The organism is Marivita sp. (genome assembly GCF_022763305.1).
GTDB lineage: Bacteria > Pseudomonadota > Alphaproteobacteria > Rhodobacterales > Rhodobacteraceae > Marivita.
Genome location: NZ_JALEGT010000023.1, coordinates 1 through 56,819 on the forward strand (window position 1 = coordinate 1; position 56,819 = coordinate 56,819).

At 62.2% G+C, this 56,819-nt stretch carries 53 protein-coding genes, 1 pseudogene and 2 riboswitches; of the genes and pseudogenes, 18 read left to right on the forward strand and 36 right to left on the reverse strand.

Annotated features, from left to right (window positions below):
* Positions 1–108: 108 nt before the first annotated feature.
* Both MRY75_RS04385 and MRY75_RS04390 read right to left on the reverse strand, forming a co-directional pair.
* Entirely contained in the window at positions 109–558 is a 450-nt protein-coding gene (locus tag MRY75_RS04385) for a hypothetical protein (RefSeq protein ID WP_292305932.1), read from the reverse strand.
* A gap of 4 nt (positions 559–562) precedes the next feature.
* Positions 563–1,693 (reverse strand): lytic murein transglycosylase, encoded by a 1,131-nt coding sequence (locus MRY75_RS04390; protein WP_292305933.1) that lies wholly within the window; start codon positions 1,691–1,693, stop codon positions 563–565.
* 206 nt (positions 1,694–1,899) lie between these two features.
* Between MRY75_RS04390 and MRY75_RS04395 the strand changes: the two genes are divergently transcribed.
* From MRY75_RS04395 to MRY75_RS04405, 3 genes are read left to right on the forward strand one after another with little or no spacing between them, the layout of a single operon-like run.
* Positions 1,900–2,883, forward strand: a complete 984-nt coding sequence (locus MRY75_RS04395; RefSeq protein ID WP_292305934.1) for a fatty acid desaturase — start codon at positions 1,900–1,902, stop codon at positions 2,881–2,883.
* Positions 2,880–3,722, forward strand: a complete 843-nt coding sequence (locus MRY75_RS04400) for a sugar phosphate isomerase/epimerase (RefSeq protein ID WP_292305935.1) — start codon at positions 2,880–2,882, stop codon at positions 3,720–3,722. Before MRY75_RS04395 ends, MRY75_RS04400 begins: the two co-directional genes overlap by 4 nt.
* Before the next feature lie 58 nt (positions 3,723–3,780).
* On the forward strand, positions 3,781–4,617 hold the full coding sequence (locus tag MRY75_RS04405; protein ID WP_292305936.1) for a 3-keto-5-aminohexanoate cleavage protein: 837 nt from the start codon (positions 3,781–3,783) through the stop codon (positions 4,615–4,617).
* 131 nt (positions 4,618–4,748) lie between these two features.
* Here the strand turns inward: MRY75_RS04405 and rpsA are convergent, their stop codons facing one another.
* The 13 genes from rpsA to miaB all read right to left on the reverse strand — a co-directional run bounded on the left by rpsA (position 4,749) and on the right by miaB (position 17,114).
* The gene (rpsA, locus tag MRY75_RS04410) at positions 4,749–6,635 is read right to left on the reverse strand and encodes a 30S ribosomal protein S1 (RefSeq protein ID WP_366934905.1); all 1,887 of its coding nucleotides are present in this window, start codon (positions 6,633–6,635) and stop codon (positions 4,749–4,751) included.
* Between the two features lie 57 nt (positions 6,636–6,692).
* A complete protein-coding gene (cmk, locus tag MRY75_RS04415; RefSeq protein WP_292305938.1) occupies positions 6,693–7,310 on the reverse strand; it encodes a (d)CMP kinase in 618 nt (205 codons plus the stop codon).
* Positions 7,307–8,023, reverse strand: a complete 717-nt coding sequence (locus MRY75_RS04420) for a tRNA (guanosine(46)-N(7))-methyltransferase TrmB (RefSeq protein WP_292305939.1) — start codon at positions 8,021–8,023, stop codon at positions 7,307–7,309. Before MRY75_RS04420 ends, cmk begins: the two co-directional genes overlap by 4 nt.
* A gap of 61 nt (positions 8,024–8,084) precedes the next feature.
* Positions 8,085–8,627, reverse strand: a complete 543-nt coding sequence (locus MRY75_RS04425) for a histidine phosphatase family protein (RefSeq protein WP_292305940.1) — start codon at positions 8,625–8,627, stop codon at positions 8,085–8,087.
* Positions 8,624–9,367, reverse strand: a complete 744-nt coding sequence (locus MRY75_RS04430; protein ID WP_292305941.1) for a dienelactone hydrolase family protein — start codon at positions 9,365–9,367, stop codon at positions 8,624–8,626. Before MRY75_RS04430 ends, MRY75_RS04425 begins: the two co-directional genes overlap by 4 nt.
* A gap of 110 nt (positions 9,368–9,477) precedes the next feature.
* Positions 9,478–10,659, reverse strand: coding sequence for a methionine adenosyltransferase (gene metK / locus MRY75_RS04435; RefSeq protein ID WP_292305942.1), 1,182 nt, complete (start codon positions 10,657–10,659; stop codon positions 9,478–9,480).
* Positions 10,660–10,662: 3 nt separating this feature from the next.
* Positions 10,663–10,710: riboswitch (SAM-SAH riboswitch) on the reverse strand.
* 12 nt (positions 10,711–10,722) lie between these two features.
* Positions 10,723–12,207 (reverse strand): apolipoprotein N-acyltransferase, encoded by a 1,485-nt coding sequence (lnt, locus tag MRY75_RS04440; RefSeq protein ID WP_292305943.1) that lies wholly within the window; start codon positions 12,205–12,207, stop codon positions 10,723–10,725.
* Between the two features lie 4 nt (positions 12,208–12,211).
* On the reverse strand, positions 12,212–13,153 hold the full coding sequence (locus MRY75_RS04445; RefSeq protein ID WP_292305944.1) for a hemolysin family protein: 942 nt from the start codon (positions 13,151–13,153) through the stop codon (positions 12,212–12,214).
* Positions 13,154–13,188: 35 nt separating this feature from the next.
* The gene (gene ybeY, locus MRY75_RS04450; RefSeq protein WP_292305945.1) at positions 13,189–13,698 is read right to left on the reverse strand and encodes an rRNA maturation RNase YbeY; all 510 of its coding nucleotides are present in this window, start codon (positions 13,696–13,698) and stop codon (positions 13,189–13,191) included.
* 59 nt (positions 13,699–13,757) lie between these two features.
* Positions 13,758–14,735 carry a PhoH family protein gene (locus MRY75_RS04455; RefSeq protein ID WP_292305946.1) on the reverse strand — a complete coding sequence of 326 codons (978 nt, stop codon included), beginning with the start codon at positions 14,733–14,735 and terminating at the stop codon, positions 13,758–13,760.
* Between the two features lie 75 nt (positions 14,736–14,810).
* Positions 14,811–15,107 (reverse strand): hypothetical protein, encoded by a 297-nt coding sequence (locus MRY75_RS04460; protein ID WP_292305947.1) that lies wholly within the window; start codon positions 15,105–15,107, stop codon positions 14,811–14,813.
* Between the two features lie 11 nt (positions 15,108–15,118).
* The gene (locus tag MRY75_RS04465; RefSeq protein WP_292305948.1) at positions 15,119–15,643 is read right to left on the reverse strand and encodes an OmpA family protein; all 525 of its coding nucleotides are present in this window, start codon (positions 15,641–15,643) and stop codon (positions 15,119–15,121) included.
* A gap of 130 nt (positions 15,644–15,773) precedes the next feature.
* Complete coding sequence (gene miaB, locus MRY75_RS04470) at positions 15,774–17,114, reverse strand: tRNA (N6-isopentenyl adenosine(37)-C2)-methylthiotransferase MiaB (RefSeq protein WP_292305949.1); 1,341 nt, start codon at positions 17,112–17,114, stop codon at positions 15,774–15,776.
* Positions 17,115–17,227: 113 nt separating this feature from the next.
* Here miaB and MRY75_RS04475 point away from each other — a divergent pair, with 113 nt between their 5' ends.
* Positions 17,228–18,094, forward strand: coding sequence for a glycosyltransferase family 2 protein (locus MRY75_RS04475; RefSeq protein ID WP_292305950.1), 867 nt, complete (start codon positions 17,228–17,230; stop codon positions 18,092–18,094).
* 6 nt (positions 18,095–18,100) lie between these two features.
* Here the strand turns inward: MRY75_RS04475 and MRY75_RS04480 are convergent, their stop codons facing one another.
* From MRY75_RS04480 to MRY75_RS04495, 4 genes are all read right to left on the reverse strand, one after another.
* A complete protein-coding gene (locus MRY75_RS04480) occupies positions 18,101–19,123 on the reverse strand; it encodes a PAS domain-containing protein (protein ID WP_292305951.1) in 1,023 nt (340 codons plus the stop codon).
* 128 nt (positions 19,124–19,251) lie between these two features.
* On the reverse strand, positions 19,252–19,926 hold the full coding sequence (locus MRY75_RS04485) for a flavodoxin reductase (protein WP_292305952.1): 675 nt from the start codon (positions 19,924–19,926) through the stop codon (positions 19,252–19,254).
* A 58-nt stretch (positions 19,927–19,984) separates the two neighbouring features.
* Complete coding sequence (locus MRY75_RS04490) at positions 19,985–20,776, reverse strand: enoyl-ACP reductase (RefSeq protein ID WP_292305953.1); 792 nt, start codon at positions 20,774–20,776, stop codon at positions 19,985–19,987.
* Between the two features lie 2 nt (positions 20,777–20,778).
* Positions 20,779–22,008: a beta-ketoacyl synthase N-terminal-like domain-containing protein gene (locus MRY75_RS04495; RefSeq protein ID WP_292305954.1), complete on the reverse strand. Its 1,230-nt coding sequence runs from the start codon at positions 22,006–22,008 to the stop codon at positions 20,779–20,781.
* A 283-nt stretch (positions 22,009–22,291) separates the two neighbouring features.
* On the opposite strand from MRY75_RS04495, the gene MRY75_RS04500 reads away from it, so the two are divergent.
* Positions 22,292–22,954, forward strand: a complete 663-nt coding sequence (locus tag MRY75_RS04500; RefSeq protein ID WP_292305955.1) for a dimethylsulfonioproprionate lyase family protein — start codon at positions 22,292–22,294, stop codon at positions 22,952–22,954.
* A gap of 18 nt (positions 22,955–22,972) precedes the next feature.
* Here MRY75_RS04500 and fabA read toward each other — a convergent pair whose 3' ends face one another.
* Complete coding sequence (gene fabA, locus MRY75_RS04505) at positions 22,973–23,482, reverse strand: bifunctional 3-hydroxydecanoyl-ACP dehydratase/trans-2-decenoyl-ACP isomerase (protein WP_292305956.1); 510 nt, start codon at positions 23,480–23,482, stop codon at positions 22,973–22,975.
* A 172-nt stretch (positions 23,483–23,654) separates the two neighbouring features.
* Here fabA and irrA point away from each other — a divergent pair, with 172 nt between their 5' ends.
* The 3 genes from irrA to MRY75_RS04520 all read left to right on the forward strand — a co-directional run bounded on the left by irrA (position 23,655) and on the right by MRY75_RS04520 (position 28,886).
* Entirely contained in the window at positions 23,655–24,071 is a 417-nt protein-coding gene (gene irrA / locus MRY75_RS04510; RefSeq protein ID WP_292305957.1) for an iron response transcriptional regulator IrrA, read from the forward strand.
* 399 nt (positions 24,072–24,470) lie between these two features.
* A complete protein-coding gene (locus tag MRY75_RS04515; RefSeq protein WP_292305958.1) occupies positions 24,471–28,064 on the forward strand; it encodes a DUF4214 domain-containing protein in 3,594 nt (1,197 codons plus the stop codon).
* A gap of 223 nt (positions 28,065–28,287) precedes the next feature.
* Positions 28,288–28,482, forward strand: a riboswitch (cobalamin riboswitch).
* A 101-nt stretch (positions 28,483–28,583) separates the two neighbouring features.
* Positions 28,584–28,886, forward strand: coding sequence for a hypothetical protein (locus tag MRY75_RS04520; RefSeq protein ID WP_292305959.1), 303 nt, complete (start codon positions 28,584–28,586; stop codon positions 28,884–28,886).
* Here the strand turns inward: MRY75_RS04520 and MRY75_RS04525 are convergent.
* The 12 genes from MRY75_RS04525 to MRY75_RS04580 form a co-directional block, all read right to left on the reverse strand.
* A complete protein-coding gene (locus MRY75_RS04525; protein WP_292305960.1) occupies positions 28,881–29,534 on the reverse strand; it encodes a transaldolase family protein in 654 nt (217 codons plus the stop codon). The genes MRY75_RS04520 and MRY75_RS04525 overlap by 6 nt on opposite strands.
* Positions 29,535–29,538: 4 nt before the next feature.
* Entirely contained in the window at positions 29,539–30,492 is a 954-nt protein-coding gene (locus MRY75_RS04530) for a carbohydrate kinase (protein WP_292305961.1), read from the reverse strand.
* A gap of 23 nt (positions 30,493–30,515) precedes the next feature.
* Positions 30,516–31,238, reverse strand: coding sequence for a peptidase (locus MRY75_RS04535; protein WP_292305962.1), 723 nt, complete (start codon positions 31,236–31,238; stop codon positions 30,516–30,518).
* Between the two features lie 30 nt (positions 31,239–31,268).
* The gene (locus MRY75_RS04540; protein ID WP_292305963.1) at positions 31,269–32,066 is read right to left on the reverse strand and encodes a transglutaminase family protein; all 798 of its coding nucleotides are present in this window, start codon (positions 32,064–32,066) and stop codon (positions 31,269–31,271) included.
* Positions 32,067–32,087: 21 nt separating this feature from the next.
* Positions 32,088–33,029, reverse strand: a complete 942-nt coding sequence (locus MRY75_RS04545) for an alpha-E domain-containing protein (RefSeq protein ID WP_292305964.1) — start codon at positions 33,027–33,029, stop codon at positions 32,088–32,090.
* A gap of 4 nt (positions 33,030–33,033) precedes the next feature.
* Complete coding sequence (locus tag MRY75_RS04550) at positions 33,034–34,458, reverse strand: circularly permuted type 2 ATP-grasp protein (RefSeq protein ID WP_292305965.1); 1,425 nt, start codon at positions 34,456–34,458, stop codon at positions 33,034–33,036.
* 165 nt (positions 34,459–34,623) lie between these two features.
* Positions 34,624–35,934: a TRAP transporter large permease gene (locus MRY75_RS04555; RefSeq protein WP_292305966.1), complete on the reverse strand. Its 1,311-nt coding sequence runs from the start codon at positions 35,932–35,934 to the stop codon at positions 34,624–34,626.
* The gene (locus MRY75_RS04560; RefSeq protein WP_292305967.1) at positions 35,934–36,440 is read right to left on the reverse strand and encodes a TRAP transporter small permease; all 507 of its coding nucleotides are present in this window, start codon (positions 36,438–36,440) and stop codon (positions 35,934–35,936) included. Before MRY75_RS04560 ends, MRY75_RS04555 begins: the two co-directional genes overlap by 1 nt.
* Before the next feature lie 54 nt (positions 36,441–36,494).
* Positions 36,495–37,508 carry a TRAP transporter substrate-binding protein DctP gene (gene dctP, locus MRY75_RS04565; protein ID WP_292305968.1) on the reverse strand — a complete coding sequence of 338 codons (1,014 nt, stop codon included), beginning with the start codon at positions 37,506–37,508 and terminating at the stop codon, positions 36,495–36,497.
* Between the two features lie 40 nt (positions 37,509–37,548).
* The gene (gene leuD / locus MRY75_RS04570) at positions 37,549–38,196 is read right to left on the reverse strand and encodes a 3-isopropylmalate dehydratase small subunit (protein WP_292305969.1); all 648 of its coding nucleotides are present in this window, start codon (positions 38,194–38,196) and stop codon (positions 37,549–37,551) included.
* Positions 38,193–39,593, reverse strand: coding sequence for a 3-isopropylmalate dehydratase large subunit (leuC, locus tag MRY75_RS04575; RefSeq protein ID WP_292305970.1), 1,401 nt, complete (start codon positions 39,591–39,593; stop codon positions 38,193–38,195). The genes leuD and leuC overlap by 4 nt, the downstream gene beginning before the upstream one ends.
* Positions 39,590–40,378 carry a GntR family transcriptional regulator gene (locus MRY75_RS04580; protein ID WP_292305984.1) on the reverse strand — a complete coding sequence of 263 codons (789 nt, stop codon included), beginning with the start codon at positions 40,376–40,378 and terminating at the stop codon, positions 39,590–39,592. The genes leuC and MRY75_RS04580 overlap by 4 nt, the downstream gene beginning before the upstream one ends.
* 135 nt (positions 40,379–40,513) lie before the next feature.
* Between MRY75_RS04580 and MRY75_RS04585 the strand changes: the two genes are divergently transcribed.
* From MRY75_RS04585 to MRY75_RS04620, 8 genes are read left to right on the forward strand one after another with little or no spacing between them, the layout of a single operon-like run.
* The gene (locus MRY75_RS04585) at positions 40,514–41,074 is read left to right on the forward strand and encodes a tautomerase family protein (RefSeq protein WP_292305971.1); all 561 of its coding nucleotides are present in this window, start codon (positions 40,514–40,516) and stop codon (positions 41,072–41,074) included.
* Positions 41,071–42,765: a hydantoinase B/oxoprolinase family protein gene (locus tag MRY75_RS04590; protein WP_292305972.1), complete on the forward strand. Its 1,695-nt coding sequence runs from the start codon at positions 41,071–41,073 to the stop codon at positions 42,763–42,765. Before MRY75_RS04585 ends, MRY75_RS04590 begins: the two co-directional genes overlap by 4 nt.
* Positions 42,762–44,819, forward strand: coding sequence for a hydantoinase/oxoprolinase family protein (locus MRY75_RS04595; RefSeq protein WP_292305973.1), 2,058 nt, complete (start codon positions 42,762–42,764; stop codon positions 44,817–44,819). The genes MRY75_RS04590 and MRY75_RS04595 overlap by 4 nt, the downstream gene beginning before the upstream one ends.
* Positions 44,820–44,822: 3 nt before the next feature.
* Positions 44,823–45,428 carry a cysteine hydrolase gene (locus MRY75_RS04600; protein ID WP_292305974.1) on the forward strand — a complete coding sequence of 202 codons (606 nt, stop codon included), beginning with the start codon at positions 44,823–44,825 and terminating at the stop codon, positions 45,426–45,428.
* Complete coding sequence (locus MRY75_RS04605; protein WP_292305975.1) at positions 45,425–46,294, forward strand: isocitrate lyase/phosphoenolpyruvate mutase family protein; 870 nt, start codon at positions 45,425–45,427, stop codon at positions 46,292–46,294. Before MRY75_RS04600 ends, MRY75_RS04605 begins: the two co-directional genes overlap by 4 nt.
* Positions 46,295–46,297: 3 nt before the next feature.
* Positions 46,298–47,689, forward strand: a complete 1,392-nt coding sequence (locus MRY75_RS04610) for an FAD-dependent oxidoreductase (RefSeq protein WP_292305976.1) — start codon at positions 46,298–46,300, stop codon at positions 47,687–47,689.
* Positions 47,682–48,896 carry an acyl-CoA dehydrogenase gene (locus tag MRY75_RS04615; protein WP_292305977.1) on the forward strand — a complete coding sequence of 405 codons (1,215 nt, stop codon included), beginning with the start codon at positions 47,682–47,684 and terminating at the stop codon, positions 48,894–48,896. The genes MRY75_RS04610 and MRY75_RS04615 overlap by 8 nt, the downstream gene beginning before the upstream one ends.
* Positions 48,896–50,050, forward strand: coding sequence for a CaiB/BaiF CoA-transferase family protein (locus MRY75_RS04620; protein WP_292305978.1), 1,155 nt, complete (start codon positions 48,896–48,898; stop codon positions 50,048–50,050). The genes MRY75_RS04615 and MRY75_RS04620 overlap by 1 nt, the downstream gene beginning before the upstream one ends.
* A 15-nt stretch (positions 50,051–50,065) precedes the next feature.
* Here the strand turns inward: MRY75_RS04620 and ugpC are convergent, their stop codons facing one another.
* The 4 genes and pseudogenes from ugpC to MRY75_RS04640 form a co-directional block, all read right to left on the reverse strand.
* The gene (gene ugpC / locus MRY75_RS04625) at positions 50,066–51,163 is read right to left on the reverse strand and encodes a sn-glycerol-3-phosphate ABC transporter ATP-binding protein UgpC (RefSeq protein ID WP_292305979.1); all 1,098 of its coding nucleotides are present in this window, start codon (positions 51,161–51,163) and stop codon (positions 50,066–50,068) included.
* Positions 51,164–51,167: 4 nt separating this feature from the next.
* Positions 51,168–52,061: pseudogene (locus tag MRY75_RS04630) on the reverse strand (carbohydrate ABC transporter permease).
* Entirely contained in the window at positions 52,054–52,926 is an 873-nt protein-coding gene (locus MRY75_RS04635) for a carbohydrate ABC transporter permease (RefSeq protein WP_292305980.1), read from the reverse strand. The pseudogene MRY75_RS04630 and the gene MRY75_RS04635 overlap by 8 nt, the downstream one beginning before the upstream one ends.
* Before the next feature lie 57 nt (positions 52,927–52,983).
* Positions 52,984–54,225: an ABC transporter substrate-binding protein gene (locus MRY75_RS04640; RefSeq protein ID WP_292305981.1), complete on the reverse strand. Its 1,242-nt coding sequence runs from the start codon at positions 54,223–54,225 to the stop codon at positions 52,984–52,986.
* A 226-nt stretch (positions 54,226–54,451) separates the two neighbouring features.
* Between MRY75_RS04640 and MRY75_RS04645 the strand changes: the two genes are divergently transcribed.
* On the forward strand, positions 54,452–55,189 hold the full coding sequence (locus tag MRY75_RS04645; RefSeq protein WP_292305982.1) for a response regulator transcription factor: 738 nt from the start codon (positions 54,452–54,454) through the stop codon (positions 55,187–55,189).
* A complete protein-coding gene (locus MRY75_RS04650; RefSeq protein ID WP_292305983.1) occupies positions 55,186–56,613 on the forward strand; it encodes an ATP-binding protein in 1,428 nt (475 codons plus the stop codon). The genes MRY75_RS04645 and MRY75_RS04650 overlap by 4 nt, the downstream gene beginning before the upstream one ends.
* Positions 56,614–56,819: the final 206 nt, after the last annotated feature.

Below are 56,819 nucleotides of genomic sequence, written 5' to 3' on the forward strand. Positions count from 1 at the left end.
ATAATCAAACAGTACCAGCCGCTGCCCTGTTCAACATGTGGCAGAGTGAATCGGCCTAACAAAAAGTCAGGTCAATTCAGGAGGACGGGTATAAATGAATCGCTGAAATCAGGACTCTGGCGCACATTCGGGCAGTTGGTTCAGCACCGTGTCGCGGGAGGGGCGCAACCCGTCCGGCAGGTCTTGCAGCACCTCGTCCACCACTTCGGCACTCAGCGAAGCCACCTCGCAGGAATAGTCGGCAAATGTGCCGTCGGGATTGTCGACCTGCCAGTCGCGGAAATCCTGCGCCTCGAACGCAACGGCGGCCCCTGCGCCGACCACAGGAACCGCAACCAGCATCCGGCGCAGACGGGCCTTTGCTTTGGTGCGTGCGACGGCCTTGGCGAGATCTTTGCGATGGCTCAGTGCAGCGGCAGAGGCGCTTGCGGTGACGGTGGCCACCTGCGCTGTCAGCGTCACCGCCTGCACCGCGAGGGCCACCGTGCTGAACAGAAGGGCCGCGCAGAGCCACATCAGCACAACCGTGTTGCGCAGCCACCCGAGCACGCGACGCACCGGGCTAGCGCAGGCTTTGCAGCAGCGCCTGCGACGGCGTGCCCGTGACCGGCAGACCCCGGCTTGCTTGGTAAGCCCGGATCGCGGCTTCGGTGTTCGACCCGATCACCCCATCGGCGCCCTGCGCATCAAACCCACGCGCGGTCAGGCGTTGCTGCAGCGAGATCCGATCCGCTTTGGTCAGCCCATTGGCATCGGGCGGGAACGGCGTGCGCAGCGGCCCTGCCCCACTGATCCGATCGGACAGGTGCCCCACGCCAATCGCGTAGGCGTCGGAATTGTTGTAGCGCTTGATCACCCGGAAATTCGCGGTCGTCGCAAAGCGCGGCCCACCCGGTTGAGGCTGGAGCGATCCGTCGGGAGATTCGCGCCCCCAAGACACACCGCGCTGCCAGCCATTGCGCTGCAGGTAGGCAGCGGCAGAGGCCAGCGCGTCGGTCGGATCGTCCGACCAGATGTCGCGCCGACCGTCGCCATCGTGATCCACGGCAAATTGCAGAAAGGAGGTCGGGATGAACTGTGTGTGCCCCATGGCCCCCGCCCAGCTTCCAGTCATGCGCGAGGCGGGAATGTCTCCGTTCTGGAGGATTCGCAGCGCCGCGATCAACTGCTGTTCAAAGAACCGCCCACGCCGCCCGTCAAAGGCCAGCGTCGAGGTGGCCGAGATCACCTGCACCTCGCCGCGCCGTTCGCCGTAAAAGCTTTCCAATCCCCAGATCGCACAGATGATCTTTGCATCGACGCCATAACGGCTTTCGAGTTCAGTGAGTGTTCCGCGATGCCGGGCAAAGGCCGCCCGGCCCTTTGCAACGCGTTCCTCGGACGCCGCGATGGCGAGATAGTCCTCGAGACTACGGCTGAACTCAGTCTGGTTGCGGTCGCGCGTGACGACTCCGGGCAGGTATCCCGTGCCGCGAAAGGCGGCGTCCAGCGTGGATTGCGAAATCCCCTGCGCCGCCGCACGGCCCCGGAACGCCGCGACCCATGCGTCATAGGCGGCGTTGGGCACCGGCCTCAGATCGGCGGGCAGGCCCGTGGGTGTGCTAGTGCTCACGCTGCCCGGTACGGCACGTGAACAGGCGGACAGGCCAAGGCCCAAAAGCCCCAACCCGAAAAGGCGTCGATTGATCTGCATCGGTCTGCTCACCTCTGTGATGCGTTTTTCGGCCATTGTGAGGCCAAGTCGCCCCCTGCACAATGGGGCGCGACGCAACAGAAGGTTTTGCGCGGATGCCCGCAAATCCGGCACTGCCCAGATCGGGTCGATTTCAGCGGCGCATGGGACTTTTCTTTTGACCTGATCCCGGCCAGTCTGGCGCGACATCAGAAACGGAGGGACAGATGGAAGCCAGTTTCTCGCGCCGCAAGCTGCTCACACCTGCCGAGCTGCGCAGCCTGACAGAGCGCTCGGACCTGATGGGTGCCGCGCAGATGGCAAGCCATGTGGGGGCGATCCTTGTGGTGGGCGTTCTGCACGCGCAGGCAATGGGCACCGGGTGGGTCTGGGTGACGGGATTCGCGCTTGGGGTGCTGATCAACTTCCTCTATGCCGCGCAGCACGAATTGAGCCATGCCACCGTGTTCAAGACGCGGGCGTTGAACGAGGTCTTCGGCCGGATCATCGGGTTCCTCCAGATCTTCCCGCGCGACTATGACCAGATCATGCATTTCGCGCATCACCAATACACGCAGGATTGGGAACGCGACGGCGAGCTGGTGCGCGAGCCCTACACGCTGACCACCTACCTGCTCTGGCTGTCGGGCATCACCTATTGGCGCAACCGGATCTTCGGCGTGGTGCGCCGGGCGCGCGGAGTGATCATGGAGCCGTTCATCCGGCCCGAGGAAGAAGCCAAGGTGATCCGCGAAAGCCGCATTCACCTTGGGCTTTATGCGGTGATCGCGCTGGTGTCGCTTGTGACGGGAAGCTGGGCCGCGCTGACCTTTTGGCTGATCCCGATGGTCCTGACCAAACCGGTGCACCAGTTGCAGAACACCATCGAACATCTGGGTCTGTCCCACGAGAACGACATTCTGGAAAACACCCGCTCGACACGGACCAACGCCTTCTTCCGCTGGCTCTGCTGGCAGATGCCTTATCACACCGCGCATCATACATTCCCAGCCGTGCCGTTCTGGAAGCTGCGGGAGTTGAACGACAAGATCGAGGACAAAGCGGGAGACGTGCACCGCATGGGCTGGATCGAGTTCCAGATCGAAGTGATCAGGAAGCTGATGGCGAAGGACGAAAGCCAATACCCGATGAACGAGGTCTGGATTGTCCCCATGTCGGGTGGCCGCACCCGCCGGGTGCCTGCCGAGTGAGGCGGCTTCAGGTCTACACATCCCTCTGGGCGATGCAACCGCATGACCAGACCGGGGTCAAGCTGCCTTACGATCAGGTCTGCGATATGGTCGCCGGGGCCGGATTCGACGGGATGGCCATCGATCTGGGCGCGTCGGATGTGGAGGTCGCCCATGCGGTGCGCCCGCATATGGAGGCCAACGGGCTGACGCCGCTGATCGTGGCTTTCCCCAAGACGATCGAAAGCCTCGAAGACACGCTGCACATGGCCGCCGATTTCGGCGCGCCCTTTGTAGACGTGATCGGTCAGGTGATGCCGATCGCACTCGACGATATGATCCCGGTGATCGAGACGTGGATGGCCATGTCGGACCGTATCGGCATGCCGATCCAATTCGAAACCCACCGCAACTGTATCACCAACGATCTCTATACGACGCTGCAACTGCTCGACCGCATCCCCGAGATGCGGATTTGCGCGGACCTGTCGCATTACGTGGTGGACCGGGAATTCTGGTTTCCCCTGTCGGAGCACGACCTTGGCCTGATCAGCCGCATCCTGAAACGCTCGGACAGTTTTCAGGGCCGTGTGGCCAGTCGCCAGCAGATTCAGTTGCAACTGGATTTCCCGCAGCACCAGAAGTGGGTAGAGCTCTTCAAAGGCTGGTGGCGCGAGGGCATGGCCGATTGGCGGACGCGCAACGCGTCGGGCGATTGCATCTTCGTCTGTGAACTGGGCCCGCCGGAATACGCCATGACCGGGCCGGACGGGCGCGAGATGTCGAACCGCTGGGACGAAGCGCAAGTGATCAAGGGCTGGGTGCAGGAGATCTGGGACGACCTTGGCGGAGACATTTGACACGCTTGCGTTTCCTGCCAGAGTGCGCGCAACGAACACCAGAGGACTCAACGATCCCATGACCACCCCCTGCATCATCTGCGTCGCCATCACCGGGTCTTTGCCGACCAAGGCGGACAACCCCGCAGTTCCGACCGCTGTGTCCGAACAGATCGAAAGCACCCACGAAGCGTTCGAGGCGGGGGCCACGATCATGCACGCCCATGTGCGCAACGACGATGAAACCCCCAGTTCAGATCCGGACAAGTTCGCCCTGCTCAAAGAGGGTGTGGAAAAGCACTGTCCGGGCATGATCATTCAGCTTTCGACCGGGGGGCGGTCCGGTGCGGGCAAGACGCGGGGCGGGATGCTGCCGCTGCGCCCGGATATGGCGTCGCTGTCGGTCGGGTCGAACAACTTTCCGACGCGGGTTTACGAGAACCCGCCGGATCTTGTGGCGTGGCTCGCATCCGAGATGAAGACCTACGACATCAAGCCCGAGATCGAGGCCTTCGACCTGTCGCACATCTTCCGCGCCGCCGCGATGTACGAGGCGGGAGAAATCGCCGAAACGCCGTATGTGCAATTCGTCATGGGCGTGAAGAACGCGATGCCGGTGGACCGCGAGGTATTCGATTTCTACATCCACACGGTCAAGCGCCTCTTTGGAGAGGATGCGCCTTGGTGTGCGGCGGGGATCGGGCCGAACCAGATCGTGCTGAACGAATGGGCCATTTCCTCGGGGGGGCATGCGCGGACTGGGCTGGAGGACAATATCCGTCTGGATCGCAACACGTTGGCACCGTCAAACGCGGCTCTGGTCAAACGTGCGGTAGAGCTCTGCGAAAAGTACGAACGCCCTGTCGCCACGTGGCAGCAGGCGCGCGAGATGCTGGGCCTTCGCGAGGTGGCCTGACAGGGAGCGGGCCTTCTCAGGTTAAGACAAATATTGGAAAGTCCAGGTTGCGCGGATAGCGCGGAGCCAAGAAACGAAAAACCCCCGCATCCGGGATGCGGGGGTTCGATTCAGTCAACCGACCACTTGGGTCAGTTATCGCCCGATTTCAGAGCCGCGCCAAGGATGTCGCCCAGCGATGCGCCGGAATCCGACGAGCCATACTGCTCGACCGCTTCCTTCTCTTCGGCGATCTCGCGTGCCTTGATCGACAGGCCCAGACGACGGGTCTTGCTGTCCACGTTGGTCACGCGGACGTCGACCTTGTCACCGACCGAAAAACGCTCGGGGCGCTGTTCGGCACGGTCACGCGACAGGTCGGAGCGGCGGATGAAGGACTTCATGCCTTCGTATTCCACTTCGATGCCACCATCTTCGATGGCCGTGACCTGAACGGTGATGATCGAGCCACGCTTCACGCCGCCCACGGCATCCGCGAACTTGTCGCCGCCGAGTGCCTTGATGGAGAGCGAGATGCGCTCTTTCTCGACATCCACTTCGGTGACGACGGCCTGAACCATGTCGCCCTTGCGGTAGTTCTGGATCGCATCTTCGCCACGCTCGTCCCACGACAGGTCCGAGAGGTGCACCATGCCGTCGATGTCGCCGTCGAGGCCAACGAACAGACCGAATTCGGTGATGTTCTTGACTTCGCCTTCGACCTCGGTGCCCTCGGGGTGTGTTTCTGCAAACACTTCCCACGGGTTGCGCATGGTCTGCTTGAGGCCCAGGGACACGCGGCGCTTGGCACCGTCGATTTCCAGAACCATGACTTCCACTTCCTGAGAGGTCGACACGATCTTGCCCGGGTGGACGTTCTTCTTGGTCCAGGACATCTCGGAGACGTGCACGAGACCCTCGACACCCGGCTCCAGCTCAACAAACGCACCGTAATCGGTGATGTTGGTGACGCGGCCCATGTGAACGGACTCGAGCGGGTACTTGGCGGCGACCAGATCCCACGGATCTTCCTGCAGCTGCTTCATGCCGAGGCTGATGCGGTGGGTGTCCTTGTTGATCTTGATGACCTGAACCTTGACGGTTTCGCCGATCGACAGGATCTCGGACGGATGATTGACGCGGCGCCATGCCATGTCGGTCACGTGCAGCAGACCGTCCACGCCACCCAGGTCCACGAACGCACCGTATTCGGTGATGTTCTTGACCACGCCGTCAACGGCCTGACCTTCGGTGAGGTTGCCGATGACTTCGGCGCGCTGTTCGGCGCGGCTCTCTTCGAGGATTGCGCGGCGCGACACAACGATGTTGCCCCGGCGACGGTCCATCTTGAGGATCTGGAACGGCTGCTTGAGACCCATGAGCGGGCCAGCGTCGCGCACCGGGCGCACGTCAACCTGCGAGCCGGGCAGGAAGGCCACAGCACCGCCGAGATCGACGGTGAAGCCGCCTTTGACACGGCCGAAGATCGCGCCTTCGACGCGGGCGTCGTCTGCATAGGCCTTTTCGAGCCGATCCCATGCTTCTTCACGGCGCGCCATCTCGCGCGAGATGACCGCTTCGCCGCGTGCGTTTTCTGCAGAGCGCAGAAACACCTCGACTTCGTCGCCGACAGACAGGTCGGGCGCTTCGCCGGGGTTTGCGAATTCCTTGAGATCAACGCGGCCTTCCATCTTGTAGCCGACGTCGATGATGGCCTGGCCCGCTTCGATAGCGATGACCTTGCCTTTGACAACGGACCCTTCGTCCGGTGTGTCCATTTCGAGGCTTTCGTTCAGCAGTGCCTCGAATTCTTCCATAGATGCGTTCTGAGCCATGTGGCGTCTGTTTCCTTTACGTATCGTTTTTCTGGCCGAGCGGTTGTCTCCGCCGGTCTGGGGTGATGTCCGCACTTGCGGCGAACGGGATTGGTCACGGCATTCGCAAAACAAAGAGGGCCGGTGATTGCCGACCCCTGCTCGATCTTCGTCCTGCGGCATTGTTTGCCTTGTTGCGACGCGCGCGGGGTAGCAGAGCGACATCGATATGGCAAGAGCCCATGCGGCACGGCCCCGCTTTGCGCAGCTGGATGCCGATTGTCAGGTGTCTCTTGCTGCGGCCACCACCCTGACGGCGCAGGCCACGGCATCCTTGATACTCAGATCCGACGTGTCGATGGTCACCGCATCCTCGGCTGGACGCAACGGCGCATCGGCGCGGTTCATGTCGCGGTCGTCGCGGGCTTTGACATCAGCCAGCACCGCGTCGAAATCGGTCTGGAACCCGCGTTCGCCGAGTTCCGCCAGACGCCGTTGCGCGCGCACCTCGGCGCTTGCGGTCACAAAGAGCTTAACCTCGGCCTGCGGGCAGATCACCGTTCCGATGTCGCGGCCATCGAGCACAGCCCCGCCGGAGCGCCGGGCAAAGGCGCGCTGAAAGTCCAGAAGGGCTGCGCGTACTTCCGGGATCACTGCAACCTTGGAGGCAGCCTGCGCGACATCGGCGGTGCGCAGGTCGGGGTTTTCAAGGTCTCCGGCAACCAGGCTTTGTGCCGCCGCAATCGGCTCTTCCCCCTGCAGCATGCGTGCCCCCACAGCACGGTAGAGCAGCCCGGTGTCAAGATGCGCGAGGTCGAAATGCGCGGCGACCGCCTTGCTGATCGTGCCCTTTCCCGCCGCAGCGGGGCCATCTATGGCCACTGTGAAGGGCGCCATCATGCCGGCTTCCGGAAGGTCATGTAATGCGGCATTCGTTTTTCACGCAGAGCCTTCATCTCGTAGCGGGTGGAATACCAATCCGCCCACGGATGACGCCAGTCGCCCGGGCCTTCGGCTAGCCATTCGAACCCGGCCTTTGGGACCTCGATCAGAGTCTGACGCACGTAGTCTGGAATATCTGTCGCGACGCGGAATTCAGCCCCGGGCGTCAGCACGTCGAAAAGTGGTGCAAGATGCTCCTGCGTGACAAAGCGCCGGCGGTGGTGGCGTTTCTTGGGCCACGGGTCGGGATAGAGCAGGAATGCCTTGTCGACTGATCCGACGGGCAGGACATCAAACAGGTCGCGCGCATCACCGGGATGGACCCGCAGGTTGGCCACACCCGAGTCGCGGATCTTGCCCAAGAGCATCGCCACACCATTGATGAAAGGCTCACACCCGATGATGCCAACATCGGGATAGGTCTGAGCCTGATGTACAAGGTGTTCACCAGCGCCGAAGCCGATTTCGAGCCAGATCGGCTTGCCGTCGAAAATCGCGTCAACGTCAAGCGGGGTGCGTTCCGGGTTTTCTTCCCAGGACACGGCGCCGGGGCTGAGCGCATCGAGATCATGTTCGAGATAGTCTTTCTGGTTCGGGCGCAGGGTCTTGCCCTTGAACCGGCCATAAAAGTTGCGCCATGGCGCGCCCGAAGGGTGTTTGCTGTCATTCATGGCGCGCGGTTTAGCGATTGCACCGGGATCCCGCAACGGAGGTCTTTGGTTTTTGTCGGCGTCACGGGTCGATCAGGATGGAGCCCAGCACCTCGAGCCCGTCGCCTGAGTGGCGCACGACGAGGACCTCTCCGGATCGTGTGGATTGACCGGTCAGGGCGCGAATGTTGACCTGATGGGTGACGATGAACGGGCGGTCCGACCGATCCGCCAAGAGTTTTAGCGCCTCGGTGGTCTGAGTTTCACGTGTGGAAAAGTCCTGAAAGAAGGAATTGAAAGCTGGAACCTCTTCCACCGGGCCAAGCGCCAGCAATTCGGCAGTGTCGCGGCACCGACACCATTGGCTGGTCAGAACGATATCAAAGGCATGGCCGCGATCCCGGAACGCCTGACCAATGCGGGTGGCCTGATCCCTGCCCTGCTGGCTGAGATTGCGCTGGGTGCTGCAATCGCCCACCGTCAGATTGGCCGGATCGCCAGTGCCGGGGGCCAAGGCGTGGCGCATGATGGCAAATGCACCGGGTGTGTCGAGCGCCTCCCAGTCATTGGCAAAGAGCATCCCCGGCCAGAGCAGGCCGAGGATGAGCAAGATCCGCCGGATCATAGCGCGTCGTCGAGAAACTCGAGCAGACCTTCCCAGCTGCCTTGATCGGCGGCCAGATCGTAGTCGCTCGACCCAAAGACCGTGAAGCTGTGACGCGCGCCGCCGAAGATCTCGGCACCGTGAGTGACGCCTGCGGCCTGCAACTGATCCAGCAGGGATGCCAGATCGGCCATGCCCGACACCGGATCGGCAGAGCCATGGAACAGCATCACGGGCGCACTGGTGGCCGAGTAATCCTGACCTTCGGGTGTGCCCAGCCCGCCGTGGAAGCTGACAAAACCGTTCAGATCGGCCCCCGCACGGGCAGCTTCGAGAACGGCCGCGCCGCCAAAGCAGTAGCCCATCAGCACATGGGTGTCGGTGGCACCGGTGATGTTCGCGGCCTCTTCGATGGATCCCATGAGGCGCATGCGGAATTCGTCGCGATCCGCATACATCGCACCGGACAGCGCACGGTTTTCGTCGATGCTCTGCGGGTTTTCGTCCGCGCCGTAAACGTCGATGGCAAAGGCGGTATAACCCAACGCCGCGAGCATTTCGGCGCGGCGCTCTTCGTAAGCAGTCATGCCATCCCAATCGTGAACGATCAGAACAGTGCCTTTCGGCTCGATCGCGGTGTTGGTCGCGACGTAGCCTTCATACTCGCGGTCGCCGACGGTATAGCGGTGATACTCTGCGGAAATCTCGGCCTGCGCGGCGGTGGCGGTCAAGGCCAGTGCGGCCAGACTTGCTCGGAACATCTCGGTCTCCTTTTCCTGTCGGGTGCCTAAAAGCATAGCGCCGACGGGAAAAAGAAAAGGCTCCTTGCTCGGAGCGCGGGCCGGGCTTGAGCGCCCGGCCCGGTCATTTCTCAGACGGACGCCTTGAGCGCGTCCACCAGATCGGTGCGTTCCCAGCTGAACCCGCCATCCGCCTCCGGCGCGCGGCCGAAATGGCCATAAGCCGCCGTGCGCTCATAAATCGGCTTGTTCAACTGAAGATGCGTGCGGATGCCGCGCGGGGTGAGGTCCATGACCTTGGGGATCGCCGCTTCGATGGCGGAGGCATCGACATCGCCGGTGCCATGCGTGTCGGCATAGATCGACAGCGGTTTGGAGACACCAATCGCATAGGACAGCTGGATCGTGCAGCGTTCGGCCATGCCCGCCGCAACGACGTTCTTGGCCAGATAGCGCGCGGCATAGGCAGCGGAGCGGTCCACCTTGGTCGGATCCTTGCCCGAGAAGGCACCACCACCGTGGGGGGCGGCCCCACCATAGGTGTCGACGATGATCTTGCGCCCGGTGAGGCCAGCGTCGCCGTCAGGGCCGCCGATCACGAAGGTGCCGGTCGGATTGACCCACCATTCGGTGGCATCGGTGATCCAGCCATCGGGCAGGGTTTCGCGGATATACGGCTCCACAATCGCGCGGATGTCGGCGGAGCTTTGGCTTTCGTCGGCATGCTGCGTCGAGAGAACGATCGAGGTCACACCCACCGGCTTGCCGTTTTCGTAGCGCACGGAGATCTGCGATTTCGCATCGGGGCGCAACAACGGTTCCTGTCCTGATTTGCGCACTTCGGCCAGACGGCGCAGGATCGCGTGGCTGAATTGGATCGGCGCCGGCATCAGCGCGTCGGTCTCGTTCGTGGCATAGCCGAACATGATGCCCTGATCGCCTGCACCTTCGTCCTTGTCACCGCTGGCGTTCACGCCCTGCGCGATATGGGCCGACTGCTGGTGCAGCAGGTTGGTGATCTCGCAGGTGGCGTGATGGAATTCGTCCTGCTCGTAGCCGATATCCTTGATACAGGCGCGGGCGATGTCCGGGATACGTGCCATATAGGTGGCAAGCCGAGCCTGGTCCGACAGCCCAACCTCTCCACCGATCACGACGCGGTTGGTCGTGGCAAAGGTTTCGCAGGCGACCCGCGCTTCGGGTTCTTCGGAAAGAAAGGCGTCAAGGATAGCGTCCGAGATACGGTCGCAGACCTTATCCGGGTGGCCCTCGGACACGGATTCCGAGGTGAAGATATAATTCTGTCGGGACATGAGTGCTCCATTAGGGTCTGCCGTCACGTCAGGAAGCCGTTGTGACGGGAATGATGATCCGCGTTACGCCGCGCCGGGGTCCGGGTCAATGGGCTTGCGCCGTTTCCACAAGAACAGGGTCGCAAATGCCACGATCAATGCACAAAGCGCGAGCCAATCGCCGGTGCGGCTGTAGAGCAACGGCTTCAACGGAGGCGGCAGCGGTACGTCAAGAAACCCGGCGCGGCCCAGCGGTAGGGCCTCCACGATTGTGCCTGCCGGGTCGATCATGGCCGAAATGCCGGTATTCGCCACGCGGACCATCGGCAGACGTTGTTCGATGGCGCGCAGCCGGGCCTGCGTCAGGTGCTGTTGCGGGCCGGCATTGACACCGAACCATGCATCGTTGGTGATCTGGAGCAGCATGGCCGGGCGCTGCGGCGCACCATTGACATCCTGCGGGAAGACCGCCTCGTAGCAGATCAGCGGCAACGCGGTGCCCAACGGACCAAGGTCGATGAGCGCAGGCCCCGGCCCTGAGGAATAGCCCGACTCGGCGCGCGCGGCGAGGCCGAGGATGTTGAAGCGAGCAAAGAACGAAGCGGCGGGCATGTATTCCCCGAACGGCACGAGATGGTGCTTGTCGTAGAGATCGGATACCTGCCCCGCGCTGTCGAGCGTGATGAGCGAATTGTAATACCGTCCGTCTTCTTCGCGCTGGATGCCCAGCACCACCGGTGTGCCTGCGGCGGCCTCTGCAATGACGTCGAGCGCCGGGCCTGCATTTTCGAGAAGGTTTGGCACTGCCGTTTCCGGCCAGACGATAAGATCGGGTTTGGGCAGTTGCGCGGTGAAATCCACCTGCCGGTTGAAAAACAGCGGGATGTAGTCGCGATCCCATTTCTGATGCTGCGGCGCGTTGGGTTGGATCAGACGGACGGTGAATCCGGTTCGGTCCAAAGACCCGGGGTACAGGAACATCCCCCCGATAAATCCGTTGAAGCTGACCAGACCCGTGACGAACAAAACGGGAAACGAGCGGGCGGAGATTGCCCAGGCGGCACTTGCCGCCAGCAGCAATGTCACCAGCGTCACACCGTGCGGCCCGATGATCGCATGCCATTGCGCGACCGGAGTTTGGGCCCAGACATAGCCCACCAGTCCCCAGGGGAAGCCTGTCAGGATATAGGCGCGAGCCAGTTCAATGGCCGCCCAGCAGAGTGCGATGCCGAAGGGACCGGGCGACATCCGGCGTCCGGCCCAGAAGGCGGACGCCCAGAGCAGCGCCAGTCCCGAGGCCAATCCCACAAGCGCAAAAGGGGCCATCCACCCGGTTGCGGCAGCATCCACGGCGAACGGCTCGACGATCCAGTGCATCGACAGGGCGAAATAGCCCACACCGAAAAGCCAGCCGGTCCACGCCGCAGAGCCTGCGCGTGTATCGCGCAGGACCAGAACGAGGATGGCGACCAAGGCTGGTGCCGCGATCCACCACAGATCAAATGGCGCCTGGCCCAATGCAAAGACGCCCCCCAGACAGATTGCGCCAAGGCGGCGGAGTACGTGCATCGGTTCAGGCGGACTGTGCGGTGGCTCTTGCAACGTCCGAGGCTTCGCGGGCGCGGGCGGCATCACCAGCCGCTGTCGCCTTGAGCCTGACGCGCATCCGTTTGATGCGGCGCGGATCGGCGTCGATCACCTCGAACTCCGGGCCTTCGGGGTGAGGAACGACTTCGCCACGTGCGGGCACGTGACCCGCCAGCATGAAAACCAGACCGCCCAATGTGTCGATTTCCTCGCCGTCGATGTCGTCGTGGTCCGTCAGGTTCAGACCGATCTCGGCCTCGAATTCCTCGAGCGGCGTGCGGGCAAAGGCGAGATAGACTCCGGGCTTCTCGCGCGAGAAATTGGTGCCTTCGTCCAGATCGTGTTCATCCTCGATTTCCCCGATCACCTGTTCGATCAGGTCCTCGATGGTCACGAGGCCATCCACACCGCCATATTCGTCGATCACCAGCGCCATGTGCCGCCGCTCGGTCTGCATTTTGGCCAAGAGCACGCCGATGGGCATGGAAGGTGGCACGAAAAGCAGGGGGCGCAGCATCTGTTTCAGATCGAAATCGCTGCTGCGGCCGTTGAACCCGTGCTTGAGCGCGAGGTCCTTGAGGTGCGCCATCCCGATCGGTGTATCCAGCGTGCCGGTATAAACCGGCAGCCGCGTCAGACCGCTTTCGCGGAAGACATTGACCAGTTCGGCCTTGGTGATGGTATCGGGGACGGAGACGATGTCGGCACGCGGAACCGCCACATCATAGACCCGCATGCGACGCAGGTTCATCATACCGTCTATCGGAGACATCGACCGAGAGATTTCCGGCGTCGGAGTCGTGTCGGCCACCTGAGTTGAGCCGCCCATCCAGTTGCGCAGACGTGCAAAGAACCCACGTCCCGGTTGAGTGTCGTTCGTCTTGAGCGCGCGTTGCGCTGCGTTAGACGAGTCGTCGGTATCGCCCATTTTTTCCTGTTCCAGAGAAGGCCAATTGGCCCGTACTACCCCATATATGGGTCCGCAACACCCATTTTGCCAAGTATCCGGGTCTCCAACCCTTCCATCAGCGTGGCATCGCGGTCACGAATGTGATCATAGCCCAAGAGATGTAACACTCCGTGAACAATCAGGTGTGTGGCATGGTCGTGCAGGGATTTGCCCGCATCCTCCGCCTCGCGCAGGCAGGTGTCATAAGCGATGGCGATATCGCCAAGGCTTTCGCCCATCAGCGGATCAGGTGGCGGCGGAGGGGTCGGCGCAGCGCCGTCATCTTCCGCGGCAAGGTCGAAGGTCGGCCAACTCAGGACATTGGTCGGTGTGGGTTTGCCGCGGAATTCGGCGTTCAGTTCGGCGATGCGCTCATCATCACAGGCCAGCACGGCAATCTCATATCCGGAAATCGGAAAACCCAAGTATTCCAGAGCCTTGATGGCTGCCGCCTCGGCAATATCCTCAAGTCCGGCCGCGTCCCAGCGGGGGTCTTCGATCACGATGTCGGTCAGTGTGGTCAATGCTTATTGATCGGGGGCTCTGCCCCCGAACCCCCGGAGTTTATTCGGCAAGATGAAGATCAGGGCGTTTCCGCGTCTTTTTCGTAGGCCTCGATGATCGCCGCCACAAGCGGGTGGCGCACCACGTCCTTGGAGGTGAAGTAGTTGAAGCTGATCTTCGGGATGGATTTCAGCAGGCGCTCCGCGTCCGCCAGCCCCGACGCCACACCGCGTGGCAGGTCGATCTGGGTACGGTCGCCCGTGATCACCATGCGCGAACCTTCGCCGAGACGGGTCAGAAACATTTTCATCTGCATGGACGTGGCGTTCTGCGCCTCGTCGAGAACCACGAAGGCATTCGACAATGTCCGCCCCCGCATGAAGGCGAGCGGCGCGATTTCGACGGTCTTTTCCTCGATCATCTTGGCCAGCTGCTTGCCCGGCAGAAAATCGTTCAGTGCATCATAGAGCGGCTGCATGTAGGGATCGACCTTGTCCTTCATGTCGCCGGGCAGGTAGCCCAGCTTTTCGCCCGCTTCGACCGCAGGACGGCTGAGGATGATCTTGTCGACTTGCCCGGTGATGAACATGTTCACGCCGACGGCAACGGCCAGATAGGTCTTGCCGGTGCCTGCCGGGCCGATGCCAAAGGCAAGTTCGTTTTCGAAAAGCGCCCGCACATAGGCCTTCTGCGCATCGGTGCGCGGCTCGACCAGTTTCTTGCGGGTCTTGATTTCGACCGGGCCACCTTCGAACATTTCGATCTGCGCATCGGGTCCGACATCGTCAGGCGCCATGCGGAACTGGCGGTCGATATCGCCGGGCGAGACACTGCGTCCCTGTTCAAGCCGCTGGTAAAGAGAATTCAGAACATCGCGCGCTTCGCTCTGTGCGTCGGGCTCGCCATGGATCGCCAACTGATTCCCGCGGCGCAGGATCTGCACCCCAAGGCGGGTTTCGATTTCGGTGAGATTGCGGTCGTATTCGCCGCAAAGGTCGATGAGCAAACGGTTATCTGGAAATTCTACAAGCGCTTGTGACAAGGTGTCTGTGGTCACGCGGGTCTCCGGTGCAAGGGTGTCGGGAACAGGGTGTCAACTTCCTTCACACAGTGCAAGCGGACACCCCTTCCGTCACAATGCGTCTCCGAATGCCGAACCGCCCTTGAAGTCGCCTATGGCGGTGTTCCGTTCGGAGCTGTTGCCCGAGCAGACCGGCTTGCCTGTCGGATCGAGCCTCGGCGACAGGTAGCCTTCGATACCATCGTCGATGATCCAGTGATCACAGCCATTGGGATCGATCCAGATACCGGCCTGAAGTTGGCTCAGCGGCTTTCTGTCGATGCCTCGATCAAAGCTCTTGTCTTCACCAACGTTTTCGCAAGCGGTCAGCGCGGCACAGACCGCAGACAGAATGACAAGACGGGTCATGGCGGATTTCCTCAGCGCAGGCACAGGATTTCCACCCGGCGGTTTTGCGCCATTCCGGCGGTATTCGAATTGCTGGCAATCGGGCGGCTTTCACCGAAACCCCGCACCGAATAGACGCGCGCGCCGGCCTGCTGGGCCACCTGCGCTACCGCGCGGGCCCGCCGTTCGCTCAGCGCCTGATTGGAGGCGTCGGATGCGCGGCTGTCGGTGTGACCTTCGATGACAAAGCCGTTCGCCGGATTGGACGCGAAGAAGGAGCGCAGGCTGTTTACGCCACCCGGTGCTATCGTGGCGCTGCCGGTGGCGAACATCGTGTCCGTGGGCACAATCGCGCAACGGCTGACCTTGTGGCAGACAGGGGTACCGTTGCGGCGCAGATGCGGACTCATGAAGCCTTCGGCGCCATCATCCATCACCCAGTGCTCGCATCCATCAGGGTCGATCCAGATACCGGGCACGTAGCGTTCGCCCTGCTGCGCGGACGCAGGCACCGCGAGTGCGACACTCAACACAATTGCGGACAAGCGCCCCATCATTTCCGCTTCCTTCGGTTGTGACGACGCCCTGCCGGTGGCAACGGTGTCCGACTCAAGCTAATACTACCAAAGACTGCGGGTCAGGGAAGACCAAACCTCTATATATCGCGGATGACCCTTAGATGATGTGTCATTCGATCAACGCACCCTTGAGCGAGTTGCGACCCGATTCGATGATTCGGACCCGTCGCAGATCGCCGGGGGCCAGACCATCGGCCTGAACGTGGACCGCATGCAGATGGTCGGACTTGCCCACCATCTGACCCGTCAGGCGACCCGGCTTTTCGAAAAGGACGCCGACCTCTTTGCCCACCATCGCGTCCTGCGCCGCTTGCTGCTGTTCGGTGATCAGGGCCTGCAGACGCTGCAGGCGGTCGTCCTTCACATCCTCGGGAAGCTGGTCACGCTCGGCCGCCGGGGTGCCGGGGCGGGTGGAGTACTTGAAGCTGTAGGCATAGCCGTAGTTGGACGCGCGGATGATGTCCAAAGTGGCCTGGAAATCCTCTTCGGTCTCTTCCGGGAACCCGACGATGAAATCACCGGACAGCAGCAGGTCAGGACGCGCGGCGCGCAGTTTCTCGATGATGGCAAGATAGCTTTCCGCCGTGTGCTGGCGGTTCATCCGCTTGAGGATGCGATCCGAGCCGGACTGCACGGGCAGGTGCAGGTAGGGCATCAGTTTCGGGCAGGTGCCATGCGCTTCGATCAGGTCGTCGGTCATGTCGTTGGGATGGCTGGTGGTGAAGCGGATGCGCTCCAGCCCGTCGATGTCGTTGAGCGCCCAGATCAGACGGGCAAGCGACCAGTCTCCGCCCTCCCCGTTCGTCCCCTTCGGGGCCGAACCATGATAGGCGTTGACGTTCTGACCGAGCAGCGTGATCTCGCGCACGCCGCGTTCGACCAGATCGCGCGCCTCGGTCAGGATCCGGTCGGCGGGGCGGCTGACCTCGGCGCCGCGCGTGTAGGGCACGACGCAGAAGGCGCAGAACTTGTCGCAGCCTTCCTGCACGGTGAGAAAAGCGGTCGGGCCACGTTTCGCCTTGGGGCGGGTCTTGAGAACCTCGAACTTGTCCTCTTCGGGGAAATCGGTGTCGAGCGCCTTTTCACCTTTCCGCGCCTTCGCCTCCAACTCGGGCAGGCGGTGGTAGCTTTGCGGGCCGACGACCAGATCGACCATCGGCTGACGGCGCATGATCTCTTCGCCCTCGGCCTGTGCCACACATCCAGCAACACCGATCTTCAGATCGGGCTTGGCCGCCTTCAGACCCTTGTACCGGCCCAGTTCGGAATAGACCTTTTCCGCCGCTTTTTCCCGGATATGGCAGGTGTTGAGCAGGATCATGTCCGCATCATCGGGCGACTGCGTTTCGACATAGCCCTGCCCGCCCAGCGCCTCGGCCATGCGTTCGCTGTCATAGACGTTCATCTGACAGCCATAGGTCTTGATATAAAGCTTCTTCGGTTCGGACATGGGCCAATCCTCCGGGGCGGGGTTCAGGGCGTGCCGATACCGCATGTCACCCCTGTCTTGCAATGCACGGTTTTTTCACCGACTCTGCGCAAAACTCCCGCAGAGGATGCCTCATGCGTTATACAGGTCTTGATCAGCTTCTGTCACAAGGGTCCGCGGCACTCGCCAAGGGACCTCTCGCTTTGGTGTTCGTAGAAGACGACGTCGAAGTCGACACGACCCTGCGGCACAACCTGCATCTGGGCTTCAAATCCAACATCGTCTTCATGCCCGAAGCCTTCGATCTGGCCGAGGATATCGCCGACAAGGTGGTGCGCGTCGATGCCGAAATCACGCGCAAGGGCAACCGCGAAGAGATCGTGAATGCGATCATTCCCAAGGCTCAGGGCCTGTGGGTCTATGTCTGCTACAACGCGGAATATCTGTTCTTTCCCTTCTGCGAGACACGGACAATCGGCGAAATGCTGGCCTTTCACACGGAAGAGCGGCGGGACGCGATGCTATGCTATGCCATCGACCTCTATGCGGGCGATCTTGACGCACATCCAAACGCGGTGAACATCGACGACGCCTATATCGACCGGTCAGGCTACTATGCGCTGGGGCGCAACGATCCGGCGACAAACTATCCCAAGGAACGGCAACTGGATTTTTTCGGCGGCTTGCGCTGGCGTTACGAGGAACACGTGCCGCCCGAGCGGCGCAAGATCGACCGCATCGCCTTGTTCCGCGCCAAGCCCGGGCTGGCGCTGCGCGCCGACCACACGTTCAACGACGAGGAATACAACACCTACGCGTGCCCATGGCACAACAATCTGACGGCGGCGGTGGCCACATTCCGCACGGCAAAAGCGCTCAAGCGCAATCCCGGGTCAGCCTACGAGATCGAAACGTTCCGGTGGCACAATTCGGTGCCGTTTGAATGGCACTCCCGACAATTGCTGGACCTTGGCCTGATCGAATCCGGTCAGTGGTTCTGACGCAGGTCAGTCGGCGGCCGGCACGTCCAGCGTGACAATCGTGCCGACCGCCCCTCGCGTGACCTGCAAGGTCGCCTGAAGCCCGTCGCACAAGCCCTGAACGATCCGGCCGCCCAGACCGTCGGCATTGGGCCAGGTTACATCCGCAGGCAGACCAACACCATCATCCGTGACCATCGCGCGCATGCTCCCGTTGTCGGTGCGCATGACGCGCAATTCGACCAGACCGGACTTTTGATCGCGAAACGCATGTTGCATCGCGTTCGTCAGCACTTCGGACAGGATCAGCCCGATCCGTACCGCGGTTTCCGTGTCCACCATGAGCGGCTCGACATGGATGTTCATGCGGACGCCGGGACGGCTGTCGAGATAGGCGATGGCATTCGCCACGCGACCCAGATACGCGCCCAGCTTGATCTTGCCGTCATTGCGCTCAAGCGTTGCGGCCGACATTTCCTCGTACAGCAACTGCAGGCTTTCGATCCGGCGTGACAAGTCTTTGTATTCCTCGGGCGCCTTGCTCTTGCGGGCCTTCATGCGGATCAAGCCAAGGATCATCGACAGGTGGTTCTTCACGCGATGCTGGATCTCGGCCATGACCGTTTCGAACTGCTTGAGCCGCTCTGCCTGCTTGTCATTCTCGACCTCGCTTTGCAGGCCGACGAAATACACGAGCTCGCCATTGTCATCGATCACCGGAGAGATCAGCAAGGCGTTCAGAAAGGGCTCCCCATTCGAGCGAACATTCGTGAGGACGGTCGAGATTTCTGCGCGATGTTCGATGGCCAGACGCACGTCGCGCACCGCCGAATCCGAGGTCTGTGCGCCTTGAAGAAAGCGACAGTTCCGCCCCAGCGCCATGTCGGAGGTATAACCGGTCAACCGCTCGAAAGCGCGGTTGACGTAGACGATGGGATTGTCAGGCAAGCGGGGGTTGGTCAGCACCATCGCGACAGTGGACGCGCTGAAAATCGCGGTTGCGTCCTGTTCGCTGATGTCGCCGGGTTGGAACGACACATCTCTGTCCATCGTAACGTACCTCTTTAAACGCGCGGAACTGACCCGCGCCGCACTGATTGCTGTGAAACCCGAAACGGCCCGCACGATCCGTGCGCGCCGTGCGACGCAGGGACAGGATCGCCCCGCCTTTGATCGGCTCAGTCCAGATCCTCGGTCACGATCCGGTCGTCCGAAACGCCAAGGTCCCTGACGGCCTTTGCGACATCGTCGATCATCGGCTCCGGCCCGCAAATGTAGATCGGGCCATCGGTGTCACTAATGATCGGCGCCAGATAGTCCTTGTCGACCTTTCCACGGGCGAATTCGCTGTCCGGCTCGTCGGTCACCACGAAGTGACAATTCAGCCCGCGCATCGAATTGAATGTATCGCGAAGGATGATGTCCTCCTCGGTCTTGTTCGAGAACACCAGATGGCAATCCTCCAGCGTGCCGTATGTCTGCAGACGGCGCTTCAAGACCGCGATGAAGGGCGTCACCCCTGCCCCACCGGCAATGAACACACCCGGCCCCTTGTCCTCGATGGCGCCCCAGGCGTCGCTGATTTCGACCTGATCAGTCATTTGCATCTTCGCAATCTGGTCGGTCACGCCGTCATGGTCGGGATAGGATTTGATCACGAACTCCAGCGTGGCATCGGTGGGCAAACCTGTGAAGGTGAAGGGCCGCTGCGCGTCGCGCCAGCCATCCTTGGCCAGCGCGAAATCACAGGCCTGACCGGGCGTGTATTCATACCCGTCGGGTTTGTTGAACACCAGGTGGTGGGTGTCATGGGTGACGGGCTCGATGCTTTGCAGCGTCAGCGTATATGTCATTTGACGTGTCTCCTTTACGGAAGACAACGATCAACCCAAGGCGGAGTTCCCTCTGGGGTCAAAGATGCTCGTATTGCGGCATGCCCAGCACATGGAACCCGCCATCGACACGGATGATCTCGCCAGTGGTGCAGGCTCCGGCGTCCGAGGCAAGATACACCGCCGTCCCGCCCACCGCGTCGAGCGTCGCGTTCGACCGCAGCGGCGCGTTCATGTCGGTGTGCTTGTAGGTCTTGCGCGCGCCACCGATGGCCGCGCCGGCCAGCGTCTTCATCGGACCGGGACTGATGGCGTTCACACGGATGCCCTCGGGGCCAAGATCGTTCGCCAGATAGCGCACCGACGCTTCCAGCGCGGCCTTGGCCACGCCCATCACGTTGTAGTTCGGCGTCACACGGGTGGACCCCATATAGGTCAGCGTCAGAAGAGTGCCGCCATTCTCCACCATCAGAGGATGCGCCCGGCGCGCCACGTCGATGAAGCTGTAGGCCGAGATGTCGAGCGAGTTCTTGAAGTTGGCACGGCTCGTATTGAGGATGCGGCCCTGCAGTTCCGACTTGTCGGAAAACGCGATGGCGTGGACCAGGAAATCAATCGTCGGCCAGCGCGCGGCAAGCTGTTCGAACGCCGCATCAAGCGAGGCATCGTCGGTCACGTCGACATCGACCATGAAATCCGACCCGACGCTTTGCGCCAGCGGCTCAAGTCGTTTGCCGAAGGCTTCACCCTGATAGGTGAAGGCCAGCTCGGCCCCGGCCTCTGCCATCGCCTTGGCAATCCCCCACGCGATGGAGCGTTCATTGGCGACACCCATGATCAGGCCGCGTTTGCCCTGCAACAGTCCCGACATCTTCAACCTACATACTTGGACAACAACATCGACCCGTTGGTGCCGCCAAACCCGAAGGAATTGGTCATCACCGTATCGAGACCGGCATTCTCCACCAGTTCGGTGGCAATCTCTTCCGGCTTCAGCGCCGGATCGAGCGTTTCCACGTTGATCGAAGGGATGATGAAATCGTCCCGCAGCGCGAGCAGGCAGTAGATCGCCTCCTGCGCGCCGGTGGCACCCTGGCTGTGACCGGTCATCGACTTGGTCGAGCTGACGGGCGGTGTGCTGCCCTCACCGAAAACACGCCGCACCGCTTCGATCTCACCCACATCACCGACGGGCGTCGATGTGCCATGTGCGTTGATGTAGCTGACGGTGCGCCCTTCCGGCAGCGTTTTCAGCGCGCCGCGCATCGCACGCTCGCCGCCTTCGCCGGACGGTGCGACCATATCGGCGCCATCCGAGGTGGCCGAGAAGCCGGTGACTTCGGCATAAATCGTGGCACCGCGGGCGAGTGCCCGCTCCAGAGGTTCCAGCACCACCATCGCACCGCCACCCGAGATCACGAACCCGTCGCGACCGGCATCGAAGGCCCGCGAGGCTTTCTCGGGTGTGTCGTTGTATTTCGACGACATCGCGCCCATTGCGTCGAAGAGGCAGGACAGCGTCCAGTCAAGTTCCTCGCCACCGCCCGCGAACATCACATCCTGCATGCCAAGCGCCACCTGCTGCGCCGCCATGCCGATGCAATGCAACGAGGTCGAACAGGCCGAGGTGATCGAAAAGTTCATGCCCTTGATCTGGTAGGCCGTCGCAAGGTTCGCGCTCACGGTCGAGGACATGGTCTTCGGCACGGCAAACGGCCCGATCCGCTTGGTTCCGCCGGTGTTCAGCACCGACTGATGCGCGGTCAACATGGCGCTGGTCGAAGGCCCGCCCGATCCTGCGATGAGGCCGGTCATCGGGTTCACCACCTCTTCTGGCGTGAGCCCCGCATCGGCAATCGCCTGACCCATCGCGATATGCGCATACGCCGCGCCCGGACCCATGAAGCGCAGCGTGCGCTTGTCGACATGGTCCGACACGTCCAGCTTGAGCGATCCGGCGACCTGTGACCGGAACCCATGTTCGGCCATATCGGCATTTGCGGTGATCCCGGACCGGCCAGCTTTCAGGCTCGCGGCCACCTCTTCGGCATTGTTCCCGATGGACGAAACAATTCCCAATCCTGTCACGACAACACGGCGCATCACGGCTCCTTACAATTGTTGCATGCGTGTGTAGGGGAAGCCGGGGGGGAGGAGCAAGCAGATTGGGACCGAATTGCTGCGGCAAGAGACCTGCGCACGTCCCGAAAAACGCCCATAATGGTGGCGCTTTGGCGCAGATCGGACACATCCCCGGCGAACGGGCGTAGAAACAAGTGATCACATCTGCGAACGGGACCCGTTCGGCCTTGCACCCCGACGCCCGAGTCGCGACACAGCAGACACCAGACACCAGACAAAGACCGACCCTGACCCCGGATGCGCCATGACCGACCACCCCCGCCTGCAAGACCGCCCCGACTGGCTGTACCTTCTGCGTGACAGTTACGAGCTGTACCGTCGCCTGTCGGCCGGCGGCAGTTCCAAGATCCGCAGCCATCAGAAAACCGTGCGCGACAGCATCAGCCGGGTGATCAAGGCGAATGCCACGGTCGAAGAACATGCAGCGGTGTCGAAACCCGTCACGGCGCATTGGCGCCGCGCGCTCGACAATGGCCGGATGGAACGCCACGCCCCGTTCATCCGGGCGCTGGAAAGCGTGCAGGCGCATCTGGTCTGGCAATACGGCTATGAAAAAGTGCCGCGCGGTCTGGAACGCACCTATGCCTATGCGGAACTGGTCGGCCCCACAGGTCCCGTGATCACCGATGAGGTGATCCTTGGCCTTGTGCTCTTTGCACCTGGCTGCACCTATCCCGCCCACGCCCATGACGGGATTTCCGAAAGCTACATCTGCCTGTCAGGGGCGGTGTCCGAGAACGATCAGGGCGTCTACGCGCCCGGCTCGCTGATCTTCAACCCGCCCGAACAGCGCCACCGCATCACGGTTGCCGATCAGAACCCGGCTCTCTTGTTCTATGCGTGGACCGGCGCGCGGGACAAACTCGCCAATCAAAAAATGGTCTTCAGTCGCGGGCCCAAGACCTGACCCCGTCCGGGCCAGAGATCAGCTTTCGGACAGCGCGACCTTCATGTCCTTGACCTGGTAGATGGTCTCGCCATCCGCCTCGACCCGGCCATCGGCGACACCCATGGTCAGTCGGCGGGTCTGGATCGCCTTGGTGAAATCCACATAATAGGTCAGCATCTTGCGATCGGGGCGCACCATGCCTGTCAGCTTGACCTCGCCCACACCCAACGCATACCCCCGCCCCGGCCAGCCGCGCCAGCCCAGGTTGAAGCCGGTCAACTGCCACAGCCCGTCAAGGCCCAGACAACCCGGCATGATCGGGTTGCCGGGAAAATGGCAGTCGAAGAACCACAGGTCCGGTGTGATGTCGAATTCTGCCACCACATGGCCCTTCCCATGCGCACCGCCATCCCCGGAAATGTCCGTGATCCGATCCATCATCAGCATCGGCGGTTCCGGAAGCTGCGCATTGCCCGGACCAAAAAGTTCGCCCCGCGCGCATTTCAGAAGGTCATCACGGTCGAAGCTGCGAGGATATTCGGTCATGTTCGACAAGGCTCCCGACGTCATTGGCAAAATCCCGCCTCCTCTATCACTGCGCGCGCAACCGGTGCAAGCCCGCCACCCGGCATCGGCTGAGACAAGATGTTGCAAGAAATTTATTTGAATTGCGAATGGGTCGCACCCTATATAGTCAGGAAGAAGGAGCATTGCTGGCATGTCATCACGATCCATTGAACGCGGAACCGAATGGCTGTCCCACGGCGGCGTGCGGCCGACACGGCAGCGCGTGGCTTTGGCGTCTTTGCTGGTCGGTGATGGCAAGAACCGCCACGTGACCGCGGAAAGCCTCTTTGCTGCTGCGCAGAACACGGGCGAGCAGGTGTCGCTGGCGACGGTCTACAACACCTTGCGCGCATTCTGCGAGGCAGGGCTGATGCAGGAAGTCACCGTCGATGGCGCACGCAGCTATTTCGACACCAACACCCACGACCATCCGCATTTCTACTGGGAAGACGAGGGCCGCCTGACCGACGCCCCGGCGGATGAGCTCGAGATTGCACGGATTCCGTGCCCGCCGGAAGGTGCCGAAATTTCCAGCGTCAACGTGGTGATCAAACTCCGTCGCACGTAACCCGTTCGCTGGGCGTCAGCCACCGAGCCTCGACCATCCAAACGGTCCCTAGATCAGCCAGTCTGACCGCATGTCGGTCCAGACCGAAAGTCCTGCCGCCGAACAGCGCGTCGCTCTCGTCTAAGCAAACCACAGCCATATTGCAGCATGCCCGCTGATGCGGCCATCACCCAACTCGCTCGAATACCGTCTATTTGAACAATACAGCCGCTCCCATCAAAGTTTCTGAAATCACTACACTCAAGCACTTGATTTTACGGCTTTGACCTGAGCCGAGCCCGCGTCCGCCAGCGCCGCTCCGAACCGGCCATTTTTCAGACAATCCACTCTTTAACTCCCCCTTCATCTCTCATCCGCCATCACCCGACGCGGGGGCGTTTTGGATGAGGGGAGAGGGGTATGGAGCCCTTGACCGATGTATTCGGGACGCAGACGTCTGCTGCGGGATTGTCGTTTGGGTTGCGCGGGATTGTTGACTGGAGTGTGCAGCAGCCGTTTCTGGACGTGTTCAAGACGGCGCGGGACTGGCATGGGCACACGGCGAGCCAGTGGGGGGCGTACAGCGCCGGGGATCTGGATCGGATGGGTGTGCTCGATGCCGAGGGCTGGATCCGGGATCTGCCGGCCGGGGTCGACCGCATCGAGACCTACATCCTGACCGAGATGCCGGCCGAGGCGCTCTATACGGCGGGCACCTACCGGCTGAGCTATGACGGTGCGGGCGAGATCTCGGTCTTTGGCGCCGAGATCGTGTCGCAATCGGCGGGCGAGATCTGGTTCAACTACACCCCCACCGGCAGCGGCCTGGTCACCATCTCCATCTCCGACACCGATCCGCAGAACACCGGCAATTACCTGCGCAATATCGAGGTGGTCAAACAGGAGCACATCCCCGCCTTCGAGGCCGGCGCGCTGTTCAACCCGCTCTGGCTCGACGTCATCAGCGATGCCCATTCCCTGCGCTTCATGGATTGGCAGGAGACCAACGAATCCACCATCCGCAGCTGGGCCGACCGCCCCACGCCCGGCACCTACAGCTATTCCCAGGGCGTGCCGCTCGAGGTGATGGTGGCGCTTGCCAATATCACCGGCACCGAGCCCTGGTTCAACATCCCCTGGAACGCCGACGAGACCTATATCCGCAACTTCGCCACCTATGTGCGCGACAATCTCGACCCCGATCTGCGCGCCCATATCGAGATGTCCAACGAGGTCTGGAACTGGATGTTCGAGCAGGCCCGCGAGTCCGCCGCCGCCGCAGAGGCGCGCTTCGGCCAGGACCTCGGCGATGGCTGGGTACAGGAATACGGCGCCCGCTCCGCCGAGATGGCCCGCGTGCTCGACAGCGTCTATGCCGGCAACGAGGACCGGCTGGTCAAGGTCATCTCGACCCACACCTACTGGCCCGGCCTCGAGGAGTCGATTCTGGACGCCCCGGCCTGGCAGGCGCTCAGCCCGGCCAATGACGCGCCCTACCTCTCCTTCGACACCTATGCGATCACCGGCTATTTCGGCAACAGCCTCGGCACCGACGAGAAAGCCCCCGCCGTGCTCGACTGGATCGCCCGGAGCGAGGCCCAGGCCCGCCAGGAGGCATCCGCCCAGGGGCTCAGCGGGTCTGCCGCCCAGGCCTATATCGCCCAGCACCGTTTCGACCTGGCCGTGGATCTGGCCGTGCGCGAACTGCGCGACGGCTCCGTCACCGGCAATGCCGAGGATTCCCTGCAGGGCATGTTCGAGCTCTTCCGCTATCACAAGGCGGTGGCCGATGCCCACGGGCTCGACCTCGTGATGTACGAGGGTGGCACCCATGTCGTCGGTGTCGGGTCCTGGGTCAACAATGACCTGCTCACCGAGTTCTTCACCCATCTCAACTATTCCGCCGGCATGGGCCAGCTCTATACCGAGCTGCTCGCGGGCTGGGAGGCTGCGGGCGGCACGCTCTTCAACATCTTCGTCGATGTCTCCGAACCCACCCAGTGGGGCAGCTGGGGCTCGCTGCGCCACCTGCAGGACAGCACCGCCCGCCATGACGCCGTGGTCCGGTTCATGGACAGCCACCCGGCTCCGGCCACGATGAAGGACGGCACCTGGGACAATGGCGAGTTCGACTTCGGCCCGATCCCGGAGCCGACACCCGGGGATGACGGGGACGATACCCCGGTCGTCACGCCCCAGCCCCGTCCCGAGCCGCAGCCGCAACCCCAGCCGCAACCCCAGCCGCAGCCCGAACCCGAGCCGGAACCCCAGCCCGAACCCGGTCCGGCGCCGCAGCCGGTGGACGCGGTGCGCGAATATGTCTTCGGCAACGATCTCTTCGCCTGGGGCAATGGCGATCCCGAAGCCTCCGTCCCCTATTGGACCCACCGGCTCGCCGAGGCCGCCGGCACCTCCTACGCCACCGACATCCAGACCGGCATGCTCACCCGGCATGACGACCTGCCCCCCAACCCGCATCTCTGGGTCGAGGACGTCCCGTCCTCCTGGGACCCGGAAAGCGGCCAGAGCTTTGCCGAGGCGGGCTTCACCCAGATCACCCTCTCGGCGGTCAACTTCGTGCAGGACCAGTCCCCCGACAGCCCCTATTGGCACGAGCCCGCAACCTCGCCGCTGGAATCGGCGCTGCGCATCATCGACTGGACCCAGGCGCAGGCCCCCGGCGCCGCCATCAACCTCTACGAAACCTGGCCCGAGATGGACGGCTTCCCCGCCAGCCCGGCGGCCTTCGACGCCTGGCTCGACCGCATGACCGGCGACTGGCACGACTGGTGGGTCGACCTCACTCAGATGCTCCAGCAGGCCCGGCCCGAGCTCGACATCCGCCTCATCAGCGTCGGCCCCCAGATCGCCCAGATGCTCGACGCACCCGCGCTCGGCCTCTCCGGCCTCACCGCCCGCGACCTCTTCCTCGACGACGAAGGCCACGCCGCCCCAACCCTCGCCTTCCTCGCCTCCCTCATCCATTACACAACCCTCACAGGACAACAGCCCCCTCAAACCCTCCAGCTCCCAACCTCCATCCACTCCGCCGTCGCACAAAACTATTCCGACATCCTCCAATGGATCACTGACGCCCAGGGCGTGGCGCCGCCCGATCGGCTGGTCGGGCCGTTTGCGGAACGGTCCGTCGAGATCGCTACGGGGGCCATGGACGGGGACGACGTGATCCGGCCGGAGGACGGCGCGCGGTTCGTCGATGGAGGGGCGGGGTTCGACACGGTGAATATCACTGGCGACCAGACGGCCTACACGTTGCGGTTCGATGGAGCAGACATCTGGATCGACCCCCATGGTCCGGATGGCGACGGGCTGCAGATCAGAAATGTCGAACGGATTGCTTTTGACCGCGAGACACATCCCTTTGACGGATCGGGCCTCGACCTCGATCAGTTTGACGGGATGGCACAACTTGACCCGTCTGCGATGTCCTTGCTTACCGAGCTTTACATCGCGTATTTCAACCGTGCCCCCGATGCGATCGGGCTTTACTTCTGGGGCAACCAGTTGGCCGATGGGATGAGCATGGGCGATATTGCGTCCCACTTTTTTGATCAGCCGGAAACCCGCGCGCTTTATGGGGACATCGCGGACCCGTCGGACTTCGTCGCAGCCGTTTACCAGAGTGTGCTGGGGCGCAGGCCGGATGCCGGAGGCCTGTCTTTCTGGTTGGATCATCTGGAAGCCGCCGATGCGGGCGCCCCTGCGCGTTTCATCATGGAGATCCTCGCCGGGGCCAAGGCGGCAACGGGCAGCCCGGCAGATGCCGCTTATCTGGCCGGCAAGGTGTTGCTGGGCGGGCATTTTGCCGTGACGCACGGCATGTCCGACCTTGATGACGCGCGGCAGCTGATGGCGCAGTTCGATGGATCGCCAGACAGCCTTCGGAATGCGGTGGAGCGGAGTGACAGCCTTCATTCCGCGATCATGGACGGATCGCGGGATGGATTCCTGATGCAGATTGTCGGCGTGTCGGACACGGCCTTCATCATGTGAAACCGGCCAGCACAGGATCCGCGCCAATGCGCGCCATATTGCGAGGACAATCGGACGGCAGGACATCAGCTGGACCTTTTGCAAGACGGGGCGGGATTTGCACCATTGCGCCCAATTCCTGCCCCGTCATCGCACCGATCCCTTAACAATCGGTGTCCATCACCCGGAGATCTGTCGCATTCGACGCATCTGCGGAATTCGGATTGATTGGAATCGCGCCATGCACGAAAGTGTCGGTGATGGTGGGCGGCGTGTGATGCGCCGTCCGAATAGGGAATACGGTGAAAATCCGTGACTGCCCCCGCAACTGTAAGCGGTGAGTGCTTCGCGCAACGCCACTGGGCCAGATGGCCTGGGAAGGTGCGAACCACACGATGACCCGCAAGTCAGGAGACCTGCCATCGCATGAGAACTGAACCCGGGCGGGGTGCACCGGAGGTCCAGATGCCTTGCCCCCATCCGGGTGCGATTCATGCCTGCGGCCTTCCTGTGTCCCGTTCCTGCGCGGAGGGCGCTGAGATGTCGATAGAACGAACCCTGACCCAGCTGCAGGTCAATCCCCGAACGCCGGAACGCGCACGGGAAATCGGCCAGTTGGGCTATATGCAATGGCTGGGCGGATTGCCGGCGCAGTCCTGTTACCTAACCGAGGCCACCTGCGCCTATATGGCTGCAGCGCCGTTCCGGGACACCGATCCGGCGGTTGCCGAATTCTGCAAGCTCCTGAAGGCGTCTCTGGATGCGCCGCTCTCGCCACTTGATCTGGCGTTGCCGAAACCAAGGCGCAGGGGCGGTGCGAGGGAGCGACGGCTGTCGCTATAGCGGCTGAGCGGCGGCCTCGAAAGCGGCGGCAGCGTCCTCGGTCATGGGGTCGGACAGGAGCGATCGAACGAGGTCCGGCGCAAGCGTGAAGCAATCGAGCCCGCGGGCCGCAAGAGCCACCAGCTGGTCGGATGTGCGCAGCGAGGCCACGAGCACGCGAGGGGTTCCTGCGGCGATGGTCTGCATCTGCAGGAGGTGCTCAAGCGCGGGCAGCCCCGCCTCGTCCATCCGCCCGAAATAGGGGGCCACGAAGTCGGCACCCAGCGCCTTGGCCACGATCACCTGTTTCGGGTTGTAAACGGCGGTGAGCAGGATCGGACCGCCCAAAGCCGTGATCGACGGCAGGGCGCGCAAGGCACCGGGTGTCATCGGGATTTTCACGACCGTGCGCAGACCGGCCACAGCGCCTGCATCGTAGAGCCGTGCGGCCCAATCGCGATAGGTTTCGACCGGACCGAAAACCTGCCCATGCAGCTCTTGCGCGCCAAGGTCATGGGCGCGACGGGCGAGATCTGTCCAGTCGATGGTCGGATAGTCGAGACCTGCCCGCTGGGCCAAGAGCGGGTTGGTGGTGATGCCCCGAAACAGGCCCAATGGCATAAGATCGGCCCAGGCCTCCCGATCCGCCGTGTCGAGATAGAGGTCCACTGCGTCAGCTGACCGCAGCCATCGCCGCGTCAAGCTCCGCAAGGGTGGGCGGGTTGCAGCCCGCACGGCTGCAATTGATGGCGGCGGCCATGCCGGCGCGGCGGATGAGCGCCTCGACCTGTGCAGCATCGAGCGCATCGAGCGCGGCCGGAGCCAAAGCGTCGATGCGGGCGAGACCAGCCAGTAGCGTGGCCATGAACGTGTCGCCGGCCCCAACGGTATCCACAAGGCCCGGCACAGGGGGTGCAGGGATATCGATGGAGATGTCGCCGCGCATCGCAGTTGCGCCTTCAGGCCCCTTGGTCATGACCAGAAGCGCTGCGGATGTCTCGCTGCGCACATGCGCGAGGGCCACATCCTGCGGCATGTCGGGGCACAGACCTTCGAGGTCTTCATCGCTGAGTTTCAGGACATGCGCCGCTTTCATCATGCGGAAGATCCGCGCGCGATAGGCGTCGATATCGCTGATGATCGACAGGCGCACGTTGGGATCGAGCGACACGAGCGTGCCGGCCGCATGGGCGGTCTTGCAGGTGTCCTCCCACGCGTCGGCGTCCGCGCCATCGGTCAGCGCAAGCGATCCTGTGTGCAGCGCGGTCGTGCCGTCAGGCATTGCGGCGGCAAGGGACGCGGCCGTCACGCTGCGCTCGGCGGTGCCATCGCGTTCGAACACGTAGGACGGGATGCCCTGGGTTACGGTCACACGGGCGATCGTCGTGGGGGCGTCGACGCGACCTCCCGCAAGGGTCACGCCGGAGGACGTCAGCGTATCCGCCAGACGATCCCCCCACGTATCGGTCGAGATCGGCGTGAGGTAATGCACATCGGCCTGCTGGCGCCCCAGAGCCATCGCCACATTGAAGGGCGATCCACCGGCAAGGGCCGAGACCTCTCCGTCTCGGGTCACATGATCAATGAGGTTTTCACCGCCGACGCAGATTACGGGGCTTGCAGACATGACAGGACTTCCGGCTTGTGGCTTCAGTTGGTGTTCAGGTTGACGTCGGGCAACGTATCCAGCGCCTGCTTAAGCGCATTGCCCCATTGAGTCGAGATCGCCTGAAATTCCGGATTGTCGGCTTCGACCCGTCCGACATGCTTTTTCTCGAGACTGTCCGTCCTGTAGCAGAAGTAATCCAGCGGCGCGCCCACGGACAGGTTTGCCTTGAGCGTCGAATCGAAACTGACCAGCAGCAGCTTGAGGGCATCGGCAAAGCTGAGATCGGGATCATAGGCCCTGACAAGGATGGGGCGACCGTACTTGATTTCGCCGATCTGGAAAAACGGTGTGTCTTCCCCGGCTTCGATGAAATTGCCCTGCGGATAGATCAGGAACAGACGCGGCGGGCTACCGGCGATCTGACCGCCGAGAATCAGCGTGGCCTCAAAAGAGGTATCCGCGCGTTGCCCGCCATCGCGCAGACCCTTGATGACCTCGCGCAGCGTGTCGCCCACCATGCAGGCGGCCTGAAACATCGACGGCGCTTTCATCAGGGATGGCGTCCTGTCCTCGGGTTGCTTGCTGCGTTCGTCAAGCAGGCTGACCACCGCCTGAGTGGTGGCAAGGTTGCCAGCCGACATCAGCGTCAGCACGCGGTCCCCCGGCTGTTCCCAGATGGTCATCTTCTTGAACGTCGAGATGTTGTCCAACCCGGCATTGGTGCGGGTGTCCGACATGAAGACCAGACCGCTGCGCAGCATCATTCCAACGCAATATGTCACCTGGGTGTGCCTTTACTGCTGAATCACGTGGATGCTGACGTGCAATTCCTCGTTCACTCCGCCGATCCGCGTACCAGATATCGGCGCTGCATCGGAATAGTCCAGCCCCGTCGCAACGCGCACATAGCGTGTGTCCGGAGAGACACCGTTCGACACGTCGAACCCGACCCAGCCCAGCCCGTCGACATGCACTTCGGCCCAGGCGTGCATTGCATCCTGCGCTGTGGTGTCGTTGAGCATCAGGTATCCGCTGGCATAGCGTGCGGGCAGTTTCAGCGCTCGGGCACAGGCGATCATGATGTGGGTGTGGTCCTGACACACGCCCTGCCCTGCCGCGATTGCGTCTTCTGCGCTCCAGTCCGGGGCAGACGCGCCAAGGGTATAGGGCACCTGCGTGCGGATACGGTCAGACAGTGCGTGCAGTTCGGGAATGCCCGGTTCGGCATCCATCCCCTTTATCAGGGCCTTGGTGCCTTGTCCGATCTCGGTGCGCGGGGTTCCCATCGTATAGAGCCACAACGGGGTCAGTCCATGATGCGGCCCCAGAATGCCCGCATTGTCGGTGATCTCGACCTCCCCCAAACTGACGACGCTCAGTTCTGTCACGTTCGGATCGAAGCTGATCAACTCGGTGACGTTGTGATGGTGATCGTCAAACACGACTTCCTTGCGCCCGCCGGTGATACGGGTCTCCCATGCAACAACGGACTGGTTGTACGACGTCTTGGGCGTCTTGCGCAGTTGCTGCAGGCCGTAGATCACCGGCGTATCAAACCGATACACCGTGCTGTGTTCGATCTTAATTCTCATGCAGGGCGGGTGTGTCTGGGTCTAGGCATAGAAACGGAAATCCTGTTCGATCTGGCGCGAGATGCCGGACAGGTCCTCGAGCGTGGTTTGGAGAAACTCATGCAACCCAAATTCGAAGATATCGTCAATGCTTCTGGACCGAAGTCCGGATTCCAGCGCCGCCACCTTCTCCCGCGATAAGGCACCGGCATCGTCTTCGCCGCCGAGATACCCAAGGTTATCGCGCAGCTTGCCCGCGCAGAAGGCAAATGACCGGGGCATCCGTCTGTCGAGGATCAGAAAGGCCGCAATTTCGCGCGGGCCGCCTCCTGCGCCATATTCCATTCGAAATCCGCCCTTGGCCGAGACGGACCGCAGGATCGATTCCCACTGCACATTGTCAAGCGAAGTGCCCACGGCCCGCGCCGATGGCAGCAGGACGTAGTATTTCACATCGAGAATACGCGCCGTGTTGTCTGCACGTTCCAGGAATGTGCCCAGACGCGCAAAGTCGTAGATGTCGTTGCGCAGCATCGTGCCGTGGGTCACACCGCGCACAAGGGCAGCGTGATGGCGGATCAGGCGCAGGACACTGGGCAAATCCCGCTCTGACACCTTGCGGGCCAGCGCCGATTTCAGCTCCATATAAGCCGAGTTGACGGCTTCCCAGACTTCGCCGGTGATCGCCGTCCGGACAAGCCGCGCATTCTGGCGCGCGGCGTTCACGCTCGACAGGATCGAGGACGGATTGTCCTTGCTGCGCAGCATCCAGTCGACCGCCAGATCGCGCGACATCTCGTCATGTGCCGCCTTGAACCCGTACAGGCAATCGGCGGATTGCAGAACGGACGCCCATTCGTCGTCGCTCTGGTTGAGCCGGGTCAGGGCAATGCGTTGCCCGGTTTCGATAAGGCGCGCGGTGTTCTCGGCCCTCTCCATGTAACGATACATCCAGAAGAGGCCATTGGCGGTTTTTCCCAACATGGCGCTATTCCTCCAGAACCCAGGTGTCTTTTGTCCCGCCGCCCTGCGACGAGTTCACCACCAGCGATCCCTTCTTGAGCGCCACACGCGTCAGGCCACCCGGCGTAATCTTGATGCCATCGGGGCTGACAAGCACATAGGGCCGAAGGTCCACATGGCGCGGGGTGAGGCCCGACTTTGCAAAGATCGGCACCGTGGACAGGCTGAGCGTCGGCTGCGCGATATAGTTCTTGGGCCGCGCCTTGAGCTTCTTGCGGAAGGCCGCGATTTCTTTTTTCGTCGCCGTCGGACCGATCAGCATGCCGTAGCCACCCGACCCGTGCACCTCCTTGACGACGAGGTCTTCAAGATTGTCGAGCACATGCGCCAGCGCATCGGGTTCCGAACAGCGCCATGTCGGGACGTTCTGCAGCAAGGGCCGTTCGCCGGTGTAGAACTCGACGATTTCCGGCATGTAGGAATAGATCGCCTTGTCATCGGAAATGCCCGTCCCCGGCGCGTTTGCGATGGTGATCCCACCGGCCCGATACACATCCATGATCCCCGGCACACCGAGTTGGCTTTCGGGATTGAAGTTCAGCGGATCGAGGAAGTCGTCGTCTACCCGACGGTAAAGCACGTCGATGGGTTTGTAGCCATGCGTGGTGCGCATCGCCACGCGCCCGTCAATCACCCGCAGGTCATGCCCTTCGACAAGCTCGACCCCCATCTGGTCGGCAAGGAAGGCATGCTCGAAATAGGCCGAATTGTAGATCCCCGGCGTCAGCACCGCGACGGTCGGATCGCCATCCGCCATGGCCGGCGCACAGGCCGCCAGAGAGCGGCGCAGGTCGATCGGGTATTGCTGGACGGGTTGAACGCGGTTCTTCGAGAACAGCTCGGGGAACATCTGCAGCATCGTTTCCCGGTTCTCGAGCATATAGCTCACCCCCGAGGGCGTGCGGGCGTTGTCTTCGAGAACATAGAATTCCCCCGGCCCGGTGCAGACAAGGTCGATGCCGACGATGTGTGTATAGACGCCGCCCGGCACATCGACGCCGATCATCTTGGGCTGGAAGGCCTCGTTCTGGGAAATCATCTCGCGCGGGATGCGGCCCGCCTTCACGATTTCCTGCGTGTGATAGATGTCGTGCAGGAACGCGTTGATCGCGCGCACACGCTGTTCGATCCCGCGGGACAGCTTGGCCCATTCAGAACCCGATATGATGCGGGGGATGATGTCGAAGGGGATCAACCGCTCTTCGGCTTCGGACCGGCCATAGACGTTGAAGGTGATGCCCGTCAGGCGGAACAGGTCTTCCGCCTCGCGGTTTTTTGCGCGCAATCGTTTGGGATCTTCCTGATCGAACCAATCGAAAAAATTCTGGTAGGGCGCGCGAAGCTGCGCATCACGACCCCACATTTCATCGAAGACAGAGTGTTCAGACATGATTAAACGCTTGCTCAGCGCAGGGCGGAGTGCAAGGCAGCGCTGCGTTCAAGGCGCGATGTCGCCCAAAAATCTTGCTAAATGCACAAAAATAAGGCGCAAGCTGACCGTGTGGATTACGGCGCCGACAGTTTCCGCCATCCACTCACCCCAAGGGAGAGCCCATCATCCCAGCCCCGGCAACCACGTCGCCAAAGGTGGAAAGAGGATCAGCAACGCCACCACCAGCAAGGAGCACAGGATGAACGGGATCGCCGCCCGGTAGATCTCGCGCATGGTTGTGTTCGGTGGAGCCACCCCTTTCATCACGAAAAGCAACAGCCCGAACGGTGGTGTCGTAAAGCTGATTTCCAATGACAACAGCATGATGAGACCGAACCAGATCGGATCGAACCCAAGGGTCTGCGCCAACGGGAAGAAGATCGGCACGGTGAGCAGCATGATCGAGATCTGCTCCATGAACATGCCCAGAAGGAGCAGCACACCGAACATCACCAGAAGCATCAGTGTCGGGTCGAGATCGAACCCCGTCGCCCAGTTGATCAGCCCCTTCGATGCGCCGGAAAAGGCCAGAAGCTGGCTGAAGGTGGCCGACCCAAAGACAATCAGATAGGCCATCAATGTCACGCGCAGCGCGCCGCGCACGGATTTCTTGACCGCGTCCCATGTTAGGCACCGATAAAAGGCGGCAAGGATCAACACACCCAGCGCACCAAAGGCGGCGGCTTCGGAGGGGGTGACGATGCCATTGATCATCATGATCACGATGACCACCATCAAGCCAATCATCGGCACGACGTCCCGCATCAGAATGCCCAGCTTTTCGGCCCCAGTCATCTCTTCGACGTCATAGGCCGGCGCCGCGTCCGGGTCGATCTTGGTTTGCAGATAGATCGTCGCGACATAGAAGCTGGCGAGGATCAGCCCCGGGATCACACCTGCGATCAGCAGAGCGCCCACGTCGATCTTGGCGAGTGTCGCCAGCAGCACGGCCAAAGCCGACGGCGGGATGATGATGGCGAGACCGCCGGTACCAAGGATCGGACCGATGGACATGTGGCTTTTGTAGCCGCGCCGGTTCATCTCGGGCACCATCAATGATCCAAGCAGCGCAGTTGATCCCATCGACGACCCTGACAGCGTGGAAAACCCGGTACCGCCCAGAACGGTGACATAGCTCAGCCGCCCCGGAAGCCGCCCCAGCAGCTTGTCGATGGCCGAGAACATGCGACTGCCCAAGCCCGTCTGGAAAAAGATCTCGCCCATGAGCAGGAAAAGCGGGATCGGCACCAGCGCAAAGATCGTCAGCGCGCCCCACCCGTTGTTCAGCAGCGCGACCACTCCACGGTCGCCCCCCATGAATACCCATGCGCCGATGATGTTTGCCGCAAGGAAAGCCAGAGCAACCGGCATGCCGATCGCCATGAGGAGCATGATGCTGCCGACCAGCAGACCAAGGGCTTCGAACCATTCCATTATTCGTGAATCCCCGCTTCACCCGAGTGCATGAGGTCAGACCCGAACACGAACCGCGAGAATTCTATCGCCATCACCGAAAAGGCGATTGGGAAGGTCACGGTTAGCAGCCAACGGGGGTAGTAATAGGCGCGCACATCGTAGTTGTTGCGCTCGATATTCGTGAGGAAAAGCTGCAGCCCGTACCACGCAAGGATCACACAGACGAGAACGCAAAGCGCGGCAACCAGACGGCTCACGAACCTTCGCAGCGGCCCCGGCAGAGCGGCTGTCACCAGCTCGATATGCACATGCCCCTTCTCGCGCACGAGCCAGGGCGCGCCAAGCATGGTCATGTACAGGATGCCGTATTCGGCTGACGTGAACAGCCATGCAAAGGGCTGAAGCCCCAGATTGCGCATCAGGACGGACACCACCACCGACACCATCAGCCAGACAAGGGTCACGGCTGCGATGAAAGCCATCGTGTAAAGCAGAGCGTCATAGACGCGGGTCACGGCGCGCATGGGGTCATCCGTTTAAGAAGGGTGGGCCGGGACAATTGCCCCGGCCCGATGGTCTTAGTTGTCTGCGGCCGGATCGTAGAACTTCACGATCAGATCGTCATAGCTCGCCACCGACTGCGGCTCGGCTTCCATCAGCTCTTTCATCCGCGCCCAAGTGGTTTCACGCGCGGCAGCAAGGTAGTTGGCCTTCGCCTCACCTTCGAGCGACACCACGTTCATGCCCGCCTCTTCAAGAGCGGCAAAGTCTTCGTCGCGCTTGGTGCGCAGCGCGTTCACACTGTCGATCTCGTGCTGGATCGCGGTGTCCTGAAGGATGGTCTTGGCCTCGTCGCTCAGCCCTTCCCATGTGTCGAGGTTTACGATCACGCCAAGGTCGGTCGAGAAGAAGCACGGTTCGATCCGGTAGTTCAGGAACTCGTTCCACTTGAGGTCGATCAGGCCGATCTGGGTCCAGCCGGTTGCGTCCACAACGCCATTCTGAAGCGCGGAATAAACCTCGCCCGTGGGCAGGTCGATCACCTGAGCCTGCAGGTAGTTGGTGAAGAAGGCGTTATAGACTGCGTTACCACGCAGTCGCAGTCCATCGACTTCAAGATTGCCGTCGGCATCAAAAGACGGCTCGTTGCGGGTCCAGAGGTTGTAGCACACACCGCTGTCGAACCAGCCGAGATACTTGAGGCCCATGCGTTCCTGGTGGATCCGGTCGATCAACTCGATCCCGCCGTTTTCTCGGGTTTCGATGGCAGTCAGGTTGGACGCCACAAGCGCGTCTTTCTCGGGCAGAGCGCCGCCGTAGAACGACCCCGGCGTATAGACCATGTCCACGATCCCGTCGCGCACCGCATCGGGCTGCTGGAACATGCCGATGGCCTCGGGCCCGCCGCGCACTTCGATCTGGATCACACCTTCGCCCGCCGCGTTCACCTTTTCCACGAAAGACAGGAAGCTTTGCGTGTAGATCAGCGTTTCAGGGAAAGCATGCACCGCCGTGATGGTTTCTTCCGCATGGGCCACGGACCCAAGCAACACGCCACCGGCAACGCAGCCTTTGAGCAAATTCATCGTCATGGTTAGTTCCTCCTACACCCTTCGGCCATCCTGGCCGATGTTACTGCGAAACGGTGTCCCGCCCCGCGCTCCTGAAGTTGGTCTGTTGGACTTGGACGGCCCACGGCATGGCCTGCGCATGCTGCGCACGGAATGCCGCGATGGCCTGTTTATGGTTCCGGGTCAGGTCGATGTCGTCCCACCCGTTGATGAGTTTCTGCTGCCAGACATCGTCCAGAGCGAACTCGAGTGTGGTGTTGCCGAACCGGATTGTCCTGTCGGTCAGGTCAACCGTCACCTCTTTTGCGCCGCCCGCCAAGGCTGCAATGGCCGCGTCGGCCTCTGTCTCTGTCACGCGGGCGGGCAGAAGGCCGTTGTTCACCGAGTTGCTCGCGAAGATGTCGCCAAAGCTGGGGGCGATCACGACGCGGATGCCGAAATCCACGAGCGCATAAACTGCCGCCTCGCGCGACGAGCCGCTTCCGAAATTTCGGCGTGAGATCAGGATGCTGGCGTTGGGGACGGCATTCAGCGGGAAGTCCGGAACAGGATTTCCGTACATATCGTTACGGAAATCGTAGAGCAGGAAATCACCATAGCCTTCGGACCTAGGTGTCGACATGAACCGCGCCGGGATCAATTGGTCGGTGTCCACGTTCTCGCGGTCCAGGGCCACGGCAAGGCCGCTATGTGTGCTCCACCCGCTCATGCGACCTCCCGCTCTTTCAGAAGTTCGCGCACATCCGTGAGATGCCCGGTCACCGCCGCCGCCGCCACCATCGCGGGCGACATGAGATGCGTCCGCGACCCACGCCCTTGACGCCCCCGGAAATTGCGGTTGGTGGTGGAAGCACAGCGCTTGCCCGGCTCCACATGGTCGCCGTTCATCGCCACGCACATCGAACAGCCCGAGCCGACCCAGTCGAGCCCTGCATCGATGAAGATACGGTCCAGCCCCTCTGCCTCGGCCTGCGCTTTGACCTGTTGCGAACCGGGGGACACGATCCCCGGCACCTTGGCCCTTCGCCCTGCCAGCACCACCGCCGCTGCACGCAGGTCTTCGATGCGGGCATTGGTGCAGGAGCCGATGAACACCTGATCGACAGCGATCTCGGTCAGCTTGCGCCCCGGCGTCAGCCCCATGTAGTCCAGCGCATTGCGCGCGCGCTCTGCGGCGCTGCCTTGCATACGCGCGGGGTCGGGAATTGTTGCTGTCACCGGCAAGGCGTCTTCCGGCGTCGTGCCCCAAGTCACGATGGGCGCGATCTCTGACGCGTCCATCGTCACTTCGGTTTCGAACTTCGCATCCGCGTCCGATGGCAGTTCGGACCAAAGGTCGACTGCGCGATCCCAATCGTCTCCGCTGGGCGCGAAGGGACGCCCTTTGACATAGGCAAACGTGGTCTCATCCGGCGCGATCATTCCGAAGCGGGCGCCGCCTTCGATCGAGAGGTTGCACAGCGTCATCCGCCCTTCCATCGACAGGGACCGCACGGCGGACCCGGTATATTCGATGGCATGCCCCCGCGCGCCGTCGGCGCCCAGCCTGGCAATCCACGCAAGCGCCAGATCCTTGGCACCGACACCCGGCCCAAGCCGCCCGGTCACGTCGATCCGCATCGCCTTGGGTTTCTTCTGCCAGACCGTTTGCGTCGCCAGCACATGCGCCACTTCGGTTGCGCCAATGCCAAAGGCCAACGCCCCGAAGGCACCATGGGTGGACGTATGACTGTCGCCGCAATTGATCAGCAGACCCGGCAGGGTCAGCCCCTGTTCCGGCCCGATCACATGCACGATGCCCTGACGCGGATCGTCGAGGCCGAAACAGGTGACCCCATGCTTCTCGGTGTTTTCCGCCAGCGTCGCGATCATCCGCGCAATCGCGTCCGTCGCAGGCGCACCGCGCGTGGGCGCATAGTGATCGGCCACACCAAAGGTCAGGCCCGACTCGGCCACCGGCACACGCCGCTCTGCGATCTTGGCAAAGGCGTGGTGCGAGCCTTCGTGGACCAGATGCCGGTCGACCCAAAGCAGACTTGTCCCGTCTTCGCGGCGCAGGATTTCGTGGCTCTCCCACAGCTTGTCGAGAAGACGGCGACCGGTCATTTGGAGCCCCCTCCGATCACCGGTTCCCAGTGCCGCGCTTCGCCTGCGCCGACCCGCGCAAGGCTCATTTCGAGCCGGAACAGATCGGGCCGGTAGAGCGCGGACAGGTGTTCGACCCCCTGCCCGTTTGCATCCCGCACGATCCGCTGAACAAAGAGAAGCGGAGACCCGACCGACACCTCCAGCGCCTCGGCCACATCAGGTGTGGCAAGGGCTGCGGTCACGGTCTGATGCGCGCTGGCAACGCTCACACCGCTGCGTTCGAGCAGACGGAACAGTGGCTGCGTGGCAAGGTCGGCCTCGTCATAGCTGACGGCGATGTCTTTCGGCACGTAGGTGGTGAGGTGCGAAAAGGGCTGACCACCCGAGGACCGCACACGCACCGCCTTTTGCACATCGGCACCTTCGGGGATGCCCAGCGCCTCGGCCACCGCCGCAGGCGCGTTATCATAGGAAAAGGACAACAGCCGCGCGGTTGTCTTGCGGTCCATCTCGACCAGATGCGGGATCAGCGTCGCGAAATCGGCGGACAGCCTTTGCCCCGCCTGCTCCTGCGCCCGCACAACAGACCCGGCACCTGTCTTTTTCTCGATCCAGCCATCGGCGGCCAGCGCCTCGAGCGCGCGGCGGATGGTGATGCGGGACACGTCGAACTGCTCGGCCAGCTTATGCTCACCGGGCAGGCGCGATCCGTCCCTGAAAACACCGTTTGAAATTTCGTCGCGCAGCAACAGGTAAACCCTGCGGGCCTTACCGCCTTCTGGAAGTCCGGAATGCGCGGTCAATGTCACGGCAGCGCGGCCCCTGTTGGTTGGCGATCCTCGCGGCCAGTGGATGATCCGGCGAAGATTCTTCGTTTGTTGGTCTTTCAATATACCAAAACCTGTTATATGAAAAGTGCAGATTTTGGGGAGGGTCATATGCCAATCGTGGAAGCGCACATCCTTCAAGGATACAGCCCCACAGAGAAATCCCGTCTTACCTCGGCCCTCACAGACGCGATTCGATTTGTCGTTCCGGCACCTGATGAGGCCATCACCGTGATGCTGCACGAATACCCGTCCGAGGCCTATGCCCGTGGCGGCCAGCACCGCCAACCGGCCCCAGCCCTGCCCGATCCCGCACAGATCGTGCGCGACTATCTCGCCGCGATGGAAGCCCGCGATCTGGAGACCGCGCAAGCGATGCTGGGCGACGGGTTCCAGATGGTGTTCCCCGCGACCCAGCCGATGACGCAGCTTTCAGAACTGATCGACTGGTCCAAGGGGCGCTACAGGTTCGTCAAGAAAACCTATGACGGGTTCGATGCGATGCACAGCGGCGGTGTTTCGGTCGTCTACGCGCGCGGAACTCTCTACGGCGAATGGATGGACGGCACCCCGTTCGAGGGCATCCGCTTTATCGACCGCTTCGAAATCGCCGGAGGCAAGATCTTGCGTCAGGACGTGTGGAACGACATGGCAGAGGTGCGCGCGAAATGAGTGCCGCCATCGATCCGATCACCCTCGCCGTTCTGGCTGGCCGCATGGAACAGATCGCCGACGAGATGGACGCGACGCTCTTCCGCGCCGCGTTCAACCCGATCATCGCCGAAGCACACGACGCCTCGCACGGGTTTTACCACGCCATGTCCGGCGACACGCTGGTGCAGGGCAAATCCGGCCTGCCGATCTTTGTCGGGGTCATGGCCTTTGCCGTGAAGGCGGTGATCGACAAGGCCGCCGAGGCCGGTGATCTGGCGGATGGCGACATCTACATCTTCAACGACGCGCATATGGGCGGCACGCACCTGTCCGACATGCGGCTGGTGCGCCCCTATTTCCGCGATGGCAAGCTGTTTTGCTACCTCGCCAGCGTAGGTCACTGGCACGATGTGGGCGGCGCGGTGCCGGGCAACTACAACCCCTCTGCTACCGAGGCGTTTCAGGAGGCGTTTGTCCTGCCGCCGGTCAAGCTGGTCCGCGCAGGCGTCATCCAGCAGGACATCATCGACATCCTCCTGCGCAACACCCGCCTGCCGCAATCAGCGATGGGCGATCTGAACGGCCAGCTCGGCGCGTTGGACCTTGGCGTGAAGCGGCTCGACGAATTGCTGGACGAATACGGGGCCAAGACCGTGTCGGCGGCCCTCGACGCCCTGGGCGACCGCGCCGAAACGCTGATGCGGTCGGAACTGTCCGGTCTGCCGGACGGGCGCTGGGAGGCGGTGGACTACCTCGACAATGACGGGATCACCGACAAGGCCCTGCCGATCAAGGTTGCGCTCGAGATCACGGGCGACCGGATGGTGCTTGATTTCGAAGGCACCGCGCCCGTGACCGCTGGCCCGGTCAACATCGCCTACCCGACTGCCGTCGCCACCGCTTATGTCGCGATCAAGCACATCTTCCCGGAACTGCCCGCCAATGCGGGCGTCATGCGGCCGATTGATGTGCGCGTGCCAGATGGGTCGCTTCTGTCTGCCGAATTCCCGGCCCCGGTCGGCGGCTATACAGAAACCATCCTGCGCATGATCGACGTGATCTTCAGTGCTGCGTCACAAGCAGCGCCCGACCGCGTCGTCGCCAATGCCTATGGCACGATCAATGCGCTGTCGATTGCGGGCAAGCGGGCCAACGGACAACGCTGGGTGATGTTCAGCTTCTATGGCGGCGGGCATGGCGGCAGCAGTGAATCGGACGGCCTCAACCACGGCAACGCGCCAATCTCGACCGCGACGATCCCGCCGATGGAGATCCTCGAAGCCGCCTATCCGGTGATGTTCCGCCAATGGGCGCTCCGTCCCGACAGTGCGGGCGCGGGTGCGCATCGCGGCGGGCTGGGTGCGACCTACGAGATCGAAGTACTGGAGGAAAACGCCGAGGCGTTCCTCTTTGGCGAACGCGGTCGGTTCGCACCGCAGGGTGTGCAGGGCGGCGGCACGGGTGCGATGAACGTGTTTCACTACGAACAGGCGGATGGGTGGAAATCCCCGCCGCTGGCGTCGAAAATGCTGGGGATCAAGCTGACCAAGGGACAGGCTGTGCGCCTCGACACCCCCGGTGGGGGTGGTTACGGCACAGCGTCGGACCGCGATGCAAGCGCGGTCGCCCGCGACGTGGCGCTTGGATACCTGACACCGGACAAAGCGACCGAACTTTACGGCCCCGCATGGAAAGAGGTCGCGGCATGAGCAAGATGATCGGCGTCGATGTCGGCGGCACCTTCACCGACGTGTTCGTGCTGGACGAGGCCACCGGAACTGCAGACGTGGCCAAGGTGCCCACAACCCGGCCCGACCAGTCGGGTGGCTTTCTCGACGGGATCAGCCAGCAGGTCGAGGACCTCTCCACCGTCGCGGCGGTTGTGCATGGCACCACCGCCGGAACCAATGCTCTGCTCGAGCGCAAAGGCGCAAAGATCGGCGTGATCACCACTCACGGACTCCGCGACGTTCTTGAAATGCGCCGCCGCGACAGGCCCCGGACCTGGGGCCTGCGCGGCGATTTCGAGCCGGTTGTGCCGCGAAACTTACGGTTGGAGGTGCCGGAGCGTACGCTGGCCGATGGCACGATCCGCACGCCCGTCGATCTGGACGCGGTCAGGACAGCCGCCCAGCAGTTGATCGACGAAGGCTGTTTGGCCGTCGCGATCCTTTTCGCCAACGCCTATGCCAATGCCGAGAACGAGGCCAAGGCTGTTGAGGCGGTCCGCGCCATGTGGCCCAACGACCATGTGAGCTGTTCGTCGGAAATCCTGCCGGAGATCCGCGAATTCGAACGCTTCTCGACCACGGCTTTGAACGCCTATCTGCAACCCGAAGTCTCAGGCTATATCAACCGACTGGATCAAGCCCTGACCAAAGGCGGGTTCGGCGGCGAGTTCATGATCGTACAGTCGAATGGCGGCGTCATGGGTACCGACACCGCCTGCCGCCTGCCGATCCGCACAGCCCTGTCCGGCCCCGCTGCTGGCGTGATTGCTGCCGGGCATATTGCGACGACGGCAGGTTTCGAGAACGTCATTACGGGCGACATGGGCGGCACCAGCTTTGACGTGGCGCTGATTGCCAAGGGGCAGTCCATGCTGTCGCCGCAGACCTCCATCGATTTTGGCATGGTGGTGCGCAACCCGATGATCGAGATCACGACGATCGGTGCCGGTGGCGGCTCCATCGCATGGGTCGACAAGGGTGGCCTCCTGAACATCGGCCCGGAAAGCGCCGGATCGACACCCGGCCCGGTGGCCTATGGTCAGGGCAACGACCGCCCGACCGTCACCGATGCGAATGTGGTCCTTGGCCGGATCGACCCAGACAACCCCATCGGCGGCAAGCTCGACCGACTGGATGTGGATGCGGCTGCCAAAGCGATCGACGTTCACGTCGGATCGAAACTGGGCCTGACGACCATCGAGGCCGCCGAAGCCATCCTGCGCGTCGCCAATTCGCGCATGGCCGGCGCAATCCGTCTGGTCAGCATCGAACGCGGGTTCGATCCCAAGCGGTTTGCCTTCATGCCCTTCGGCGGTGGCGGCGCGCTGCACACCGGCGCGATCCTGAAAGAGGTCGGCATCGGCAGCGCAATCGTCCCGCGCTATCCGGGTGTGACCAGCGCGATGGGTTGCGTGATTGCCGACATGCGGCAGGATTTCGTGCAGACGATCAACTCGCTGACCGCGACGCTGGACACGGGCGCGCTGCGCGAGGTGATGCAGAAGCATATCGACGACGGCATGGCCCTGTTGGACGCCGCGCAATCCCGGTTCGAGGCGCGCGACATCGTGGTCGAGCTGGACATGGCCTATGTCGGGCAGACCCATACGGTGGCCGTTCCCCTGCCGATCTCGGTCAAGGGGAACACTGTTGCAGCGCCGACCGTCGCCGAGGTGGAAGCCGCCTTCGATGCCGCGTATCAGGCCACCTATGGACGCCTCCTCAAGAACGGCACGCGCCGGTTGATGAACCTGCGCACCGCCGTGATCGGGCGGCGGCCCAAGTTCGATCTGACCACTTTGGCCCCCAAGGGCGGGTCGGTCGAGGCCGCGCATACGGGCAGCCGCAAGGTGCATTTCGGCGATGCGTGGTTCGACACCGCGATCTACAGCCGCCTTTCCCTGCCCGTCGGTGCCGAGGTCAAAGGCCCCGCGATCCTTGTGCAGCCGGACACGACCGTGCTGGTCGATCCCGGCCTGAGCGCCAAGGTCGACACCTGCGGCAACACGATCATCATACGGGACGAGGACTGAGACATGGCGCACACCATAGACCCAAAGCGCACCGCGCTCCTCACCATCGACCTGCAGAACGACTTTCTGCACCCCGAAGGTGCCTATGGCCGCGCCGGGCAGACGGCCGAGGCGATCACCGCCCTGCCTGCCCGGATCAAACCCGTTGTGGACGCGCTCCGCGCCAAGAGCGGCACCTATATCAGCGCGCAGTTCACGCTGGTGCCGGGGCCGAATGACGAACCACTCATCGCGCCGCACCTTAAAGAGCTGCGGCCCTTCCTTGGCAAAGGCGATTTCGCCCCCGGCAAGTTCGGTCATGCGTTGGTCGATGCTCTGGCGCCTGCGGATTACACCATCGAAAAGGTCGCCTATTCTGCGCTCTACCAGACGCGGCTTGAATACATCCTTCGGGCGCTCAACATCGACACGCTGATCATCGGCGGGATTGTCACGAATGGCGGGGTCGCCAGCACGGTGCGCGACGCGCATCTGAGAAACCTGCACACGATCCTGCTGTCCGATGGATGCGCCGCTTTCAAACAGGAGGTGCACGACGCCACGCTGTTGTCGCTTGCGTCGGTCTGCCCGAACGTGACCTGCGCCGAGTTGCTGGAAACCCTGACATGAGCCTGAAAACCCGCCTTGCCTCTGACGAGATCCTTGTCGCTCCGGGTGTCTACGACGCCCTGACAGCGGCGCTTGCGGCGCAAGCCGGGTTCGAGGCGCTGTATCTCAGCGGCGCGGCGGTGGCCTATACGCGGCTGGGACGACCGGACATCGGCCTCACTTCGGTCAGCGAGATGTCCGACACGATGGCCCTGATCCGCGACCGCGTGGACATTCCGGTGATCATCGACGCCGACACAGGGTTCGGCAACGCGCTGAACGCGCAGCGGACGATGCGGCTTTACGAACGCGCGGGGGCCAATGCCTTGCAGGTGGAGGATCAGACCTATCCGAAACGCTGTGGGCATCTGGCCGAGAAGTCGATCATTCCGACGACCGAAATGGTCGGCAAGATCGCCGCGATGGTGGATGCGCGGGCCAGCGATGAGACACTGATCATCGCCCGCACCGATGCTGTTGCCGTAGACGGCTTTGACGCCGCCATCGACCGGGCTGAGGCATATGTCGAGGCAGGCGCAGACGCGCTGTTCATCGAAGCGCTGCGGTCGGTGGACGAGATGAAAACCGTGACAGAGCGGTTCAAGGATCGTGTGCCGTTGCTGGTGAACATGGTCGAAGGCGGCGCGACACCGATCCAGAACGCGGCGTTTCTGAACGATCTGGGCTTCTCCATCGTGATCTTCCCCGGAGGCATCGTGCGCGCCTTGGCGCATACGGCTGAAAGCTATTACCAAAGCCTGATGGCCACCGGCAGCAACCGTGCTTTTGCCGACCGGATGTTCGATTTCGGCGGGTTGAACGACCGCCTTGGCACGAATGAGATGCTGGCTTTGGGCAAACGCTACGAATCCGGCGGGCGCGACTGAGCCATGTCGATCCTGCCGCCCCCCGACCCCGGGTTCGATCTGGAGGTGCCGATCCTGATCGTCGGCGCAGGCGCTTGTGGTCTGGTCGCGGCCCTGACCGCCCATCATGCCGGGGCCGAGGTTCTGGTGGTAGAGGCGGATTCAGCGCCGTCCGGGTCCACCGCCCTGTCCGCAGGGCTGATCCCGGCAGCGGGTACGCGGTTTCAACGGGATGCGGGGATCGAGGACAGCGCCGACCTCTTTGCGCAGGATATTCAACAGAAGGCCAAGGGCGAGAACCCGCAGGATCTTGTCGATCTGCTGGCGGGCCATTCGGGCAAAGTGATCGAATGGCTGGCGGACAAGTTCGACCTGCCCTTCTCGGTCGTCACCGATTTCGACTATCCCGGCCATTCGCGCCGCCGGATGCACGGGCTTCCTACCCGCGCGGGGCGTGAATTGATCGACCGGCTGCGCACCGCCTGCGAGGCGCAGGGGATCGACATCATCTGCAACCGCCGCGCGACATCTCTCTTTGCGGAGGGTGACATCGTCAAAGGCGTACGGTTGGAGGGGCCGAACGGTACGGAAGATGTGGGCTGCGATGCGTTGATCCTTGCCTGCAACGGCTATGGCGGCAATCGCGCCATGGTCCGCCAGTTCATGCCCGAAATCGAAAACGCGGTCTGGTTCGGGCATGACTACAATCAGGGCGACGCCGTGACATGGGGCGAGGCGCTTGGGGCGGAAACGTTGCATCTGGGTGCGTATCAGGGCCACGGGAATGTCGCGCATCCGCAGGGCATCCTGATCACCTGGGCGGTGATCACCCAAGGTGGCGTGCAGGTGAACCTGAACGGAGACCGTTTCTGGGACGAAAGCCAGGGCTATTCCGAGGCCGCCCGTGCGGTGCTGGCCCAGCCCGAGGGCATCGCCTGGACGATATTCGACAGCCGCATCGCCGCCATCGCGCGGCAGTTTCAGGACTTCAAGGATGCCGAGGCCATCGGCGCGATCCGCACCGCCGATTTGGTGGCAGAACTGGCAGAAGTTACTGGCCTGCCCGAAGCCAACCTGACGACAACGCTGTCCGAAATCCCGATCCATGCGACTGACGGTTTTGGACGCAGCTTCCTTGGCGAACCGCTCAAACCGCCATACTGTGCGGTGAAGGTGACCGGAGCCTTGTTCCACACGCAGGGCGGTTTGCGCGTCGATCAAGACGCACGCGTCTGCAGAACCGACGGAGGCGTCTTGAAAAACCTCTTTGCGGCAGGCGGTGCTACGGTGGGTGTTTCAGGTTCCGGTGATAGCGGGTATCTATCCGGCAATGGGCTGCTGGCAGCGACGGTTCTGGGGCATATCGCCGGATCGGCTGCCGCCAATGACATGAAAGAGGAGCATGGACATGCTTGATGCGTCACACGCGGGTCACGGACCCTCACTCGCCAAATTCGACTGGCAGGACCCTCTGGGCCTGAGCGCGGCTCTGTCCGAGGAAGAGCGCATGATCGCGGACAGTGCAGCGGCCTATGCAAAAGACAAGCTGCTGCCGCGCGTGTCGGACATGTATCTGAACGAGGGTGTCGCGCCCGAGATTTTCGCCGAGATGGGCGAGATGGGCCTGTTGGGCGTGACCATCCCCGAAGAGTTCGGCGGTCTCGGCGCGGGCTATGTGAGCTATGGCCTTGTCGCACGCGAAGTCGAGCGTGTGGACAGCGGGTATCGGTCGATGATGAGCGTGCAAAGCTCCTTGGTGATGTACCCGATCCACGCCTATGGCAGCGATGAGCAGCGCAGGAAATACCTGCCGGGTCTGGCTGCAGGGACACTGATCGGCTGTTTTGGCCTGACGGAACCCGATGCCGGGTCCGATCCTGCGGGGATGAAGACTGTCGCGAAGAAAACCGACAGTGGCTATGTGCTGAACGGGGCCAAGATGTGGATTTCGAACAGCCCGATTGCGGATGTGTTCGTCGTCTGGGCCAAGTCCGAAGCGCATGGCGGAAAAATCCGGGGCTTTGTTCTTGAGAAAGGCATGAAAGGCCTGAGCGCGCCCAAGATCAACGGCAAGCTGTCGCTGCGCGCGTCGATCACCGGCGAGATCGTGATGAAGGATGTCGAGGTTGGTGAAGACGCGTTGCTGCCGGGTGTCGAAGGCCTGAAAGGTCCGTTCGGCTGTCTGAACCGCGCACGCTATGGCATCGCGTGGGGAGTGATGGGCGCGGCTGAGGACAGCTGGCACCGCGCCCGTCAGTACGGTCTGGACCGCACGCAATTCGGCCGCCCGCTCGCGCAGACGCAGCTTTTCCAGAAGAAACTCGCCGACATGCAGACCGAGATCACTCTGGGCCTGCACGCCGCTCTCCAAGTGGGCCGGATGCTTGATGCAGGGACAGCCGCGCCCGAGGCGATCAGCCTGATCAAGCGCAACAATTGCGGCAAGGCGTTGGATATCGCGCGCAATGCCCGCGACATGCATGGCGGTAACGGGATCATGGCGGAGTACCACGTCATGCGTCACGCGCAGAACCTTGAGACGGTCAACACCTACGAGGGCACGCATGACGTGCACGCCCTCATCCTTGGCCGGGCACAGACAGGGTTGCAGGCGTTCTTCTGATGTCAGCACCGCTGGAAGGTTTGAAAGTTCTAGAATTGGCCCGCATCCTTGCCGGGCCAATTGTCGGTCAGACGCTGGCTGACCTTGGCGCAACCGTGATCAAGGTGGAAAGCCCCAAGGGCGACGACACCCGTACATGGGGCCCGCCCTTCATCGAGCGCGAAGGCGAAGACACACCGTCAGCCGCCTATTTCTACAGTTGCAACCGCGGCAAATACTCGGTCACGGCGGACCTGACGACAGAGGAAGGCCGCGCCTTCGTGCAAGACCTCGCGCGCGAGGCGGATGTGCTGATCGAGAACTTCAAGGTGGGCGGGCTGACCAAGTACGGGCTGGACTATGCCAGCCTGTCAAAGGCCAATCCGGGCCTTGTCTACTGTTCGATCACCGGCTTCGGGCAGACCGGCCCCTATGCCGAACGCGCGGGCTATGACTACCTTGTGCAAGGGCTGTCCGGGTTGATGTCGATCACCGGCGACCCTGCAGGCGAGCCGCAAAAAGTCGGCGTTGCGGTCACCGACATCTACACCGGGCTTTACGCCGTGATCGGCATTCAGGCCGCGCTGCGCGAGCGGGACAAGACAGGACAGGGCCAGCATATCGACATGAGCCTGCTGGACGCGGGTACAGGCTGTCTTGTCAATCAGGCGATGAACTTCCTTGTAACGGGCGAGTCCCCCAACCGCATGGGGAACCAACACCCGAATATCGTGCCTTACGAGGTCTTCCCGGCCTCCGATGGCGACATCATCATCGCGTCGGGCAATGACCGCCAGTTTCAGGGTCTGTGCGAGATCGTGGGCCGCAAGGACCTTGCCGAGAACCCGGACTACCGGACCAACGCCCAGCGCGTGCAGCATCGCGACGAACTGATCGCCATGCTCAAGGCGGAAACGGCGAAGATGACCAAGGCGGATTTGCTTGAGGCGCTGAAAGCCAAACAGGTTGCCTCGTCCCCGATCAACACCGTTGGCGAAGTGTTCGACGATCCGCAGATCATTCACCGTGGGATGAAGATCATGCCCGAGGATGTGCCGGGTGTTCGTACACCGATCACCTTCAGCACGTCGACCCTTGCGCTGGACCGGACCGCGCCCACATTGGGCGCGCATACCGATCAAGTGAAAACATCCGGGTGGTCCTTCAAAGACTGACCACCCGGTCTTTTCTCAGTTCAGCCGCAGCCCGGTTTCCGGCGCGAAATACGACACCTTGCCCAGATCGAAGGACAGCCGCTTGGGCTGACCCGGCTTGGCCGTCGTTTCCGCGTGAAGACGCGCCGTGACGTGCTTGCCACCCAGTTGCATCACCGCGTACGTGTCGGCCCCTGCCGGTTCGACAATGTCGATCAGGCATTCCGCCGCCTGCGTCGAATCCGACCCGCGCAGATCGGGGTCGGCGATGTCTTCGGGCCGCACGCCAAGGATCACGTCTTCGGGCAAATCGCGGTTCTTGGTGTCGGTCAGGACAATCGGCTCACCAGACTTGCGGGTGATTTCGATCCGCGTGCCGTCGTCCGCACGATGCGCCTTGGCGGGGATCAGGTTCATCGCCGGGCTGCCCATGAAGTCGGCCACAAACAGATTGGCCGGGCGGTTGTAGATTTCCGCCGGGGATCCGATCTGCTGGATCACGCCACCTTTCATGACCACGATCTTGGTCGCCAGTGTCATCGCCTCGATCTGGTCGTGGGTCACATAGACCATCGACGCGCCAAGGTTCTGGTGCAGCGCCTTGATCTCGGTCCGCATCTCGACCCGTAGTTTGGCATCGAGGTTGGACAGAGGTTCGTCGAAGAGGAACAGCTTTGGATCGCGCACCAGCGCCCTGCCCATCGCCACGCGCTGACGCTGACCACCGGACAATTGCCCCGGACGGCGGTTCAGCAGCGGTTCGATCTGCAATTGCGCTGCCACCTGCGCCAGCTTCTTGTCCTGCGTGGCCTGATCGACGCCGCGCACCTTCATGCCGAAGGTGATGTTCTTGGCGACGGTCATCGTCGGGTAGAGCGCGTAGGACTGGAACACCATCGCGATGTCGCGGTCCTTGGGGCTGACATGGGTCATGTCCTTGCCACCGATGCTGATCGACCCGCCGGTGATCGGCTCAAGCCCCGCGATGCAGTTCAGCAGCGTGGACTTGCCACAGCCCGAGGGGCCGACCAGCACAAGGAAATCGCCCGGTTCGATCGACACGTTGATGTCCTTGAGGATCTCCGTTGTGCCGTAGCTTTTATAGAGGTTCTTGATGTCCAGGATCGGAGACATGGGATTATCCTTTCACGGAACCGGCGGTCAGACCCCGGATGAAATACTTGCCAGCGACGACGTAGACGAACAGCGTCGGCAGCGCGGCAATGATCGCGGCGGCCATGTCGACGTTGTATTCCTTCACGCCTGTGGTCGAGTTGACGATGTTGTTAAGCGCGACTGTCACGGGCTGCGTTCCAGCCTGACTGAAGGACACGCCGAACAGGAAATCGTTCCAGATCTGCGTGAACTGCCAGATGACGGTCACGACAATGATCGGCAGCGACAGCGGCAGGAAGATCGACCAGAAGATGCGGAAGAACCCTGCCCCATCCACCTTGGCCGCTTTAGTCAATTCAGCCGGGATCGTGACATAGTAGTTGCGGAAGAACAGCGTGGTGAAGCCAAGCCCCTAGATCACGTGGACAAAGATCAGCCCCGGAATGGTGCCCGCAATGCCCATGATCCCAAGTGTCCGTGCCATCGGCAGAAGAACCACCTGGAACGGGATGAAGCAGCCGAAGAGCATCAGCGAGAAGATGATGTTCGCCCCCCGGAACCGCCACTGGGCCACGACATAGCCGTTCATCGCCCCCAGAAGGGTCGAGATGGCCACCGCCGGGATGGCGATCAGGATGGAGTTCCAGAAATACGGACGGACGCCTTCACACTGGATGCCGGTACAGGCTCCGGACCATGCGGTGCGCCACGCATCGAAGGTGACGTCCCGCGGCAGGGCGATCAGGTCGCCCGTGCGGATTTCGTCAAGGCTTTTCAGCGATGTGGTGATCATCACGAAAAGCGGCATAAGGTAGAACAGGGCAAAGAGGCCCAGCGCGATGTAAAGCAGCCACCGCAGGACAATCTTGCCCGTCTGACTTTGGCTTTGCGCGGATGTCATTGAAATATCAGTCATCTTTGGACCTCAATTCCGAATAGAGGTACGGCACCACGATCGCGAAGACGACCATCATCATGATCATGGCAGAGCTTGCCGCCTGACCGATGTCACCGCGTGAGAACGCCATCGCGTACATGTAGGTTGCCGGAAGGTCGGTCGCGTAGCCGGGGCCACCACCGGTAAGTGCGATGACAAGGTCAAAGCTCTTGATGGCGAGGTGCGACAGCACGATGAAGGCCGACAGAAAGATCGGGGCCATCGACGGGATGATGATGGCGGTATAGATGCGCCAGGTCGGGATTCCATCGACTTGCGCGGCCTTGATGATCTCGCCATCCACCGACCGCAGACCGGCCAGGAACAACGCCATCACAAAGCCCGAGCTTTGCCAGATCGCGGCGATCACAACGGTGTAGATCGCCATGTCGGGGTTCACCAGCCAGTCGAAACTGAAAGTCTCGAAACCCCAGCCGCGGACCATGGCCTCGACCCCCAGCCCGGGGTTCAGAATCCACTTCCACGCGGTCCCGGTGACGATCATCGAAAGCGCCATCGGATAAAGGTAGATCGTGCGGATCGCGCCTTCGGTGCGGATGTTCTGATCGAGCAGGATCGCAAGGATCAGACCAAGCACCATCGCGATCACGATGAACAGGATACCGAACACAAACAGGTTGTTCAGCGCGGTGTCCCAGCGCGGCGACGCAAACAGGCGCTCGTACTGGATAAGCCCTTCGATGTCATATCTTGGAAGCAGGCGCGATCGCGTGAACGAGACCCAGGCGGTCCAGGCAATGAAGCCGTAGACGAAGATCAGAACTGCGATGAACGAGGGCGCCAGTACCAATTTGGGCGTGTTTTCTTCAAGCCACTTGGTCATTGGATCTGTCCCTGAAAGTCCCGCCCCAAGCGGGTGCTTTGGGGCGGGAGAATGGAGTTACATGCTGTTGGCGACCGCGTCGGCCAGCATGTTCACAGCTTCATCCGAGGACATATCGGAGTTGAAGTGTGCAGTCACGACGTCGGTGATCGCGCCGGACTGCGCGCCGCGCAGCGCCATGCCGTGGGCATAGCTCGGCAGGAGCGAGCCATTGTCCGAGCTTTCGCTCATGTCCTTGGCGGACAGGTGCGCGCAGCTGTCGAACTCTTCCAGCGATACGTCGGTGCGCGCCGGGATCGAGCCTTTGTTCAGGTTGAACACTTTTTGGAAGTTCTGACCAACGATCAGCTCTGCCAGTAGGTCCTGACCGGCTTTCTTGTCGTCGCCGTCGACGTCGAACATGGCAAAGCTGTCCACGTTGTAGAGGAAGCCGTCACCCGGCACCGACGCGCAGAGGAAGTCTTCGCCCGGCACTTTGCCAGCCGCCATGAATTCGCCCTTGGCCCAGTCACCCATGATCTGGAACGCCGCTTCGCCGTTCATGACCATCGCTGTGGCAAGGTTCCAGTCACGACCCGAGAAGTTCTCGTCGACATAGCCGCGCATGGTGCGCATCTGGTCGAAGACAGCCTTCATCTCGTCGGACTTCAGAGTGTCCATGTCGAGATCGACAAACGCCTTGCGGAAACCGTCCGGCCCAAGGATGCCCAGCGCCACCGCTTCGAACACGGTTGCGTCCTGCCACGCCTGACCACCATGGGCGAGCGGGATGACACCAGCCGCCTGCAGCTTTTCAGCCGCTGCGTTGAATTCGTCCCATGTGGTCGGCATGTCAATGCCGTTGGCTTCCAGAACGTCGGCATTCGCCCAGATCCAGTCGACGCGGTGCACGTTGACCGGTGCCGCGCACCAGTTGCCTTCGCACTTCATGTGGCCTGCGATGGATGCCGGCAGAACGTCTGCCCAGCCCTGTGCTTCAGCCACAGCCGAAATGTCCGCCAGAACACCTTCTTCGTACCATTCCTGGATCGCCGGACCCTTGAGCTGAACGGCTGTGGGCGCGTTGCCGGAAAGGACACGCGCGCGCAGCGCAGTCATTGCGGCATCACCGCCGCCGCCCGCGACCGGCATGTCCGTCCATGTGCCGCCCTTGGCTGCGAATTCTTCCTGCAGCACGGCGACCGACTTGGCTTCACCGCCCGATGTCCACCAATGCAGAACCTCGGCCTGAGGTTCGGCATGGACTGCGGATGCGATCAGAGCGGTGGCGGAGACGGCGCCGAAAAATACGGATTTCATGTGTGTAGTCCTCCCAAAATCTGTGCCGATGCAGGCATCAGGTGTCCTTTCTTGGCGAAATCGGGGCCAGCATTGCAATCTCGTCATGGCGGGTTTCCGGAAACCGCGTGCAGATTTTTCGACCTCTCGTTACACGCTGTTACACTGGACGAGATTTCGTTTCCTGTTGTTACATAAGCTGCGGCAAGCGCGGCACAGCGGCACCGTGACCGGAGGAGAGAAACAGGTGGCGATTCCAAGACTTCTTGTCGTCGATGATGATCCGGACATGCGTCAGATGATGTGCCAGTATCTTCGGCAGAACGGGTGCATCGCCTTGCCCGCAGCCACCGAAGCGGACGTTCACCGCCACCTCGAGGACGGGCGGATCGACCTGATCCTTCTGGATGTCATGCTGGGCGACGAAAGCGGTCTTGAGATTTGCCAGAGCCTGCGGCGTGATCATGACGTGCCGATCATCATGGTCTCGGCCCTGTCCGCCGATCACCAGCGCATGGCGGGGTACGAGACCGGCGCGGACGACTACATCGCCAAGCCGTTCAACCCCGAACTGCTGCTGGCGCGGGTGCGCGCGGTCCTGTCGCGGGCACGGCGGTCGTCCTCGCTGATCTACCGGCGTCGCATCCAGACCTTCCGCTTTGGCGGGTGGGTCTATGACGGCAAACAGGACGAGGTGCGCTCGCCCGACGGATACCAGGTGTCGCTCTCGCGGCGCGAGACTGCGCTGCTGAAGGTGCTTCTGGCCAACCCGCATATCCCGCTCACACGTCAGGAAATCGCAACGGCGCTGGATGTGACCGGCGATCAGGATCAGCCCGAGGCTACGGGCCGCGCCATCGACGTGCTGGTCGGGCGGCTGCGGTCCAAGATCGAGGCCGATCCCAAGGCGCCGGACATGATCCGCACGGAGCGCGGGATCGGCTATGTCTTTTCCGTGGACGTGCGCGCCGAGTCCACGGAATGACCCGGGCGTTTCGACTGCGCAGCCTTGCGCTTCTGTGGGTTGTCCTTGCTATGGTCGCGGCCTCGGCGGCGACCGCGCTCTGGTTGCGGTCGACACACGCATGGTCGGATCACCTTGCCACGGCCTATGCGACGGGCCTTCTGACCTACGAGGCACTCCGGACCGGGCAGAACACGCATCCCGACCTGCATGTCACACCCCTGTCCGACGCGGATGCGATGCTTGCCGAAACGGGCAAGTTCGAACGGATCGCCGGCACACCTCAGCCCGCCTACGTCACCGTGCTGTCGCTCCAGAACGCGGAGGGCGGGCTGCAGATCGGGGCGGTCTCGGATGTTCTGCGCTACCCCGTCGCCGATCTCCAGACCGATGCCGCCTCCACTGCTTCGGCGCAACTGGCGGCTTTGACACGGCTTTTTGCAACCTATTGCAGCGATCCCATTCTGTTTGCGCGCTACGGCAACGGGACATGGCAACAGGTGGATGGCCGGGCGATCTGGGGCTGTGCCGCGGCCCCTCGGGACCTGCGCCTGCTTGCCGTGCTTGTCGGGCTGGTGGCTGTGGCGGCGCTTGTCACCCTGATCGGCAACACGACACAGGCCTTCGATGCCTTCGCGCAGGCCTTCCGCAACCGGCGTTTCGGTGGGCCGGACAGCTACGAGACCAATGGCCCCAGCGAATTGCGCGATATCGTCGATGCGCTCAACGCGTTTCTCGAAGCCGAGCGTCGGCAACTGGCCAACCGCGCCGCCGTCCTGTCCAGCGTGAGCCACGATCTCGGAACGCCCGCCACCCGATTGCGATTGCGCACCGCTCTGATCCAGGACGAGGAGCTTCGCCGCAAGCTGGACTCGGACATCGACTCCATGACCGGGATCATCGAAAGCGCGCTGACTTACACCCGCGCGGAAATGAACGCCGAAGCGCCCCGACAGTTGTCCCTGACATCGCTCGTGGAAACCATCGTGTCCGACTATCAGGATGTAGGCGAACCGGTGAGCCTTGTTCCCCCACGCGACGTGGTGGTTCAGGGCGGGCAGTCGCTCTTCATGTCGCGCCGGGGGCAGAGCGTGGTCACGACCGGTCGGCAAGTGATCATCAGCGGACGCCCTGTGGCGCTGGAGCGGGCGATCACCAACCTGATCGACAACGCGCTGAAATACGGTCGCAGCGCCAGTATCGCCATCGAGACTGATGCACGCACCGCCACAATCGTCGTCGAGGATGAAGGTGCCGAAACGCTGGCTCGGGATGTCGAAGCTTTGATCGGGCCCTTCGAACGTGGCGACAACACACGGTTCATCGACGGTCACGGCTTGGGCCTGTCGATCGTTGCCACCATCGCAGCGCTGCATAACGGCGCGCTGACATTTGAGAATTCGGCCAGTGGCTTGCAGGCACGGCTGAGCATTCAGCGGGCCTGACCCAGATTTTACCAAGTGGTAAAATTTACGCATACCCCACGCAAACGGTCTGCGCGGCTGAAGTTAATCGCACCAATGCCTTGTTTTTCGGTCCGCTTTGTTCAACACATTTAACCCGAATTATTCATGATGGGTTGGTGAGGGTAGCGTAACCTTTTGAAAGACTGTATTTTTCGGTTGTCGAAGCCAGAAAATGCAGTTTCCAA

Coding starts and splice junctions, on each gene's coding strand:
- MRY75_RS04390 (WP_292305933.1), bottom strand. CDS start 1,693: ATGCAGATCAATCGACGCCTTTTCGGGTTGGGGCTTTTGGGCCTTGGC.
- MRY75_RS04395 (WP_292305934.1), top strand. CDS start 1,900: ATGGAAGCCAGTTTCTCGCGCCGCAAGCTGCTCACACCTGCCGAGCTG.
- MRY75_RS04405 (WP_292305936.1), top strand. CDS start 3,781: ATGACCACCCCCTGCATCATCTGCGTCGCCATCACCGGGTCTTTGCCG.
- rpsA (WP_366934905.1), bottom strand. CDS start 6,635: ATGTCGCTCTGCTACCCCGCGCGCGTCGCAACAAGGCAAACAATGCCG.
- cmk (WP_292305938.1), bottom strand. CDS start 7,310: ATGATGGCGCCCTTCACAGTGGCCATAGATGGCCCCGCTGCGGCGGGA.
- MRY75_RS04420 (WP_292305939.1), bottom strand. CDS start 8,023: ATGAATGACAGCAAACACCCTTCGGGCGCGCCATGGCGCAACTTTTAT.
- MRY75_RS04425 (WP_292305940.1), bottom strand. CDS start 8,627: ATGATCCGGCGGATCTTGCTCATCCTCGGCCTGCTCTGGCCGGGGATG.
- MRY75_RS04430 (WP_292305941.1), bottom strand. CDS start 9,367: ATGTTCCGAGCAAGTCTGGCCGCACTGGCCTTGACCGCCACCGCCGCG.
- metK (WP_292305942.1), bottom strand. CDS start 10,659: ATGTCCCGACAGAATTATATCTTCACCTCGGAATCCGTGTCCGAGGGC.
- lnt (WP_292305943.1), bottom strand. CDS start 12,207: ATGCACGTACTCCGCCGCCTTGGCGCAATCTGTCTGGGGGGCGTCTTT.
- MRY75_RS04445 (WP_292305944.1), bottom strand. CDS start 13,153: ATGGGCGATACCGACGACTCGTCTAACGCAGCGCAACGCGCGCTCAAG.
- MRY75_RS04460 (WP_292305947.1), bottom strand. CDS start 15,107: ATGACCCGTCTTGTCATTCTGTCTGCGGTCTGTGCCGCGCTGACCGCT.
- MRY75_RS04465 (WP_292305948.1), bottom strand. CDS start 15,643: ATGATGGGGCGCTTGTCCGCAATTGTGTTGAGTGTCGCACTCGCGGTG.
- miaB (WP_292305949.1), bottom strand. CDS start 17,114: ATGTCCGAACCGAAGAAGCTTTATATCAAGACCTATGGCTGTCAGATG.
- MRY75_RS04475 (WP_292305950.1), top strand. CDS start 17,228: ATGCGTTATACAGGTCTTGATCAGCTTCTGTCACAAGGGTCCGCGGCA.
- MRY75_RS04480 (WP_292305951.1), bottom strand. CDS start 19,123: ATGGACAGAGATGTGTCGTTCCAACCCGGCGACATCAGCGAACAGGAC.
- MRY75_RS04485 (WP_292305952.1), bottom strand. CDS start 19,926: ATGACATATACGCTGACGCTGCAAAGCATCGAGCCCGTCACCCATGAC.
- MRY75_RS04490 (WP_292305953.1), bottom strand. CDS start 20,776: ATGTCGGGACTGTTGCAGGGCAAACGCGGCCTGATCATGGGTGTCGCC.
- MRY75_RS04495 (WP_292305954.1), bottom strand. CDS start 22,008: ATGCGCCGTGTTGTCGTGACAGGATTGGGAATTGTTTCGTCCATCGGG.
- MRY75_RS04500 (WP_292305955.1), top strand. CDS start 22,292: ATGACCGACCACCCCCGCCTGCAAGACCGCCCCGACTGGCTGTACCTT.
- fabA (WP_292305956.1), bottom strand. CDS start 23,482: ATGACCGAATATCCTCGCAGCTTCGACCGTGATGACCTTCTGAAATGC.
- irrA (WP_292305957.1), top strand. CDS start 23,655: ATGTCATCACGATCCATTGAACGCGGAACCGAATGGCTGTCCCACGGC.
- MRY75_RS04515 (WP_292305958.1), top strand. CDS start 24,471: ATGGAGCCCTTGACCGATGTATTCGGGACGCAGACGTCTGCTGCGGGA.
- MRY75_RS04520 (WP_292305959.1), top strand. CDS start 28,584: ATGTCGATAGAACGAACCCTGACCCAGCTGCAGGTCAATCCCCGAACG.
- MRY75_RS04530 (WP_292305961.1), bottom strand. CDS start 30,492: ATGTCTGCAAGCCCCGTAATCTGCGTCGGCGGTGAAAACCTCATTGAT.
- MRY75_RS04535 (WP_292305962.1), bottom strand. CDS start 31,238: ATGATGCTGCGCAGCGGTCTGGTCTTCATGTCGGACACCCGCACCAAT.
- MRY75_RS04540 (WP_292305963.1), bottom strand. CDS start 32,066: ATGAGAATTAAGATCGAACACAGCACGGTGTATCGGTTTGATACGCCG.
- MRY75_RS04545 (WP_292305964.1), bottom strand. CDS start 33,029: ATGTTGGGAAAAACCGCCAATGGCCTCTTCTGGATGTATCGTTACATG.
- MRY75_RS04550 (WP_292305965.1), bottom strand. CDS start 34,458: ATGTCTGAACACTCTGTCTTCGATGAAATGTGGGGTCGTGATGCGCAG.
- MRY75_RS04555 (WP_292305966.1), bottom strand. CDS start 35,934: ATGGAATGGTTCGAAGCCCTTGGTCTGCTGGTCGGCAGCATCATGCTC.
- MRY75_RS04560 (WP_292305967.1), bottom strand. CDS start 36,440: ATGCGCGCCGTGACCCGCGTCTATGACGCTCTGCTTTACACGATGGCT.
- dctP (WP_292305968.1), bottom strand. CDS start 37,508: ATGACGATGAATTTGCTCAAAGGCTGCGTTGCCGGTGGCGTGTTGCTT.
- leuD (WP_292305969.1), bottom strand. CDS start 38,196: ATGAGCGGGTGGAGCACACATAGCGGCCTTGCCGTGGCCCTGGACCGC.
- leuC (WP_292305970.1), bottom strand. CDS start 39,593: ATGACCGGTCGCCGTCTTCTCGACAAGCTGTGGGAGAGCCACGAAATC.
- MRY75_RS04585 (WP_292305971.1), top strand. CDS start 40,514: ATGCCAATCGTGGAAGCGCACATCCTTCAAGGATACAGCCCCACAGAG.
- MRY75_RS04590 (WP_292305972.1), top strand. CDS start 41,071: ATGAGTGCCGCCATCGATCCGATCACCCTCGCCGTTCTGGCTGGCCGC.
- MRY75_RS04595 (WP_292305973.1), top strand. CDS start 42,762: ATGAGCAAGATGATCGGCGTCGATGTCGGCGGCACCTTCACCGACGTG.
- MRY75_RS04600 (WP_292305974.1), top strand. CDS start 44,823: ATGGCGCACACCATAGACCCAAAGCGCACCGCGCTCCTCACCATCGAC.
- MRY75_RS04605 (WP_292305975.1), top strand. CDS start 45,425: ATGAGCCTGAAAACCCGCCTTGCCTCTGACGAGATCCTTGTCGCTCCG.
- MRY75_RS04610 (WP_292305976.1), top strand. CDS start 46,298: ATGTCGATCCTGCCGCCCCCCGACCCCGGGTTCGATCTGGAGGTGCCG.
- MRY75_RS04615 (WP_292305977.1), top strand. CDS start 47,682: ATGCTTGATGCGTCACACGCGGGTCACGGACCCTCACTCGCCAAATTC.
- MRY75_RS04620 (WP_292305978.1), top strand. CDS start 48,896: ATGTCAGCACCGCTGGAAGGTTTGAAAGTTCTAGAATTGGCCCGCATC.
- ugpC (WP_292305979.1), bottom strand. CDS start 51,163: ATGTCTCCGATCCTGGACATCAAGAACCTCTATAAAAGCTACGGCACA.
- MRY75_RS04635 (WP_292305980.1), bottom strand. CDS start 52,926: ATGACCAAGTGGCTTGAAGAAAACACGCCCAAATTGGTACTGGCGCCC.
- MRY75_RS04640 (WP_292305981.1), bottom strand. CDS start 54,225: ATGAAATCCGTATTTTTCGGCGCCGTCTCCGCCACCGCTCTGATCGCA.
- MRY75_RS04650 (WP_292305983.1), top strand. CDS start 55,186: ATGACCCGGGCGTTTCGACTGCGCAGCCTTGCGCTTCTGTGGGTTGTC.